General features: G+C 73.2%; 42 protein-coding genes, 1 pseudogene and 1 riboswitch (1 of these 44 running past the window's edge). Of the genes and pseudogenes, 10 read left to right on the plus strand and 33 right to left on the minus strand.

Going from position 1 to position 57,671, the window contains the following annotated elements:
• Positions 1 to 109: 109 nt before the first annotated feature.
• The 4 genes from cimA to ACIRD3_RS35855 all read right to left on the minus strand — a co-directional run bounded on the left by cimA (position 110) and on the right by ACIRD3_RS35855 (position 5,122).
• A complete protein-coding gene (gene cimA / locus ACIRD3_RS35840) occupies positions 110 to 1,714 on the minus strand; it encodes a citramalate synthase (protein WP_402225064.1) in 1,605 nt (534 codons plus the stop codon).
• Between the two features lie 410 nt (positions 1,715 to 2,124).
• Entirely contained in the window at positions 2,125 to 3,237 is a 1,113-nt protein-coding gene (locus ACIRD3_RS35845; protein WP_402225067.1) for a branched-chain amino acid aminotransferase, read from the minus strand.
• A 213-nt stretch (positions 3,238 to 3,450) separates the two neighbouring features.
• Positions 3,451 to 4,488, minus strand: coding sequence for a 3-isopropylmalate dehydrogenase (locus ACIRD3_RS35850; RefSeq protein WP_402225070.1), 1,038 nt, complete (start codon positions 4,486 to 4,488; stop codon positions 3,451 to 3,453).
• A 46-nt stretch (positions 4,489 to 4,534) separates the two neighbouring features.
• Complete coding sequence (locus ACIRD3_RS35855; RefSeq protein WP_402225073.1) at positions 4,535 to 5,122, minus strand: Uma2 family endonuclease; 588 nt, start codon at positions 5,120 to 5,122, stop codon at positions 4,535 to 4,537.
• Positions 5,123 to 5,279: 157 nt separating this feature from the next.
• Between ACIRD3_RS35855 and ACIRD3_RS35860 the strand changes: the two genes are divergently transcribed.
• On the plus strand, positions 5,280 to 7,766 hold the full coding sequence (locus tag ACIRD3_RS35860) for a YfhO family protein (RefSeq protein ID WP_402225075.1): 2,487 nt from the start codon (positions 5,280 to 5,282) through the stop codon (positions 7,764 to 7,766).
• Between the two features lie 211 nt (positions 7,767 to 7,977).
• Here the strand turns inward: ACIRD3_RS35860 and ACIRD3_RS35865 are convergent, their stop codons facing one another.
• The 18 genes and pseudogenes from ACIRD3_RS35865 to ACIRD3_RS35950 all read right to left on the minus strand — a co-directional run bounded on the left by ACIRD3_RS35865 (position 7,978) and on the right by ACIRD3_RS35950 (position 35,342).
• A complete protein-coding gene (locus tag ACIRD3_RS35865) occupies positions 7,978 to 11,331 on the minus strand; it encodes a S8 family serine peptidase (protein ID WP_402225077.1) in 3,354 nt (1,117 codons plus the stop codon).
• A 238-nt stretch (positions 11,332 to 11,569) separates the two neighbouring features.
• Positions 11,570 to 11,731 (minus strand): hypothetical protein, encoded by a 162-nt coding sequence (locus ACIRD3_RS35870; protein ID WP_402225080.1) that lies wholly within the window; start codon positions 11,729 to 11,731, stop codon positions 11,570 to 11,572.
• A 285-nt stretch (positions 11,732 to 12,016) separates the two neighbouring features.
• The gene (serA, locus tag ACIRD3_RS35875) at positions 12,017 to 13,597 is read right to left on the minus strand and encodes a phosphoglycerate dehydrogenase (RefSeq protein WP_402225083.1); all 1,581 of its coding nucleotides are present in this window, start codon (positions 13,595 to 13,597) and stop codon (positions 12,017 to 12,019) included.
• Positions 13,598 to 13,835: 238 nt separating this feature from the next.
• Positions 13,836 to 14,834, minus strand: coding sequence for a ketol-acid reductoisomerase (gene ilvC, locus ACIRD3_RS35880; RefSeq protein ID WP_402225084.1), 999 nt, complete (start codon positions 14,832 to 14,834; stop codon positions 13,836 to 13,838).
• 135 nt (positions 14,835 to 14,969) lie between these two features.
• Entirely contained in the window at positions 14,970 to 15,494 is a 525-nt protein-coding gene (gene ilvN / locus ACIRD3_RS35885) for an acetolactate synthase small subunit (RefSeq protein ID WP_097236150.1), read from the minus strand.
• Positions 15,495 to 15,576: 82 nt separating this feature from the next.
• On the minus strand, positions 15,577 to 17,427 hold the full coding sequence (locus ACIRD3_RS35890; RefSeq protein ID WP_402225088.1) for an acetolactate synthase large subunit: 1,851 nt from the start codon (positions 17,425 to 17,427) through the stop codon (positions 15,577 to 15,579).
• A gap of 326 nt (positions 17,428 to 17,753) precedes the next feature.
• A complete protein-coding gene (locus tag ACIRD3_RS35895) occupies positions 17,754 to 20,687 on the minus strand; it encodes a putative bifunctional diguanylate cyclase/phosphodiesterase (RefSeq protein ID WP_402225174.1) in 2,934 nt (977 codons plus the stop codon).
• A 469-nt stretch (positions 20,688 to 21,156) separates the two neighbouring features.
• On the minus strand, positions 21,157 to 24,225 hold the full coding sequence (locus tag ACIRD3_RS35900; protein ID WP_402225091.1) for an AAA family ATPase: 3,069 nt from the start codon (positions 24,223 to 24,225) through the stop codon (positions 21,157 to 21,159).
• Between the two features lie 134 nt (positions 24,226 to 24,359).
• Entirely contained in the window at positions 24,360 to 24,518 is a 159-nt protein-coding gene (locus ACIRD3_RS35905) for a hypothetical protein (protein WP_402225094.1), read from the minus strand.
• A gap of 243 nt (positions 24,519 to 24,761) precedes the next feature.
• Positions 24,762 to 26,270: an Asp-tRNA(Asn)/Glu-tRNA(Gln) amidotransferase subunit GatB gene (gene gatB / locus ACIRD3_RS35910; protein WP_402225097.1), complete on the minus strand. Its 1,509-nt coding sequence runs from the start codon at positions 26,268 to 26,270 to the stop codon at positions 24,762 to 24,764.
• 87 nt (positions 26,271 to 26,357) lie between these two features.
• Positions 26,358 to 26,597, minus strand: a complete 240-nt coding sequence (locus tag ACIRD3_RS35915) for a hypothetical protein (RefSeq protein ID WP_402225100.1) — start codon at positions 26,595 to 26,597, stop codon at positions 26,358 to 26,360.
• Complete coding sequence (gene gatA, locus ACIRD3_RS35920; RefSeq protein WP_402225176.1) at positions 26,594 to 28,093, minus strand: Asp-tRNA(Asn)/Glu-tRNA(Gln) amidotransferase subunit GatA; 1,500 nt, start codon at positions 28,091 to 28,093, stop codon at positions 26,594 to 26,596. Before gatA ends, ACIRD3_RS35915 begins: the two co-directional genes overlap by 4 nt.
• Positions 28,094 to 28,107: 14 nt before the next feature.
• Positions 28,108 to 28,404 carry an Asp-tRNA(Asn)/Glu-tRNA(Gln) amidotransferase subunit GatC gene (gatC, locus tag ACIRD3_RS35925; RefSeq protein ID WP_030057414.1) on the minus strand — a complete coding sequence of 99 codons (297 nt, stop codon included), beginning with the start codon at positions 28,402 to 28,404 and terminating at the stop codon, positions 28,108 to 28,110.
• 189 nt (positions 28,405 to 28,593) lie between these two features.
• A pseudogene (locus ACIRD3_RS35930) lies at positions 28,594 to 30,339 on the minus strand (putative bifunctional diguanylate cyclase/phosphodiesterase); the annotation flags it as partial.
• A gap of 384 nt (positions 30,340 to 30,723) precedes the next feature.
• Positions 30,724 to 33,012: an NAD-dependent DNA ligase LigA gene (gene ligA / locus ACIRD3_RS35935; protein ID WP_402225103.1), complete on the minus strand. Its 2,289-nt coding sequence runs from the start codon at positions 33,010 to 33,012 to the stop codon at positions 30,724 to 30,726.
• Between the two features lie 19 nt (positions 33,013 to 33,031).
• Positions 33,032 to 34,042: a methionine synthase gene (locus ACIRD3_RS35940; RefSeq protein WP_402225106.1), complete on the minus strand. Its 1,011-nt coding sequence runs from the start codon at positions 34,040 to 34,042 to the stop codon at positions 33,032 to 33,034.
• 72 nt (positions 34,043 to 34,114) lie between these two features.
• Positions 34,115 to 34,804, minus strand: coding sequence for an SDR family oxidoreductase (locus ACIRD3_RS35945; protein ID WP_402225109.1), 690 nt, complete (start codon positions 34,802 to 34,804; stop codon positions 34,115 to 34,117).
• Positions 34,805 to 34,817: 13 nt separating this feature from the next.
• Complete coding sequence (locus ACIRD3_RS35950) at positions 34,818 to 35,342, minus strand: TIGR00730 family Rossman fold protein (RefSeq protein ID WP_402225112.1); 525 nt, start codon at positions 35,340 to 35,342, stop codon at positions 34,818 to 34,820.
• Positions 35,343 to 35,423: 81 nt separating this feature from the next.
• Here ACIRD3_RS35950 and ACIRD3_RS35955 point away from each other — a divergent pair, with 81 nt between their 5' ends.
• Both ACIRD3_RS35955 and ACIRD3_RS35960 read left to right on the plus strand, forming a co-directional pair.
• Positions 35,424 to 36,359 carry a class I SAM-dependent methyltransferase gene (locus ACIRD3_RS35955; protein ID WP_402225114.1) on the plus strand — a complete coding sequence of 312 codons (936 nt, stop codon included), beginning with the start codon at positions 35,424 to 35,426 and terminating at the stop codon, positions 36,357 to 36,359.
• Positions 36,356 to 36,868: a hypothetical protein gene (locus ACIRD3_RS35960; protein ID WP_402225116.1), complete on the plus strand. Its 513-nt coding sequence runs from the start codon at positions 36,356 to 36,358 to the stop codon at positions 36,866 to 36,868. Before ACIRD3_RS35955 ends, ACIRD3_RS35960 begins: the two co-directional genes overlap by 4 nt.
• A 15-nt stretch (positions 36,869 to 36,883) precedes the next feature.
• On the opposite strand, the gene ACIRD3_RS35965 is transcribed toward ACIRD3_RS35960, so the two are convergent.
• Positions 36,884 to 37,864, minus strand: a complete 981-nt coding sequence (locus ACIRD3_RS35965; protein ID WP_402225119.1) for a GlxA family transcriptional regulator — start codon at positions 37,862 to 37,864, stop codon at positions 36,884 to 36,886.
• An 81-nt stretch (positions 37,865 to 37,945) separates the two neighbouring features.
• Here ACIRD3_RS35965 and ACIRD3_RS35970 point away from each other — a divergent pair, with 81 nt between their 5' ends.
• On the plus strand, positions 37,946 to 38,539 hold the full coding sequence (locus ACIRD3_RS35970; protein WP_402225120.1) for an MBL fold metallo-hydrolase: 594 nt from the start codon (positions 37,946 to 37,948) through the stop codon (positions 38,537 to 38,539).
• 129 nt (positions 38,540 to 38,668) lie between these two features.
• Here ACIRD3_RS35970 and mnmA read toward each other — a convergent pair whose 3' ends face one another.
• The gene (gene mnmA / locus ACIRD3_RS35975) at positions 38,669 to 39,805 is read right to left on the minus strand and encodes a tRNA 2-thiouridine(34) synthase MnmA (RefSeq protein ID WP_402225123.1); all 1,137 of its coding nucleotides are present in this window, start codon (positions 39,803 to 39,805) and stop codon (positions 38,669 to 38,671) included.
• 60 nt (positions 39,806 to 39,865) lie between these two features.
• Positions 39,866 to 41,047, minus strand: coding sequence for a cysteine desulfurase family protein (locus ACIRD3_RS35980; protein WP_402225125.1), 1,182 nt, complete (start codon positions 41,045 to 41,047; stop codon positions 39,866 to 39,868).
• Between the two features lie 209 nt (positions 41,048 to 41,256).
• Between ACIRD3_RS35980 and ACIRD3_RS35985 the strand changes: the two genes are divergently transcribed.
• On the plus strand, positions 41,257 to 42,024 hold the full coding sequence (locus ACIRD3_RS35985; RefSeq protein ID WP_402225126.1) for an IclR family transcriptional regulator: 768 nt from the start codon (positions 41,257 to 41,259) through the stop codon (positions 42,022 to 42,024).
• Here ACIRD3_RS35985 and ACIRD3_RS35990 read toward each other — a convergent pair.
• The 8 genes from ACIRD3_RS35990 to ACIRD3_RS36025 form a co-directional block, all read right to left on the minus strand.
• Positions 41,930 to 42,589, minus strand: a complete 660-nt coding sequence (locus tag ACIRD3_RS35990) for a trimeric intracellular cation channel family protein (protein WP_402225129.1) — start codon at positions 42,587 to 42,589, stop codon at positions 41,930 to 41,932. The genes ACIRD3_RS35985 and ACIRD3_RS35990 overlap by 95 nt on opposite strands.
• 46 nt (positions 42,590 to 42,635) lie before the next feature.
• On the minus strand, positions 42,636 to 43,712 hold the full coding sequence (locus ACIRD3_RS35995; protein ID WP_402225131.1) for an ABC transporter ATP-binding protein: 1,077 nt from the start codon (positions 43,710 to 43,712) through the stop codon (positions 42,636 to 42,638).
• Between the two features lie 34 nt (positions 43,713 to 43,746).
• Entirely contained in the window at positions 43,747 to 44,817 is a 1,071-nt protein-coding gene (locus ACIRD3_RS36000) for an ABC transporter ATP-binding protein (RefSeq protein WP_402225133.1), read from the minus strand.
• Entirely contained in the window at positions 44,814 to 45,824 is a 1,011-nt protein-coding gene (locus tag ACIRD3_RS36005; RefSeq protein WP_402225135.1) for an ABC transporter permease, read from the minus strand. The genes ACIRD3_RS36000 and ACIRD3_RS36005 overlap by 4 nt, the downstream gene beginning before the upstream one ends.
• A gap of 98 nt (positions 45,825 to 45,922) precedes the next feature.
• Entirely contained in the window at positions 45,923 to 47,683 is a 1,761-nt protein-coding gene (locus ACIRD3_RS36010) for an ABC transporter substrate-binding protein (RefSeq protein ID WP_402225137.1), read from the minus strand.
• Between the two features lie 54 nt (positions 47,684 to 47,737).
• The gene (locus ACIRD3_RS36015) at positions 47,738 to 48,727 is read right to left on the minus strand and encodes an ABC transporter permease (RefSeq protein ID WP_402225140.1); all 990 of its coding nucleotides are present in this window, start codon (positions 48,725 to 48,727) and stop codon (positions 47,738 to 47,740) included.
• A gap of 457 nt (positions 48,728 to 49,184) precedes the next feature.
• Positions 49,185 to 50,129: an enhanced serine sensitivity protein SseB C-terminal domain-containing protein gene (locus ACIRD3_RS36020; protein WP_402225142.1), complete on the minus strand. Its 945-nt coding sequence runs from the start codon at positions 50,127 to 50,129 to the stop codon at positions 49,185 to 49,187.
• Between the two features lie 116 nt (positions 50,130 to 50,245).
• Positions 50,246 to 51,049 carry an enhanced serine sensitivity protein SseB C-terminal domain-containing protein gene (locus ACIRD3_RS36025; RefSeq protein ID WP_402225145.1) on the minus strand — a complete coding sequence of 268 codons (804 nt, stop codon included), beginning with the start codon at positions 51,047 to 51,049 and terminating at the stop codon, positions 50,246 to 50,248.
• A gap of 208 nt (positions 51,050 to 51,257) precedes the next feature.
• Positions 51,258 to 51,361: riboswitch (glycine riboswitch) on the plus strand.
• A gap of 231 nt (positions 51,362 to 51,592) precedes the next feature.
• Here ACIRD3_RS36025 and gcvT point away from each other — a divergent pair.
• From gcvT to ACIRD3_RS36050, 5 genes are all read left to right on the plus strand, one after another.
• The gene (gene gcvT / locus ACIRD3_RS36030) at positions 51,593 to 52,714 is read left to right on the plus strand and encodes a glycine cleavage system aminomethyltransferase GcvT (RefSeq protein WP_402225147.1); all 1,122 of its coding nucleotides are present in this window, start codon (positions 51,593 to 51,595) and stop codon (positions 52,712 to 52,714) included.
• Between the two features lie 100 nt (positions 52,715 to 52,814).
• Complete coding sequence (gcvH, locus tag ACIRD3_RS36035) at positions 52,815 to 53,192, plus strand: glycine cleavage system protein GcvH (protein ID WP_402225150.1); 378 nt, start codon at positions 52,815 to 52,817, stop codon at positions 53,190 to 53,192.
• 84 nt (positions 53,193 to 53,276) lie between these two features.
• Positions 53,277 to 54,557: a serine hydroxymethyltransferase gene (gene glyA, locus ACIRD3_RS36040; RefSeq protein WP_402225151.1), complete on the plus strand. Its 1,281-nt coding sequence runs from the start codon at positions 53,277 to 53,279 to the stop codon at positions 54,555 to 54,557.
• 199 nt (positions 54,558 to 54,756) lie between these two features.
• A complete protein-coding gene (locus tag ACIRD3_RS36045; RefSeq protein WP_402225154.1) occupies positions 54,757 to 56,124 on the plus strand; it encodes an L-serine ammonia-lyase in 1,368 nt (455 codons plus the stop codon).
• A 159-nt stretch (positions 56,125 to 56,283) separates the two neighbouring features.
• Positions 56,284 to 57,671, plus strand: partial view of a hypothetical protein gene (locus ACIRD3_RS36050; RefSeq protein WP_402225156.1) — the 5' portion only. The gene runs 409 nt beyond the window's last position; only the first 1,388 of its 1,797 coding nucleotides appear in the window; it begins with the start codon at positions 56,284 to 56,286; the stop codon falls past the right edge of the window.

Genomic DNA, 57,671 nt, shown 5'->3' on the forward strand with positions numbered 1-57,671 from the left:
ATCACCCTCGTCGAACACGCCCTCCTCGCCCGACTCCGCTGACACCGGAACGCGCTCGCCCCCACCCCGGGGGCGAGCGCACGGACGAAGGACGAGCGCTCGGCAGGGGCTACTCGGTGGGCTCCAGGCCGGCCCGGATCAGGCCGTAGGTGTACGCGTCCTCCAGCGCCAGCCAGGAGGCGGCGACCACGTTGTCGGCGACCCCGACGGTGGACCAGGTGGCCGTGCCGTCGGTCGACTCGATCAGCACCCGGGTCTTGGAGCCGGTGCCGTGCTGCCCCTCCAGGATGCGGACCTTGTAGTCCACCAGCTCGAAGGTGGCCAGCGGAGGGTAGATGCCCTCCAGCGCGGTGCGCAGCGCCTGGTCCAGCGCGTTGACCGGACCGTTGCCCTCGCCCACCGCGATCCGGCGCTCGCCCTTGGCCCAGAGCTTGACGGTCGCCTCGTTGCCCGAGACCCCCTTCGGGCCCTGCTCGCTGATGGTCCGCCAGGACTCCAGGGTGTAGAAGCGGTCCCGGCTGCCGCGCACCTCGTCGCGCAGCAGCAGCTCGAAGGAGGCGTCGGCGGACTCGTAGGTGTAGCCGAGGTTCTCCTGCTCCTTCACCTTGGCCACCACCCGGCCGGCCAGGTCCCGGTCGGTGGAGAGGTCGTAGCCGAGCTCCCTGCCCTTGAGCTCGACGGAGGCCCGGCCGGCCATGTCGGAGACCAGCATCCGCATGGTGTTGCCGACCCGCTCGGGGTCGATGTGCTGGTACAGGTCCGGGTCGACCTTGATCGCCGAGGCGTGCAGGCCCGCCTTGTGCGCGAAGGCCGAGTAGCCGACGTACGGCTGGTGGGTGGAGGGTGCCAGGTTGACCAGCTCGGCGATCGCGTGGGAGATCCGGGTCATCTCGGCCAGCCGGCCCTCGGGCAGCACCCGGCGGTCGTACTTGATCTCCAGCGCGCCGACCACCGGGAACAGGTTCGCGTTGCCGACCCGCTCGCCGTAGCCGTTGGCCGTGCACTGCACGTGGGTCGCGCCGGCGTCCACGGCGGCCAGGGTGTTGGCCACCGCGCAGCCGGTGTCGTCCTGGGCGTGGATGCCGAGCCGGGCGCCCGTCCGGGCCAGCACCTCGGCGACGGTCTCCCGGACCCCGGCCGGCAGCATCCCGCCGTTGGTGTCGCAGAGCACCACCACGTCCGCCCCGGCCTCGTGCGCGGTGCGGACCACCGCCAGGGCGTACTCGCGGTTCGCCCGGTACCCGTCGAAGAAGTGCTCGCAGTCGATGAAGACCCGGCGGCCGCGCGCCCGGAGGAACTCGACGCTGTCCCGGATCATCTCCAGGTTCTCGTCCAGGGTGGTCCGCAGCGCCAGCTCCACGTGCCGGTCGTGCGACTTGGCGACCAGGGTGATGACGGGCGCGCCCGAGTTGACCAGCGCGGCCAGCTGCGGGTCGTCCGCGGCCTTGCCGCCGGCCCGGCGGGTGGCACCGAAGGCGACCAGCTGGGCGTGGTGCAGCTCCAGCTCGGCGGCGGCGCGGGCGAAGAACTCGGTGTCGCGCGGGTTGGCCCCGGGCCAGCCGCCCTCGATGAAGCCGACCCCGAACTCGTCCAGGTGCCGGGCGATGGCCAGCTTGTCCGCCACCGTCAGGTTGATGCCCTCGCGCTGGGCGCCGTCGCGCAGCGTGGTGTCGAACACGTGGAAACTGTCGTCGGTACGGCTGACCTCGGTCATGACCCCTGGTTCTCCGTTCGGGGAGGCTGGTACTGCTCTGGCCGGATGTCCGGTCCCGGCTCCACTGTCCAGGATCGCGCGCGCGGCCCCGGTGTCCCCGAGCCCTTCGTGGGGGCCGTCGGCCGGTCCGGGTGGCTGTGCTCGACCGGCGGTGCCCCGCTGGGTCCGTGGGGCTGCGCCGAAAAGCAAAAGACCCCTCGCGGGTGCGAGAGGTCTGCGCGCGGGTCTGGACGCTCGTGGTCGCTCCGCATCGGGTCCTGCGGGAGCGGTCACTGCGGACCGGCGCGCCTGCTGCCGATAATCAGCGAAAGCGAGGACACGCTGGCAGTCTGGCACACCCCCCGCGATCCGGCCCGCCCGTCTCGCGATGCGAAACGCGGCAGGCCGGAGGCGGTACGGGCGTTCGAGGATCAGACGATCTTGTGCAGCCACCCGTGGGTGTCGGGGGCCTGGCCGCCCTGGATCGCCAGCAGCGCCTTGCGCAGCTCCATGGTGATCGGGCCGGGCTCGCCGGTGCCGACGGTCCAGTCGGCGGCGGCGGACTTGACCGAGCCGACCGGGGTGATGACGGCGGCGGTGCCGCAGGCGAAGACCTCGGTGAGGGTGCCGTCGGCGTTGGCCTGCTGCCACTCGTCGGTGGAGATCTTCCGCTCCTCGACGGCGTAGCCGAGGTCGGCGGCGAGCTGCAGCAGCGAGTCGCGGGTGATGCCGGGCAGCAGCGCGCCGGACAGCTCGGGGGTGACGATCTTCGCGTCCGCGCCCTCGCCGAAGACGAAGTACAGGTTCATGCCGCCCATCTCCTCGACCCACCGGTGCTCGGCGGCGTCGAGCCAGACCACCTGGTCGCAGCCCTTCTCGGCCGCCTCGGCCTGGGCGACCAGCGAGGCGGCGTAGTTGCCCGCGCACTTGGCGGCGCCGGTGCCGCCGGGCGCGGCCCGGACGTACTCCTTGGACAGCCAGACCGAGACCGGCTTGATGCCGCCCTGGAAGTAGGCTCCGGCCGGCGAGGCGATGATCATGAAGAGGTAGGAGTTGGCCGGGCGCACGCCCAGGCCGACCTCGGTGGCGAACATGAAGGGACGCAGGTAGAGGCTCTGCTCCGGCTCGTTCGGGACCCACTCCTGCTCCTGCTGGACCAGCAGCTCCACGGCCTCGACGAAGGTCTCGACCGGCAGCTCCGGCATCGCCAGGCGGCGGGCCGAGGCCTGGAAGCGGGCGGCGTTGGCCTCCGGGCGGAAGGTGGCGATGGAGCCGTCGGCCTGGCGGTAGGCCTTCAGGCCCTCGAAGATCGCCTGGCCGTAGTGCAGGGTCATGTTCGCCGGGTCGACCTCCAGCGGCGCGTACGGCGTCAGCTGGGCGTCGTGCCAGCCCACGCCCTCGGTCCAGCGGATGGTGACCATGTGGTCGGTGAAGACCCGGCCGAAGCCGGGGTTGGTCAGCCGGGCCTCGCGCTCCGCTGCCGGCAGCGGGTGAGCGGAGGGCTTGAGGTCGAACGTGATGGGCGCCTGGGTGGGCGTGCTCATGGCTGTTTCCTTCACCGTGGGGTTGGTCCGGGCCGCGACCGCCGCGGGGACGTTCCGGCGATCGAACGCCGGAAACGAACGCACAACGGCACGGCCCACTGTCGATACTCGCATCCAGAGGGCCGTGCCGAACAGCCACCGGCTCCTACGAGAGCCATCGGCTGCGGTTATGCGGTCCGGCCCACGCGGCCGGAACCTTGTCGGATCCGGCCGCTACCCGGATACTCGGCCGGCGAGCGCGTCGCCGACCTCGGAGGTGCTGCGGGTGCCGGAGCGCTCGGCCAGGTCCGCCGCGACGGCGGCCTCGACCTCGGCGGCCTCGGCGGCGAAGCCGAGGTGCTCCAGCAGCATGGCGACCGACAGCACGGTGGCGGTCGGGTCGGCCTTGCCCTGGCCGGCGATGTCCGGCGCCGAGCCGTGCACCGGCTCGAACATGGACGGGAACTCACCGCTCGGGTTGATGTTGCCGCTCGCGGCGAGGCCGATCCCACCGGTGACGGCGGCGGCCAGGTCGGTCAGGATGTCGCCGAACAGGTTGTCGGTGACGATGACGTCGAAGCGCTCGGGCTGGGTGACGAAGAAGATCGTCGCCGCGTCCACGTGCAGGTAGTCGGTGGTGACCTCGGGGAACTCCTCGCCGACCTCGGCGAAGATCCGCGTCCACAGGTGCCCGGCGTGCACCAGCACGTTGTTCTTGTGCACCAGGGTGAGCTTCTTGCGCGGCCGCGCCTGGGCCCGGCGGTAGGCGTCGCGCACCACGCGCTCGATGCCGTACGCGGTGTTCAGGCTGACCTCGGTGGCCACCTCCTGCGGCGTCCCGGCGCGCAGCGTGCCGCCGTTGCCGACGTACGGGCCCTCGGTGCCCTCGCGGACGACCACGAAGTCGATGTCCGGCTCGCCGGCCAGCGGGGACTTCACCCCGGGGAAGAGCCGGCCCGGACGCAGGTTGATGTGGTGGTCGAAGGCGAAGCGCAGCTTCAGCAGCAGCCCGCGCTCCAGCACCCCCGACGGAACGCTCGGGTCGCCGATGGCCCCCAGCAGGATCGCGTCGTGCGACTTCAGCTCCGCCAGCACGTCGTCCGGCAGCGTCTCCCCCGTCCGGTGGTAGCGCCGGGCCCCGAGGTCGTACTCGGAGGTCTCCAGCTTCACGTCGGCGGGGAGCACGGCACCCAGGACCTTGAGACCTTCGGCCACCACTTCCTGGCCGATGCCGTCACCGGGGACAACTGCGAGACGAATGGTGCGAGACATGGTCGGACCCTACTCCGCCGTCCCAGGGGGTGACACCTGGCGTCCACTATTCGGACGGATCGGTCAGGTCGATCTCGATCGGGAAGGGCCGGTCGACCTTCAGCTGCTTGTGGTAGATGCCGGTGAGGCCGTACGCCCTGGTGGCCGGGTCCAGCTCGTACACGTAGACGACGGGCCGACCCTCGTCATCGTCTTCCACCCTCCAGAAGTGGGCGATACCAGCGGCGGCGTACTTCCGAGGCTTGGTGTCGCGGTCCCGCTCCTGTGACTCCTCGGACACGACCTCGACAGCCAGCAGCACGTCCTCCGGCTGGCAGGAGGTCACCTTCCGTCCCTTGGGGCCGGCGTTGGCCCGCTTGTCGACAACCAGGAGATCCGGCTCCAGCCTGTTGCGCCGGTTCAGCGTGACCGTCATCTCTCGCCACGCGGCCCATCCGGGCGGAACGGCTGCCACCAGCGCCCACTCCAGCACGCGCAGCGTCGACATGTGGAAGATGGTCTGCGGGCTCACGAAGATCAGGCTCCCGTCGATCAGCTCGGTGTGCGGCGGGAGATCCGGCAGCCGGTCCAGGTCTTCGGCGGTGTATCCGCCAACCGGCGGGCGAAGCCAGTCGGGGTACTGCTCGATGCTCATGGTTCCTCCCATACGGGCATCCTGGCGGCGTTCTCAGGCTACTCGGCAAAGCCCTTCCAGACGCCACCCCTTCGAGGGAGCGCTGGTGATCAAGAATGCGCCGGGGGCGCGCTTAGGGTGGCGAGGTCCGGGGTCACTGGCAGAACGGGGCGCGTGGGTGAGGGCCGAGCGGCGGCGGGAGGTGCTGGTCTGCGGGGGTGCGGCCGGGCTGGCGATGGGCGGGTACGGGCTGGCGGCGGCGCTGCGCGGCCGGTGGCCGGCCGGGGCGGACGCGGTCGCGGTGCCGTACCACGCCCACCTGTGGGACCTGCTGCACGGGGAGGCCGCCGGGGACCTGCTGTTCAACTGGCACAGCGGGTACGGCGTCCCCTTCCTGGCGGACTTCTTCGCCTACCTGATGAACCCGTTCTCCTGGCTCACCGCCCTCCTCCCCCGGGACCGGGGCGAGCTCGCCGTCCTCCTGGTCACCCTCGCCACCATCGGGCTCGGCACCGCCCTGATGGCCCGGCTGCTCGGCCGCCTGCACCCCGGCCCGCGCCGGCTGCGGGCGCTCGCCGCCGTCGGGTACGGGCTGTGCGCCTGGGTCCTGGACGTCGGCGGGGCCGCGCCGATGTGGCTCTGGGGCCTGGTCTCGCTGCCGCTGCTCGGCCTCGCCGCCGACTGGTGCCTGCACGAGCGGCGCTGGGTGGCCGGCACGCTGTGCGTCACCCTGGCCTGGGCCGGCAACCTCTACACCGCCGCCCTGGCCACCCTGGCCGCCGGACTCCTCTTCGCCGTCCGCCTGTTCGCCGCCCCGCGGCCCCTCCGCCGACGGGTCCGGGCCACCGGGCGGGCGGTGACCATGACCACCGCCGGGGTGCTGCTGGCCTCCCCGGTGCTGTTCGTCGCCGTCCGGGCCGAGCAGGAGGCGCAGCCCGAGTCGCCGGTGCAGCCGCTCGGCCCGTCCGGCCTCGGCGTCCACCTCGCCCAGCTGCTGCCCGCCACCCACGGCGGCCGGGCGCTGCCGGACGCGGCGATCGGCCTGTTCGGGCTGCTGCTGGTGTGCGGGCTGCCGTTCAACCGGCGGGTGCGACCGCGCGAACGGGCGTTCTGGTGCGCGGCGCTGGTGCTGGTGGTGCTCGGTTTCGTCTGGACCCCGACGGTGCTCGTCTGGCACGGCCTGGCGATCCCGGCCGGCGGGCCGTACCGGGTCTCCTTCGTGCTCAGCGGGTTGCTGGTGCTGGCCGGCTGGGTGTCGCTGGCGCACCGACCGGACCCGGTCACCCTGCTCGGCGGGGCCGCCGTGGTCGCGGTGATCGCCGGGGTGGCGGCGAGCCGGCACGCGGTGCACCCCGCCACCTGGGTGCTGCTGACCGTCGGCGGTGCCGTCCTGCTCGCGGCGCTGTGGATCCTGGACCGCCGGCACCCGGACCGCCGGGCGAACGCCGTCGCCACCTGGGTGATCGGCGGCGCGGTGCTCGGCAACGCCGTCTGGTCCGGCTACGCGGCGCTCGGCGCGGCGCCCTCCGGCAGCGTCTCCGCGGCGGACGTCCGGGCCGGGCACGCGGCGGTCCGCGCCGCCGACGACTGGCCGCGCGGCCGCAGCGACCCCGGCCCGCACGCCTACACCACCAACGACCCGCTGCTGCTGGGCGGCCAGGGCGGCGGCTACTTCAGCGGCTACCTGCCGACCGTCGCCGCGCTGCTGCTGCACGACCTCGGCGCGGGCTGGACGGCCGGCGGGCGGCAGACCTCGAGCGTGACCGACCCGGTGGGCCGGGCGCTGTTCGCCGTCCGCGCCCACCTGGACGACGGCCCGCCGCCGTACGGCTTCACCCCGGTCCGGTCCGCGGCACCGCCGCTGGTCTCGGTGCTGCCGCCGGACACCCGGCCGGAGACCTCCTCGGTCTGGTCCCGGCAGGAGTCACTGCTCGGCGGCCAGGTGTACGACGCGCCGCTGCCCGTCCCGGCCGGCGGCCCGGCGCCCACCCTGCACGGCACCAGCGGCTGGTCGGTGCCGGCCGGCGACGAGGGCACCGTCCTCACCGCCGCCTGTACGCCCGGTTCGACGGCGTTCTTCCACGGCGTCTGGTACCGGGGCACGGTCAGCGGGCTCGGCACCAGCTACCGCAGCGACGGCGAGCAGCCCACCACGGCCGTGGCGATCCACCGGCTGGGCACCGTCCCGGCGGACGGCGTGGTCCGGGTGACGCTGCGCTCCGACACCGTCAGCCAGGTCCCCGCCCGCCCGATCGGCTGCCTGCGCACCGACGCGCTGGAGGCGGCCGTGGCCCACCGCACCGCCACCGGCGCCACCCGGGTCGCGGCCGGCGGGCACACCCTCGCGGCGACCCTCCCGGCGGGCGCCACCGGAACCGCGCTGGTCGCCGTCCCCGCCACCGTGGGCTGGGCCTGCGCCGTCGACGGCGGTCGGCCCGCCGCCCCCACCCCGGTCCTGGGCATGATCGGTGTTCCGCTCGGCCCCGGTGCCTCCCGGATCGCCTGCACCTTCCGCCCGCCCGGGCTCACCGAGGGCCTCACCGTCGCCTCCGCCACCGCCGCCGTCCTCGCCCTGGTCACCGCCTTCGCCCACCTCGCCCGCCGCCGCCCCGCCCACACCCCCCGCCGAACCCGCCGCGCGGCCGGCTCCGCCGCCGAGGCGTAGCGGGAGGCAGGAAAGCGAAAGCCCGAACGTGGGAGCCGGCGGGAGCGGACACTCCCACGGAAGACGCCACCCGAGCGCACCAAGCCCCGCCCCCGGGGGCGCAGCCGGACCCCCGGACCCCGGTGCCCCGTCCGCGGCCGCCCGCCGTCCGCGACGCGCGAGGGGCGGCCCGCCGTGGATCGGCGGGCCGCCCCCGGGTGCGGTGCGCGGGTCAGGGCAGCGTGATCACCTGAGCCCGCCGCGCGCCCGGGTTGAGGTGGTGCAGCAGCAGGAGCCTGGAGGTGTCGCCCGCCGTGCGGCGCACGTCGAGGACGGCGCCCGGGCCGACGGGGGCCAGCACCGCCGGGGGGCCGTCGAAGCCGGACCGGACGGCGAGGGCCGGGTGCAGGACGTCCAGCGGGACGGCCGGGCGGGTGCCGCGCAGGCCGATGGCGGAGTAGGCCTCGGCCGGGTCCGGGGTGCCGGGCGCGGCCACGCCGGTCCAGACGCCGTAGTGGACGGTGCTGTGGCCGGGCGCGATGCCGGGCAGGGCGCTGAGCCGGACGGGCAGCACGACCGCCTCGCTGTCCAGCAGCGCGGTGTCGGTGTCGCCCCAGCGGGCGTTGAGCGGCTGGACGTCGAGTTCGGCCCCGGTGCGGGCGTCGAGGGCGCGGGAGACCAGGACGTCGCTGCCGCGCAGCCGGTCGGCCTTGAGGATGACGTCGGTGGTGCCGTCCCCGTCGGTGTCCAGCGCGACCCGCACGGCGAACAGTCCGACCGGGGTGGCCGAGGGGGCCCACGACCGGGCGCCGACGTACAGCAGGTCGGGGTCGACGGCGGCCCCGACCGCCCGCAGGTTCGCGGCCCGTTCGCCGGGGTGCTCGACGCAGACCTCCGGCGCGGCGTCGGGCTGCTCCCCGGTGTCCTCCGGCCGGATGCCCGCGCCCGGCCCGACGGCGGCGCCGCTGCCGGGCGGGCAGTCGGCCCAGCGGGCCCCCTCGCCGCCCAGGGCGAGGGCGGTGATCAGACCGGGCGTCTCGCCGGGTGCGGCGGTGCCGCCGAGGGTGACGAGCGCGCCGTTGCGCGGGGTACGGGCGGTGGCGGTCGCGGCGAGGTCGCTGGCGGGTCGCGGGGCAGCGAGCACCGGGACCCGCAGGGGCGGCAGGGCGTCGCCCGCGACCGGCGTCAGCAGCACCCGGCCCGAGAGTTCGCCCCGGTACGCGCGCGCCTTTCCGCCCTGCACGGTGTCGATGGTCGGGTCGGGCGCGCGGCCCAGCTCCCCGGGGACGGACAGGGTCACCCGCACCCGCGCGGTGCCGCCCGCCGGGACGTCCACCCGGTCCGGCGTCACCTCGAAGGAGGCGCCGGGCAGTTCGGTGGCGGCCGCGTAGCCGGTGCGGTAACCCACCGGCGCGTCCGAGTGGTTGCTGATCTCGATGTCCCGTCCGAGCGCCGTGGGCCCGCCGACCTCGACCGGTCCGAACGAGACCCCGACGCCGCCCTCCTCGGCGCCCTCCCCCACCGCGTAGGCGACGACGGGCGTGCGGACCGCCTGGTCGGCCCGGACCCGCCCGGCGCCGGTGCGCTCGGGCCCGTAGACCGGCCCGCTGTGGTCGTCGCCGAGGAAGGTGTCGGTGGTGGTGTTCATCAGCGCGGCCTTGAGCTGCTCGACCGGCCAGTCCGGGTGCGCGGCGCGGACCAGCGCGGCGAGCCCGGCCACGTGCGGGGTGGCCATCGAGGTGCCGTTCTCGCGCTGGCCGCCGGTGCCGCTGCCGACCAGGGCGGACCAGATGGTCTCGCCGGGGGCCGCGAGGTCGGGCTTGACCACGCCGGGCACGCCGATGCCGCGCGAGGTGAAGTCGGTGAGGGTGTCGGCCCGGGCGGGCTGGTTCTGCGCGACGGAGCCGTGCAGCGGGTTGCCGGGGGCGGCGAGCCGGACCCGGGTCGGCCCGGCGGCCGCGGCCTGCCGCAGTCGCTCGCCGTCGGCGCGGGCCAGCAGGACGGCCGGGATGCGGTCGTCGCCGGCGATCTCGGCGAGGTGGTCGCTGTCGGCGGCGTAGAGCGCGCCGATCGCACCGGCGTCGGCGGCGTGGTCGGCGCGCGGGCCGGAGTTGCAGGCGCGGTCCGCGTCGGAGGTCTTCCAGGCGAGCAGCGCGATCCGGCCGGCCAGCCGCTGCCGGTCGGCCTCGCTGAAGTCGGCGCAGCCGTCCGACTGGTCGACGGGCAGGGCGAGTTCGCCGCTGACGTCGGCGGTGGCCCAGCCCGTGTACCGCTCGCTCCAGTGCCCCGGGACGACCCCGGCCACGGCGGCGGGGTCGAGCACGGTGATGCCGTCCACGTCGGCGTGCCCGTGGACGGAGGCGGCGACGGTGATCGCCCGGGCGGCGGTGCCGGGGCTGCCGCCGATGCCGTACACGTCGCCCTCGTTGCCCGCGGCGGCGACCACGACGGTGCCCAGTGCGGCGAGCCGGTCGACGGCCAGCGCGTCGGTGTCGTCGGCGCTGCCGAAGCGGCTGCCGAGCGAGAGGTTGACGACGTCCAACCGGTCGGCGAGGTCGCCGTCGCCGTTCGGGTCGGCGGCCAGGTCGAGGGCCTGGGCGAGCCGGTCGGTGGAGCCGTCGCAGCCGAACACCCGGATCGCGTACAGCTGGGCGCCGGGGGCGGCGCCGGGGCCGATCCGGAACCCGGCCGGGTCCAGCCCGGGCCCGTACGGTCCGGTGTACGGGCGGCCGTCGGCGGTGACCCCGTACCCGGCGGCGGTGCCGGCGACGTGGGTGCCGTGCCCGTTGCGCACGCAGTCGATCGGGTTGTCGCTGGGGTGCGGCACCGGCTGGTGGTGCGGGGAGGTCGGGTCGGGGTCGTAGTCGTCGCCGACCAGGTCCTTGCCGCCGACCACCTTGGCGGTGGGGAACAGCGCGGGCGGCGCGGGCTTGCCGCGCTCGACCGAGCGGAACGCCTCCTCGGTGCCGGGGCCGCCGAAGTCGGCGTGGGTGTAGTCGATGCCGCTGTCGATGATCCCGATCCGCACGCCCTTCCCGGTGTTGCCGGGCACGGAGGCGGCGGGCGCGGAGCCGCCGGCCCACACCTGCGGCGCGCCGGTCAGCGGCACGGAGTAGGCGTTGTCGCGCCGCTTCTCGACGATCGGGTGGACGGCCCGGACGCCGGGCAGCGCCCGCAGCGCGGGCAGCCGGTCGGCGGGCGCGCTGACGGCGAGGCCGGCGAACAGGGTGCGGGTGCGGTAGAGCTCGCGGGCGGCGGGCGCCGCCCGGTGGAGGGCCCCGGCGACCCGGTCGAGCGCGTCCCCGGCCCGGGCCCGCTGGGCGGCGCCGGCCCGCGCGGCCTCCTGGCGGACGGCCTCCGGGGAGCGCCGGTCCCGCCGGGCGCCGTCGGCGGCCCGGCGCCAGGCGGGGCCGGCCGCCTCGGTGGTGAGTTCGAGCAGCACGGAGGCGGTTCGCCCCGGGCCCGGCGGTCCGGCGGTCGACGGGCCTCCGGCCGCCGGGGCGGCGGCGAGGGCGACGCCCCCGGCCAGCAGGGTCAGGGTGAGGCCGATCCGGGCGAGCGGACGGCGGACGGGTGGCAGGCGCACGAGGGACCCTCTCCCCCGGCAAGGGGGAATGATCCGCATACCGAGGAGGTCGCTGACGCCCGCCCGCGCGGACGTCGATCACCCTTCCGGGGGCCCCAAATTAGGATGATCGCGCGGCGCCCACGAGCAACTTCCCTCGAATGGACCGAGCTTGCACTCTACGGGGTGACACTCCGTCAGCCCGTTCGGCCCAGTAGGCCGATGAACGCCACCCGCGGCGCCGGCCAGAGGCGGGCGATCAGAGGTGGCCGGTCACTCCACCGTTGTCCCGGCGGTCCAGCGAACGCTGCAGCGCGGCGGCCGCGAAGGGGTTCCGCTCGGCGGCCCGACGACGGCGCGGGGCGCGGACGGGGGTGGCGGAGGGGGCGGGGACGGCGTGGCGGTCGGCGGTGGGAGGCATACCGGGCTCCTTGGAAGCGGCGCTGCGGACGTCAGCGCGGGGGTGGGAGGGGTACGCGCGGGAGCAGGGGTCGCCTGCCCGTGAGGGCGCACGCACACACGGGCCGCGCACCCTGGCTACAGGGGCGGCACACCGTATGGCCCTTCCACGGTACGGCCACGGCCCGGCCGTGTCTGCACGAATACTTGGATTTCCTACTATCTGAGACGGCGGTCACCCGGGAGAACGCAGCGGGGCCCGGACCACCGTGCGAACGGCGGTCCGGGCCCCGCGGGGCGTTCGGGATCAGCCCAGGTCGACCGAGCGCGCGAAGCGGGCGCCGATCTCGGCGGCGATCACCGAGAGCACCTCCTGCGGGATCTCGGTGTCCACGGTGATGGAGGCCAGCGCGCCGCCGCCGTCGCGGGCGACCTGCATGCCGGCGATGTTGATGCCCGCGTCGCCGAGGTGGCGGCCGAGCACGCCGACCACACCGGGGCGGTCCTCGTACTTGAAGAAGGCCATGTGGTCGGTGAGCGCCACGTCCACGTCGAAGGCGTCCACGCCGACGATCTTCTGGGTCTGCTTGGGGCCGGCCAGCGTGCCGGAGATGGCGATCTCCTCGCCGTTCGCGAGCGTGCCGCGCACGGTGATCACGTTGCGGTGCTCGGGGCTCTCGCTGGACGTGGTCAGGCGGACCTCGACGCCGCGCTCCTGGGCGAACAGCGGGGCGTTGACGTAGGACACCGTCTCCGCCACCACGTCCTCGAACACGCCCTTCAGCGCGGACAGTTCGAGCACCTTCACGTCGTGCTGGGTGATCTCCCCGCGGACCTCGACGTCGAGCCGGACGGCCACCTCGCCGGCCAGCGCGGTGAAGATCCGGCCGAGCTTCTCGGCCAGCGGCAGGCCCGGGCGGACGTCCTCGGCGATCACGCCGCCCTGGACGTTCACGGCGTCCGGTACCAGCTCGCCGGCCAGCGCCAGGCGCACCGACCGGGCGACCGCGATGCCGGCCTTCTCCTGCGCCTCGTCGGTGGAGGCGCCCAGGTGCGGGGTGGCGACCACGTTGTCGAAGGCGAACAGCGGGGAGTCGGTGCACGGCTCCTTGGCGTACACGTCCAGGCCCGCGCCGGCCACCCGGCCCTCGCGCAGCGCGCTCGCCAGCGCCTCCTCGTCCACGATGCCGCCGCGGGCGGCGTTCACGATGCGCACGGTCGGCTTGACCTTGTGCAGCGCCTCGTCGCCGATCAGGCCGATGGTCTCGGGGGTCTTGGGGAGGTGGACGGTGATGAAGTCCGAGACCTCCAGCAGCTCCTCCAGGCTGACCAGCTTGACGCCCATCTGCGCGGCGCGGGCGGCCTGGATGTAGGGGTCGTACGCGACGATCTTCATGCCGAACGCGGACATCCGCTGGGCGACCAGGACACCGATCCGGCCGAGGCCGACGACACCGAGGGTCTTCTCGCTCAGCTCGACGCCGGTGTACTTGTTGCGCTTCCACTCGCCCTGCTTGAGCGCGGCGTTGGCCGGCGCGATGTTGCGGGCGACGGAGATCAGCAGGCCGCAGGCGAGCTCGGCGGCGGTGACGATGTTGGAGGTCGGCGCGTTGACGACCATCACGCCGGCCTTGGTGGCGGCGGCGACGTCCACGTTGTCCAGGCCGACGCCGGCCCGGGCGACCACCTTGAGCTTGCGGGCGGCGGCCAGCGCCTCGGCGTCGACCTTGGTGGCGGAGCGGATCAGGATCGCGTCGACGTCGGCGATCGCGGTGAGCAGCTCGGTGCGGTCGGCACCGTTGCAGTGGCGGATCTCGAAGTCGGGGCCGAGGGCGTCGACGGTGGCGGGCGACAGCTCTTCGGCGATCAGAACGACGGATTTGCTCACGACAGTGTGTCCTTAACTGTCCGGTTCCCCGGCGCACGGAGGTGGCGTGTGAGGGCGGGGGAAGGTGGCATGCCGCGTAGGTAGACGCACGACGCTGTGGGCCTGACGCGCACTCGGAAGTGTATCGACGGGCGAGGTACGAGGCTGCTCCCGTCCGGCGAAATCACCCGGACGAGAGCAGCCTACTTGTACAAGGGCCCTGCGGAACGAGGGCCCGGCGCTACGGGGTCGGGGAGGCTCAGGCCTTCTCGTCGACCCAGCTCATCAGCGAGCGCAGCTTCTTGCCGGTGGTCTCCAGCAGGTGGTCCTCGTCGGCCTTCTTGTACTCGTTGTACTTGGGCAGGCCGGCCTTGTACTCGGCGATCCAGGTGTTGGCGAAGGTGCCGTCCTGGATCTCGGCGAGGACCTTCTTCATCTCGGCCTTGGTGGCGTCGGTGATGATCCGCGGGCCGGTGACGTAGTCGCCCCACTCGGCGGTCTCGGAGACCGACCAGCGCATCTTCTCCAGGCCGCCCTCGTACATCAGGTCGACGATGAGCTTCAGCTCGTGCAGGCACTCGAAGTAGGCGATCTCCGGCTGGTAGCCGGCCTCGACCAGGGTCTCGAAACCTGCCTTGACCAGGGCGGCGGTGCCACCGCAGAGAACGGCCTGCTCACCGAACAGGTCGGTCTCGGTCTCCTCGGTGAAGGTGGTCTTGATGACACCGGCCTTGGTGGCGCCCAGGCCCTTGGCGTACGACAGCGCCAGGGCGAAGGCGTTGCCCGAGGCGTCCTGCTCGACGGCGACGATCGCCGGGACGCCGCGGCCCTCCTCGTACTGGCGGCGGACCAGGTGGCCCGGGCCCTTCGGGGCGACCATGCAGACGTCGACGTCCGCCGGGGGCTTGATGAAGCCGAAGCGGATGTTCAGGCCGTGGCCGAAGAACAGGGCGTCGCCGGACTTCAGGTGCGGCGCGATGTCCGCCTCGTAGACGTCGGCCTGGATCGGGTCCGGGACCAGGATCATGATGACGTCGGCCTCGGCCGCGGCCTCGGCCGGGGTGACGACGCGCAGGCCGGCCTCCTCCGCCTTGGCACGGGACTTGGACTCCGGCTTCAGGCCGACCCGGACGTCGGCGCCGGAGTCGCGCAGGGACAGCGCGTGGGCGTGGCCCTGGCTGCCGTAGCCGATGACCGCGACCTTGCGGCCCTGGATGATGGACAGGTCGGCGTCGTCTTCGTAGAACAGCTCGGCCACGGGGGCACATCTCCTTGCATCATGGGTGCCGGGTTCGCGGTGTTCACCGTATGCCGTCCCGGCGGGTGTGGGGTCTTTGCTTCAGGGTTTGAGACAGGGCGGGTCGCCGTCCCGCGCCGGTCCGTCTCGCGCTGTTTACGCGCTGCGGTCCAGGGCGCGCAGCGACCGGTCGGTGATCGAACGGGCGCCGCGGCCGATGGCGACCAGGCCGGACTGGACCAACTCCTTGATGCCGTAAGGCTCCAGCATCCGGAGCATGGCCTCCAGCTTGTCCGAGCTGCCGGTGGCCTCGATGGTCACCGCTTCGGGCGACACGTCGACGGTCTTGGCACGGAACAGCTGGACGATCTCGACGATCTGCGACCGGGTCTCGTTGTCGGCGCGGACCTTCACCAGGACCAGTTCCCGCTGGATCGCAGCGGCCTGGTCGAGTTCGACGATCTTTATCACGTTCACGAGCTTGTTGAGCTGCTTGGTGACCTGTTCCAGCGGGAGGTCCTCGACGTTGACCACGATCGTCATCCGGGACACGTCCGGGTGCTCGGTGGGGCCGACGGCGAGGGAGTCGATGTTGAAGCCCCGACGGGAGAACAGCGCGGCGATGCGGGCGAGCACGCCGGGCTTGTTCTCGACCAGGACCGAGAGGGTGTGCTTGGACATGGGGTTCCTCAGTCGCACGAGGGGTGTCCGGCGTAGCCGGTCCCGAGAGAGGGGTGGCGGTGGGCGACGGGTGGGCGGGCGGTCAGTCGTCGTCGCCGAAGTCGGGACGGACGCCCTTGGCGAACTGGATCTCGTCGTTGCTGGTCCCGGCCGCGACCATCGGCCAGACCATGGCGTCCTGGTGGACGATGAAGTCGATGACGACCGGGCGGTCGTTGATCTCCATCGCCTGCTTGATGACGGCGTCCAGGTCCTCGGGGCGCTCGCAGCGCAGGCCCACGCAGCCCATCGCCTCGGACAGCAGGACGAAGTCGGGGATCCGGGTGCCCTGGGCCGGCGGCTCGATGCCGTCGTGGCCCGGGCCGGCGTGCAGCACGGTGTTGGAGTAGCGCTGGTTGTAGAACAGCGTCTGCCACTGCCGGACCATGCCCAGCGAGCCGTTGTTGATGACCGCGACCTTGATCGGGATGTCGTTCAGGGCGCAGGTGACCAGCTCCTGGTTGGTCATCTGGAAGCAGCCGTCGCCGTCGATGGCCCAGACCGCGGTCTCCGGCCGGCCGGCCTTGGCGCCCATCGCCGCGGGGACGGCGTAGCCCATCGTCCCCGCGCCGCCGGAGTTGAGCCAGGTGCCGGGCTTCTCGAACTGGATGAACTGCGAGCTCCACATCTGGTGCTGGCCCACGCCCGCGGCGTAGATCGCCTCCGGGCCGACCAGCTGCCCGATCCGGGAGATGACCTGCTGCGGCGAGAGCTGGCCGCTCGGGGCCGGCTCGTAGCCGATCGGGTAGGTCTTCTTCCACTCGTCGAGCTTCTCCCACCACTCGGCGTAGTCGCCCTTGTGGCCGGCGTCGAACTCCGCCTGGACGGCGACGATCAGGTCGGCGAGCACCTCGCGGGCGTCGCCGACGATCGGGACGTCCGCCGGGCGGTTCTTGCCGATCTCCGCCGGGTCGATGTCGGCGTGGACGACCTTGGCGTACGGGGCGAAGCCGTCCAGCTTGCCGGTGACGCGGTCGTCGAAGCGGGCGCCGAGGGTGAACAGCAGGTCGGACTTCTGCAGGGCGGTGACGGCCGGGACGGAGCCGTGCATGCCGGGCATGCCCAGGTGCTGCGGGTGGCTGTCCGGGAAGGCGCCGAGCGCCATCAGGGTGGTGACCACCGGGGCACCGGTCAGCTCGGCGAGGATCCGCAGCTCGGCGGTGGCCCGCGCCTTGATCACGCCGCCGCCGACGTACAGCACCGGGCGCTTCGCGCTGACCAGCATCTTCGCGGCCTCGCGGATCTGCTTGGCGTGCGGCTTGGTGACCGGACGGTAGCCGGGCAGCGAGGTCTCGACCGGCCAGCGGAAGGTGGTGGTCGCCTGCAGCGCGTCCTTGGCGATGTCGACCAGGACCGGGCCGGGGCGCCCGGTGGCGGCGATGTGGAAGGCCTCGGCGATCACCCGGGGGATCTCGGCCGGGTCGGTGACCAGGTAGTTGTGCTTGGTGATCGGCATCGTGATGCCGCAGATGTCCGCCTCCTGGAAGGCGTCGGTGCCGATCGCCTTGGAGGAGACCTGTCCGGTGATCGCGACCATCGGCACGGAGTCCATGTAGGCGTCGGCGATCGGGGTGACCAGGTTGGTCGCGCCCGGCCCGGAGGTGGCCATGCAGACCCCGACCCGGCCGGTGGCCTGGGCGTAGCCGGTGGCGGCGTGGCCGGCTCCCTGCTCGTGCCGGACCAGGATGTGGCGCACCTTGGCGGAGTCCATCAGCGGGTCGTACGCGGGAAGGATGGCCCCGCCCGGGATGCCGAAGACGGTGTCCGCGCCTACGGCCTCCAGCGAGCGGATGAGCGACTGGGCGCCGGTCATGGTCTCGACGACGTGCTGGGGAGCGGGAGCGTTGGCGGCCGGGTTGTCCCCGCGGCGGGGGGATGCGGCGTGCTCAGTCATCTGCCTGTCTCTTCTCGGGTTTTGCCGACCCGGCTGCGGGCCCCTGCTGCGAGGGTGGGGTCCCGGTCCGGGTCGATCGCCGGCTCTGCCTCAATCGTCCCGCTCATTCCGACAAGTCGGACGTTCTCGGGCGGCCGAGGCCAGGGGTCTTGCGGGGTGGAACAGCGTCAGTGCAACAAAAAACCCCTCGTGCCCAAGGGCATGCGAGGGGTGGCGCGTCGGTCTGTCACGAGCAGGGCGTGCGAGCCCTGTCAGCCGACGCGCCCGCCAAGTACGAGAATTCGGGTGCGCATGGCAACGACCATCCTCCCGTCCGGGGTGGCGTGTCAAGCAGGTGGGACGACCGTCTCGCCATGCGGACCCCCCGCCGGACCAGCAACGGCAGGGTGTTCGGGCAGGTCAGAGCCGTCGTGGTGATGTACGACACGTCCTGGCGCGGGGTCCGGGCGGCCACTCGTCCGGGTGTCCGCGGCCAGGTGGGCGCGACGCGCGGACAGCGGGCCGAGCGGCTTGGGCAGCGGGTAGCCGCGGCGGACCAGCGCGCGGCGCAGCCGGGGTTCGTCCAGCGGCGGGGCGAAGGCCGAGCCCTGGGCCTGCCCGCAGCCCAGTTCCTGCAGCGCGGAGACCTGGCGGGGCAGGTCCACCCCCTCGGCGGCGGTGGTCAGCCCGAGGTCGCGGCCGAGCCGCAGGGCGTGCCCGGCGAGCGTGCGGGCCAGCGAGGACTCGCCGAGGTCCTGGACGAGCGTGCGGTCCAGCTTCAGGCCGTCCAGCGGCAGCCGGCCCAGGGCGCAGAGCGAGCCGCCGCCGGCGCCGTAGCCGGCCAGCCAGGTGGAGACGCCGAGCCGGCGCAGCGCGGTCAGCCGGCGGCCGAGTTCGTCGGCGAGCGGGTCCGAGCCCATCCGGGCCACCTCGATCACCAGCTCGCCGGCCGGCAGCCCGCTGTCGCGCAGCGCGGCGGCCACCGTCTCGTACAGGCCGGGCGAGCAGAGCCGCTCGGCGGAGAGCCGGATGGCCACCGGGACGGGCTCCGGCGCGCCCCTGCCGCGGCCGGACAGGCCGCGCCGGGCGGCGGCCGCGGCGACCGCCTCCTGGACCAGCCAGCGGGAGAAGCGGGTGGCGGCGTCGCCGTGCTCGGCGGAGCGCAGGAACTCGGCCGGGGTGAGCAGCAGGCCGCCCGCCGAGCGCCAGCGGGCCTGGGCCTCGACACCGGCCACCGCGCCGCCGACGAGGTCCACCACGGGCTGGTGGAGCAGGGTGAAGCCGCCCTCCCGCACGGCGAGTCTCAGCCGTTCCTCCAGCTCGGTGCGGCGCTCCAGGTCGGCCCGCATCGCGGGGCTGTAGAGCACCACCCGGCCCTTGCCCTCGGACTTGGCCCGGTACATCGCGAGGTCGGCGTTGCGCATCAGTTCGTCGGCGGCGGTTCTGGGGTCGGCGGCGGGGCCGCGTTCGGGGGTGCCGAAGGCGATGCCGATGCTGGCGGCCACCCCGAGCTCGGCGCCGCCGATCCAGTACGGCTCGGAGAGCGCCACCCGCAGCCGCTCGGCCAGCTCCTGGACCTGGAGACGGCCGAGCGGGCCGCAGACCAGCGCGGCGAACTCGTCGCCGCCGAACCGGGCGACGGTGTCCCCGGAGCGGACGGCGCCCTGGAGCCGGCGGGCGGCCTGCACCAGCAGCTCGTCGCCGACCTGGTGCCCGGCGGAGTCGTTGACCGCCTTGAAGCCGTCCAGGTCGAGGAAGAGCACGGCGATCCCGGTGCCCGTCCCGCCCTGCTGGCCGCGGGCACCGAGGGCGGCCCGCAGCCGCTGGGTGAACAGCGCCCGGTTGGGCAGGTCGGTGAGCGGGTCGTGGAAGGCGTTGTGCTGCAACTGGGCCTGCAGCATGACGCGCTCGGTGACGTCCCGGCTGTTCAGCAGCAGCCCGTCGCGGTGCCGGCTGACGGTGGACTCGACGTGCAGCCACTCGCCGCAGCCGGAGCTGATCCGGCACTCCACCCGGGCCGAGGGCTCGGCGGTGCCCGGGACGCGGTGCGCGGTGAGCCGGACCCTGGCGAGGTAGCGGCGGACCTCGGAGAGCACCCGGTCCACGTCCTCGGGGTGGACCAGGTCCAGCAGGTTGCCGCCCACCAGCTCCTCCGGGTCCCGCCCGTACACGCCGAGCGCGGCCGGGGAGACGTACGAGAGCACGCCGTTGGCACCGGCGATCATGATGACGTCGCTGGACCCCTGCACCAGGGAGCGGAAGTGCGCCTCCTTGTGGGCGAGCTCCTGGGCCAGCGACAGGTTGTCGAGCAGCATCACGCCCTGCCTGAGGATCAGTGCCAGCCCGACGGTGCAGGCGGCGGCGGCCACCACCCGGTCCAACTCCCGCCCGCCGAGGGCGTTGTAGAGGATTCCGGCGGTGCAGACCGCGGCGGCCGCGTACGGGGTGAGCGCGCTGAAGGTGGTGGCCACCCGGCGGCGCGGCAGGCCGCCGGCCGAGGGGTGCTCGCGCAGCGGGCGGCGCCAGCGCGGGGACCACGGCGCCCAGGCCAGCAGCAGGCTGCCGGAGAACCAGCCGGCGTCCAGCAGTTCGCCGGAGTGGTAGCTGCTGCGCAGCTGCGGGGAGGTGAACAGGGCGTCGCAGAGCACGGTGACGGCCAGCGCCACCATCGCGGTGTGCACCGCCGCCCGGTTGCCGTCCCGGCCGCCGAAGCGCAGTCCCACCACCAGGCTGACCAGCAGGATGTCCAGCACCGGGTAGGCCAGGTTGAGGGCCAGCCGCAGCGGGGAGCCGTCCTCGCCGGCCGCGATCCGGCCGAGCGCCAGGCTCCAGCTGAGGGTGAACAGCGAGCCGGCGATCAGCCAGCCGTCGAGCAGCAGGCAGAGCCAGCCGGCCGCCGAGCGCGGGCGCTGGGCCAGCACCAGGACGCCGGTGATGGCGAGCGGGGCGAACAGCAGGAAGGCGTACTCGGCGAGCGAGACACGCGGCAGCGGGGTGCGCACGACCAGCTCGTACCAGCCCCAGGTGCCGTTGCCGAAGGCGACCATGAGCGAGGAGAGGCCGAACAGCAGCCAGGCCGGACGGGCGTGCCCACCGACCGTGCAGCCGTACACCAGACAGGACAGCGCTGCCGCCAGGGCGGCCGCCGCCAGTCCGAAGTCACCCATGAAGACCGAGAGTTGACGCGACCCCCAGCCGGCCGCCGCACCCAGGGCGTAGGCCAGGCAGAGCGCGCCCAGGACGAGTCCGGGCAGCGTGCGGCTCTCCAGGAGCCGGCGCAGCGGGCCGCGGCGGACGGGCGCGGGCACGGCGTCGACGGCGGACGTGTCGGCGGGCGGTGCGCCCGGGCGTCCGGCTCCGGGCAGCACCGTATCGGTGGAGCTCACTCGGCCTCTCCCCCTCCGGCCCGGGGCCTCGCGCCCCGGCCACGGACCACCGGCCGCGCACCTCTCGGCCGTACGCGGTGGCCTGGCGCCCCGTCAGGACGGTGGCCCAGGGGGTGGGCGGCCTGCCGGCCGCCGCACCGCACCGATGCTCCCGCCATGGACCCTACACCAATTCCGTCACTCAATGACACACACACTCAACTTAGAGTAATGGCGCAAGGATGGGGAAATGCCCCCGATTCCGACGGATCGGCCCGGTTGGCGGAGGCGCGCGGGCGGGGGCTCACGCGGCGCGCACGGGAGCACGCCGAGTGAGCCCCCGCCGCGGGCGGCGGCTGCGGACCCCCGCGGGCGGGGGCGGGTCTCAGCGGCCCGACGTGGCCCGATCGTCCGGGAACAGCCGCAACCGGTGCGCCAGCGCGGCCGCCTCGCCCCGGCCACCGACCGCGAGCTTGCCCAGGATGTTGGAGACGTGCACGCTTGCGGTCTTCGGAGAGATGTACAACTCCTCGGCGATCTGGCGGTTGGTCCAGCCGCGCGCGAGCAACCGGAGCACGTCCCGCTCACGGGGGGTGAGGTTGAAGGAGTCCACCACGGACCCGCCGGGCGCCCCGGTCCCACCGGGCCCGGCCGACCGCGCCGCGGACCGCTCGGCCGGGGCGAGGCTCAGCCCGGCCCGCTCGGCCAGGCCCGCGATCTGCTCCACCAGCGTCCGGTCGCCCCGTACGGCCGCCAGTTCGGCCGCCTCGCGCAGGAGTTCGGCACCGGCCTCGCGCCGCCCGGCCAGCACCTCGGCCTCGCCGGCCCGCAGCAGGGCGAGCGCCAACGGGAAGGGCAGGCCGGTCGGCCGCAGCGCCTCGACCGCCGCGGCCCACTGCCCGGCGGTGTCGGCGCCCTCGGCGCGGGCCAGTTCGGCCTCCAGCAGCCGGGCCCAGCCGTGGTGCAGGGGCGCCCGGGGCCGCAGCGCGGCGGCCGCCCCGGCGATCGCGGCCAGCGCGCCGGCCCGGCCCGCCTCGGCCTCCGGCAGGCCCCGGCTGTCCGCCTCCACCCCGGCGCCCTCGACCAGCAGCGGGTAGACGTCGGACTCGTAGCCGAGCCGCCCCTCCTCCGCCAGGGCGGCGAGCAGCTCGGCCCGGGCGTCCAGCGGCCGGCCGCCGAGCGCGGCGAGCCGCACCGCCAGCCGGCTGATCGGCACGCTGTGCTGCACCTGGCCGACCCGGTTGGCCGCCCGGGCCTGTGCCAGCATGGTCGCCGCCGTGGTCAGGTCGCCTTCCATCAGGGCGAGTTCGCCGCGCATCCGGTCCAGGAACTCGGCGTGGGTGCCGCTCAGGCTGCCCAGCTCGCAGGCGGCGAGCACCTCGGCGGCCTCCCCGGGCCGCCCGAGGTCGATCAGCGCCTCGACCAGGTTCCCGGTCAGGATGGTGCCGGTGTTGCGCAGCAGGCCGCTGCCGTCCGCGCGCTCCAGGCCCTCGCGGGCCAGCCGGACGGCGTCCTCGGCCCGACCCAGCCCGCGCTGCAGGCTGGCCAGGTTGTTGAGGCCGCGCAGCAGCAGGTCGGGCACGCCCAGGCAGCGGGCCCGCTCGACCGCCCCGGCGAGCTCGGCCAGCCCGCCCTCGGCGTCGCCGTGCACGTCGTAGCGCAGGCCGCCGAGGGTCATCCGGGCGTGCACCTCGACCGAGTGCGCGCCGACCTCCCGGGCGATCCGGATCGCCCGCTCGGCGAGTTCGAGGTGCTCGGGCCCGGGCTTCTTGAGCATCGCCGAACCGGCCCCGAGCGCGAACACCTCCGCCTGGACGGCCGACGGGGGCAGCTCGGCCACCAGCCGCAGCGCGTGGGCGATCTCCTCCTCGTCGCCGGAGCGGCGCAGACTGCCCAGCATCCGGGCCCGGTTGATCCGGAACCAGGCCGCCCGGACCGGGTGCACCGTCTCGTCGACCAGCCGCAGCCCGCGCTTGGCCAGGCTCAGGCCGCGCTCGCGGTCGCCGCAGCGCCGGGCCGCGACCACCGCCTCGGCCAGCACGTCCTCCAGCTGGATCCGGTCGCAGTCCTCGTCGGCGGCGCTGTGGTCGCAGGACCCGGGCGGGTAGGTCTCGGCCCAGTCGTACGGGCGCAGGGTGTGCGCCAGCACGTCCTCGGAGACCATGTCCCACAGCTCCAGGGCCCTTTCCAGCATGCCCAGTTGCTCGGCGAAGGCGTTGCGGCGGCGGGCCGCGCGGGCGGCGTCCAGGGCGGTCGGCAGGGCCCGGGCCGGATCGTGCGCGTGGTACCAGTAGTTGGCCAGCCGGGCCGGCAGCGCGTCGGAGGCGAGCAGCTGCGGCTGGGCCTCCACGGCGAGCGCGAACTTGCGGTTGATCCGGTGCCGTTCGCCGGGCAGCAGGTCGTCCGAGACGGCCTCGCGGACCAGCGCGTGGCGGAACCGGTAGCCCTCGCCCTCGGTGTCCGGGCGCAGGATGTTGGCACCGACGGCCGAGCGCAGCGCCTCGATCAGCGCCTCCTCGTCGTCGTCCAGCACGGCGGCCAGCAGGGCGTGCTCGACGTGCGAGCCGCCCTCGGCGGCGATCCGGACCACCCGCTGGGCCTCCTCGTCCAGGCCCTCGACCCGCACCAGCAGGATGTCCCGCAGCGAGTCGGTCAGCCCGGCGCCGCAGCCGTCGTGGAAGGCGGTGGCCAGCTCCTCGACGAAGAAGGGGTTGCCCTCCGAGCGGCGGTGGATACGGTCCACCAGCTGGTGGTCGGGGTCGGCGGTGCCGAGGATGCCGGCCAGCTGGGCGGCCACCTCGCGGCGGTCGAACCGCTCCAGCTCCAGCCGCTGGACGGTGCGCAGCCGGTCGAGCTCGGCGAGGAAGGGTCTCAGCGGGTGGCGGCGGTGCAGGTCGTCACTGCGGTAGGTGGCGACCAGCAGCACCCGGGAGCGGTGCAGGGTGCGCACCAGGAAGGCGAGCAGCTCGCGGGTGGAGCGGTCGGACCAGTGCAGGTCCTCGACGGCGAGCACGAGGGTACGTTCCGCGCCGAGCCGCTCGAACAGCCTCGCGGTGTGCTCGAACAGCCGGGCCCGGCCGTACTCGTCGTTGGGCTCGCCGTCCGCCTCGCCGAACTCGGAGAGCAGACGGGCGAGATGGCCCTCGCTGCCGGCCGCGGCGGCTTCGAACTCGGTGCCCAGCGAGCGGTGCAGCCGGCGCAGCGCGGCGGCCAGCGGCGCGTACGGCAGGCCCTCGGCCCCGACCTCCAGACAGCCGCCGAGCGAGGTGACCGCTCCGCGGTCCGCGGCGCGCTGCAGGAACTCCTCCAGCAGCCGGGTCTTGCCGACGCCGGCCTCGCCGCCGATCAGCACGGCCTGCGGGCTGCCGGTGCCCGCCCGGCGCAGCGCGTCGGTCAGTTCGGTGATCTCGCTGCCACGGCCGACGAAGACGGGGCTGACCGATATCTGCTGCATGGAGGCGAGCATGCCATAGCCGGTGGGGGCCGGGAGAGGGGTTATCTCCCCAGGCGAACGCCCGGAGGGGGAGACGCTCGGGTGCAGCGTCTCCCCCTCCGGAACTCCGTCGGCACCGCGCGGGTGCCGCCCCGTCAGCATTCGGGCCGACGCACGGGGCGCCGCTGGAAGCGGGCGGCCACCGGGCGGCGGCGCAGGCGGTTCGCCTCCCGGGCCTCGCGCACCAGGCGCTCGTGCTCGGCGCGGACCACGAGCTCGTGGGCCTGTTGCTGGAAGGTCTGGTACTCGATCATTTCGGCTTCCCCTTGTGGGTCTCACTGCGTTTCCCTGACGAGTAAGAGCTTCCTCCCCCAGTGGGGGGTGCCACATCGGGAGCCTGCCCGATCTTCCGGGGCCCGGATGCCTTAGATCGGGCGCCGAGAAAGGTTTGAGGCCCGGCCCCACCCCAATACGGAGGTGAGACCGGGCCTTAGGCCTTACTTAGAGGGCCTTAGATGCCTTAGATGCCTTAGGAAGGCAGGGTGACAGTCAGCGCCTCAGGCCGACACACCCAGCTTCTCCAGGATCAGGTCCTTCACGCGGGCGGCGTCGGCCTGGCCGCGGGTGGCCTTCATGACCGCGCCGACCAGCGCGCCCACGGCCTGGACCTTGCCGTCGCGGATCTTGGCGGCGATCGCCTCGTTCTCGGCGATGGCCTGGTCGACGGCGGCGCCCAGCGCGGAGTCGTCCGAGACCACGGCCAGGCCGCGCTTCTCGACGATCTCGTCCGGCTCGCCCTCGCCGGCCAGCACGCCCTCGATGACCTGGCGGGCCAGCTTGTCGTTCAGCTTGCCCTCGGCGACGAGCGCGGCGACCCGGGCGACCTGCGCCGGGGTGATCGGCTGCTCGCTCAGCTCGGTGCCGGTCTCGTTGGCGCGACGGGCCAGCTCGCCCATCCACCACTTGCGGGCCTGGTCGGCCGGGGCGCCGGCCGCGATGGTCTCCTGGATCGGCTCCACCGCACCGGCGTTGAGGACGGACTGCATGTCCTTGTCGGACAGGCCCCACTCGGCCTGCAGCCGGGCGCGGCGCACCCGCGGCAGCTCGGGCAGGGCGGCGCGCAGCTCCTCGACCCACTCGCGGCCGGGGGCCACCGGCACCAGGTCCGGCTCCGGGAAGTAGCGGTAGTCCTCGGCGTTGTCCTTGATCCGGCCCGAGGTGGTGGTGCCGTTGTCCTCGTGGAAGTGCCGGGTCTCCTGGACGATGGTGCCGCCGTCGGTCAGCACGGTGGCGTGCCGCTGGATCTCGTAGCGGGCCGCCCGCTCCACGCTGCGCAGCGAGTTGACGTTCTTGGTCTCCGAGCGGGTGCCGAAGGTCGAGGTGCCGTTCGGGCGCAGCGACAGGTTGACGTCGCAGCGCATCTGGCCCTTGTCCATCCGGGCCTCGGAGACGCCCAGCGAGCGGATGACCTCGCGCAGCTCGGCCACGTACGCCTTGGCGACCTCGGGGGCGCGCTCGCCGGCCCCCTCGATCGGCTTGGTGACGATCTCGATCAGCGGGATGCCGGCCCGGTTGTAGTCGAGCAGCGAGTGGGTGGCGCCGTGGATGCGGCCGGTCGCGCCACCGACGTGGCTGGACTTGCCGGTGTCCTCCTCCATGTGGGCGCGCTCGATCTCCACGCGGAAGGTCGTGCCGTCCTCCAGCTGCACGTCGAGGTAGCCGTTGAAGGCGATCGGCTCGTCGTACTGCGAGGTCTGGAAGTTCTTGGGCATGTCCGGGTAGAAGTAGTTCTTCCGGGCGAACCGGCACCACTCGGCGATCTCGCAGTTCAGCGCGAGGCCGATCTTGACGGCCGACTCCACGCCGACCGCGTTGACCACCGGCAGCGAGCCCGGCAGGCCCAGGCAGGTCGGGCAGGTCTGGCTGTTCGGCTCGGCGCCCAGCTCGGTCGAGCAACCGCAGAACATCTTGGTCTTGGTACCGAGCTCGACGTGGACCTCAAGGCCCATCACCGGGTCGTACGACGCCAGAGCGTCCTCGTAGGAGACCAGGGTCATGACGCTCACAGCGTCCCTTCTCAACTAAAGACTTGGGAGGTACGGGCCCGGCCGCCGCACCTGCGCGCGGGGCCGGGCCTGGGCACTCGGTACGACTCAGCCCAGCAGCACGTCGTCGGAGCCCAGCCGGCGCAGCTCGCGCACCAGCAGGGCGGTGCCGGTGACCAGCGCGGCGGCGCCGACCAGGGCGTTGACCAGCTTGAGGGTGTCGCTCTCCTCGCGGGCCTTGCGGACGTCCTTGACCACCGAGATCGCGCCGAAGGCGCTGGTGCCGATGGACAGCCACAGGCCGGGCTTGCTGTGCTTGAAGCCCTTGGCCTTCTCGATCTTGCTCACAGTGCCGGTGCCTCCTCCAGCAGGGTGTGCCCCCACTTGTCGTTGAGTGCGGCCTCGACGGCGCCGCCCACGCGGTACAGGCGGTCGTCCGCCATCGCGGGTGCGATGATCTGCAGGCCGACCGGGAGATTGTCCTCCGGCGCCAGGCCGACCGGCAGCGACATGGCCGCGTTGCCCGCCAGGTTCGACGGAATCGTGCACAGGTCCGCCAGGTACATCGCCATCGGGTCGTCGGCGCGCTCGCCGATCGGGAAGGCGGTGGTCGGCGTGGTCGGCGAGACCAGCACGTCCACGCCCGCGAAGGCGGTGTCGAAGTCGCGCGAGATCAGCGTGCGGACCTTCTGGGCCGAGCCGTAGTAGGCGTCGTAGTAGCCCGAGGACAGGGCGTAGGTGCCCAGGATGATGCGGCGCTTGACCTCGTCGCCGAAGCCGGCCTCGCGGGTCAGCGCGGTGACCTCCTCGGCCGAGCGGGTGCCGTCGTCGCCGACCCGCAGGCCGTAGCGCATGGCGTCGAAGCGGGCCAGGTTGGAGGAGCACTCGCTCGGCGCGATCAGGTAGTACGCCGGCAGCGCCAGGGTGAAGGACGGGCAGGAGACCTCGACGACCTCGGCGCCCAGCTCGCGCAGCAGCTCCACCGACTCGTTGAAGCGCTGCATCACGCCGGCCTGGTAGCCCTCGCCGGCGAACTCCTTGACCACGCCGATCCGCATGCCGCGGACGTCGCGCATCCTCGCGGCCTCGACCACGGCCGGGACGGGCGCGTCGATCGAGGTGGAGTCCAGCGGGTCGTGCCCGGCGATGGCCTCGTGCAGCAGCGCCGCGTCCAGCACGGTGCGGGCGCACGGGCCGCCCTGGTCCAGGCTGCTGGAGAACGCCACCAGGCCGTAGCGGGACACCGAACCGTAGGTCGGCTTGACGCCGACGGTGCCGGTGACGGCGCCGGGCTGGCGGATGGAGCCGCCGGTGTCGGTGCCGATCGCCAGCGGGGCCTCGAAGGCGGCCAGCGCGGCGGCCGAACCGCCGCCGGAGCCACCGGGGATGCGGGTGAGGTCCCACGGGTTGCCGGTCGGGCCGTAGGCGGAGTTCTCGGTGGAGGAGCCCATCGCGAACTCGTCCATGTTGGTCTTGCCGAGGATGACGACGCCGGCGTCCTTGAGACGGGTGGTCAGCGTCGCGTCGTACGGCGGGATCCAGCCTTCGAGCATCTTCGAGCCGCAGGTGGTCGGGACGCCCTTGGTGGTGAAGACGTCCTTCAGCGCGAGCGGGACGCCGGCCAGCGGGCCCAGCTCCTCGCCCTTGGCGCGCTTCTCGTCGACGGCCCTGGCGGCGGCCAGCGCGCCCTCGGTGTCGACGTGCAGGAAGGCGTTGACCTTCTTGTCGACGGCCTCGATGCGGTCCAGGTGCGCCTGCGCGACCTCGACGGCCGACACCTCGCCCTTGGCGATGGCGCCCGCGGTCTCCGCGGCGGTCCACTTAATGATCGGCGTGGGGATCATCTCGGTCATCTCGGTCAGTCCTCCCCGAGGATCTGCGGCACACGGAAACGCTGCTCCTCGGCGGCGGGGGCGCCGGACAGCGCCTGCTCCGGGGTGAGCGAGGGCCGCACCTCGTCCGCGCGCATGACGTTGGTCAGCGGCAGCGGGTGGGAGGTCGGCGGGACGTCCTGTCCGGCGACCTCGGAAACGCGGGCGACCGCGCCGATGATCACGTCGAGCTGCTCGGCGAAGTGGTCCAGCTCTTCGGGCTTCAGCTCAAGACGCGACAGCCGGGCGAGGTGGGCGACCTCCTCGCGCGTGATGCCAGGCATGCAGCGATCCTCAGGGTGAGTTCTGGTGAGACCCGGCGGTGCCTTGCGGGCGGGGCCGGGCCCGGGCAGGAGCAGCCGGGTTCGGCGCTCCGTCCTCATGGTCTTTGGACCCCATCCTATGGGGCCCCGCCCGTCCACCGGCCAACGAGTGACCCGCGGGGCCCGTCACCGCCACCGTCACCGCCGCCGTCACTGCGGCCGGTAGCGGGCCCAGCTCTGCGCACCCGGCGCCTTGATCTCCATCTGCGCGGCCTGCACCGCCTGGACCACCGGCGGCAGCACCGGAGGCAGGACGGGCGGGAGCGTCGGCGGCAGCACCGGCGGGACGGCCTGCTGGACGACCGGCTTCCCCTGCGCCGGCTTGCCGCCCTGGAGCGGCTGGAGGCCGGGGCGCAGCTGGGGCGGCGCGCCCAGCCGCTCGACCGGCGGGGCCCCGGTGCGGTGCACCCGCAGCCAGGCGGTGGCCTGCTCGGCCGGCAGTGCGGCCGACACCAGCCAGCCCTGGACGGCGTCCACGCCCATGCAGTGCAGGCGCTCCCAGGTCTCGTCGTCCTCGACGCCCTCGGCCACCACGGTCAGGCCCAGCGAGTGGGCGAGCTCCACCGAGCAGCGGACCACCGCCGCGTCGTGGTCGTCGGCGACCATCCGGGAGACGAAGGAGCGGTCGATCTTCAGCTCGCCGACCGGCAGGCTGCGCAGCCGCACCAGGGAGGAGTGCCCGGTGCCGAAGTCGTCCAGGGACATCCCGACGCCGTAGCCGCGCAGCTCGGCGAGGGTGTCGGCGGCGCGCCGGGAGTCGTCCAGCAGCAGCCGCTCGGTGATCTCCAGCTGCAGGGCGTGGGCCGGGACCTGGTGGCGCACGAGGTGGCCGGCCACGCGCTGGGCGAAGCCGGGGTTGAGCACGTCCCGCGGCGAGACGTTGACCGCGACCTGCACCTGCAGGCCCTGGTCGCGCCAGTAGGCGAGCTGGCCGACCGCCGCCTCCAGCACGTAGTCGGTGAGCCGGGGCATCAGGCCGCTGGACTCGGCGAGCCCGACGAACTCGTCCGGCGAGACCCGGCCCTGGCCGGGGCGCTCCCAGCGCAGCAGCGCCTCCAGGCCGACCACCCGGCCGTCGAAGGCCACCTTGGGCTGGTAGTGCAGCTGCACCTCGCCGGTCTCCAGGGCCCGGCGCAGGTCCCCGAGCAGCCCGATCCGGTACGGGGTGTCGGCGTCCTGGGTCTCGTCGTACTGGGCGACGCCGGCGCAGCTCTGCTGGGCGTGGCCCATCGCCACGTCGGCCCGGCGCAGCAGCGACTCGGCGTCCTGGGCGTGCTGCGGGTAGACGCAGACACCGGCGCTGGCCTCCAGGACGAGCAGCAGCCCGTCCAGCCGGATCGGGGCGGCGAGTTCGGCGATCAGCGCCTTGGCGACCCGTTCCAGGCTGTCCGGGCAGTTGATCCCGGGCAGCAGGACGGCGAACTCGTCGCCGCCCATCCGGGCCACCATCGGGCGGCCGCGCCGGTAGTGCCGGGGCAGCCCCGCGAAGACGTCGTCGATGGACTCCCGGGTGGCGCTGCCGGCCGGGCCGCCGGAGCGCAGCGCCCGGTGCAGCCGACGGGAGATGTGAACCAGCAGGCGGTCACCAGCCGTATGACCGAGTGTGTCATTGAGCGAACGGAAGCGATCGAGGTCGAGCAGGATGAGACCGACGCTGTAGCCCTGGTCACACTCGGCGATCGCCTCCTGGGCGGCCAGCAGCAGGGCCTGACGGTTGGGCAGGTCCGTCAGCGGGTCGGTCAGTTGGTCGCGGGCGCGGTCCCGGGCGATCCGCCAGGCCGCCACCAGCACGGCCAGGGGCACCGCGAACAGCGGCAGCAGCTCGGGTTCGTACCGGTAGACCAGGACGGCCAGCGGGATGAGCGGCGCGGCACCGGCCAGCAGCACGCCGAGCAGCAGGACCGCACCCGCCATCCCCTGCGGCGGGCGTGTGGGCGCACCGCCGGTCGTACGATCCATAAGCCCTGTCCTCCGTCGGGCCCGCCCCGTCAGGCCGCCTTACGGTGAGGCACCGTGCCGGTACCGACAGCTGCCGGGCATGGAGCGACCCCGAGGAGCACCGGCTCGGCCGGTGCCCCCACTCCTGCTGACACTCTGTTGCGCACCAGGGTATGCCGGGGCCGACCCGGTGGGCAGACTTTCGGACAACCGGAAACGCGCCACCGCGCCTTGGTGTCACACAGTGACACAATGCCCGCTTTCACCGGACGGCACCCGGTGACGTTGCATCAGGACGATAACAACACGATTCGGCCACACCCCGTTCGGGGCGCCCCCGGATCAGCCCTCGGCCGGCTCCTCCTGCGCCGGCCCGGCCTCCTCCGGCTCCGGAAGTCCCAGGTGGGCGCGGGCGGCCGCCGGCCCGTCGGCCAGCAGGACGGCGAAGCCGGCGTCGTCCAGGACGGGCAGGCCGAGCTGAACCGCCTTGTCGTACTTGGATCCTGGGTTGTCACCGGCCACGACGAAATCGGTCTTCTTCGAAACCGAACCGGTCACCTTCGCTCCGCGCGAGGTCAGCGCCTCCTTGGCGCCGTCCCGGGTGTGGCCGGAGAGCGTGCCCGTGACGACCACGGTCAGGCCCTCCAGCGGGCGCTCCGCCTGCTCCTCGTCCGCGAACTCCTCGGTGAACCGGACACCGGCGGCGCGCCACTTCTCCAGGATGTCGCGGTGCCACTGCTCCTGGTACCACTCGACCACGGAGCGGGCGATGATCGGCCCGACGCCCTCGACCGCGGCCAGCTCCTCCTCGGTGGCCGAGAAGATCCGGTCCAGGTCGCGGAACTCCCGGGCCAGCTCCTGGGCCGCGACCGGCCCCACGTGCCGGATCGAGAGGCCGTTGAGGAACCGCCAGAGCGGACGGTCCTTCACCTTCTCCAGGTTCTCCAGCAGGACTGCGGCGGTCTTCTTGGGCTCGCCCTTCTGGTTGGCGAAGAAGGTGGCCTTCTTCTCCTTCCCGGTGCGGTCGTCCAGCTTCGGCATGCCGGTCTTCGGGTCGCGGACCAGCACCTGGATCGGCAGCAGCTGCTCCATCGTCAGCCCGAAGACGTCGCCCTCGTCCTTCACGGGCGCCTCGGCCGGCTCCAACGGCTGGGTCAGCGCCGTCGCCGCGACGTAGCCGAGGCCCTCGACGTCCAGGCTCGACCGGCCGCCGAGGAAGGCGATCCGCTCGCGGATCTGGGCCGGGCAGAACTGCGCGTTGGGACAGCGCAGATCGATGTCCCCCTCGGACATCGGGCGCAGCTCGGCCCCGCACTCGTGGCAGTGCGAGGGCATCACGAACTCCCGCTCGGTGCCGTCCCGCAGGTCCTCCACCGGGCCGAGGATCTCCGGGATGACGTCACCGGCCTTGCGCAGCACGATCGTGTCGCCGAGCAGCACGCCCTTGGCCTTGACGACCTCCTGGTTGTGCAGCGTCGCGTACTGCACCATCGAGCCGGCCACCTTCACCGGCTCGGCCAGCACCGCGTACGGGGTGGCCCGGCCGGTCCGGCCGATGCCGACCCGGATCTCGGCCAGCTTGCCGGTGACCTCCTCCGGCGGGTACTTCCAGGCGATCGCCCAGCGCGGGGACTTGGAGGTGGCGCCGAGCCGGCCCTGCAGGGCGATCTCGTCCACCTTGACGACCACGCCGTCGATCTCGTGCTCGACCGAGTGGCGCTGCTCGCCGAACCGCTTGATGAAGGCCCGGACCTCGTCCAGCGTGCCGACCACCGCGTTGTGCCGGGCCGTGGGCAGGCCCCACTCGCGCAGCAGGTCGTAGGCGTGCGACTGGTTGTCGATGTCGAAGCCGACCCGGGCGCCGATGCCGTGCACCACCATGTGCAGCGGGCGCGAGGCGGTGACGTGCGGGTCCTTCTGGCGCAGCGAACCGGCGGCGGCGTTGCGCGGGTTCATGAACAGCCGGATCATCGCCCGGGGCCGCTTGCCCTCCCGGGCGCGCTCCTCGTTCTCCCGGCGGCGGCGCTCGTTCTCCTCCACGAACGAGGCGTTGAGCGCCTCGAAGGCCTCGGTCGGGAAGTACACCTCGCCCCGGATCTCCACCAGCGCGGGGACGTTCTCCCCCTTGAGCCGGTGCGGGATCTCCTTGATGGTGCGGACGTTGGCGGTGATGTCCTCGCCCACCCGGCCGTCGCCGCGCGTCGCCGCCTGCACCAACTGGCCGTTCTCGTAGGTGAGGTTGACCGCCAGGCCGTCCACCTTGAGCTCGCACAGGTAGTGGTAGTCGATGCCGTGCAGCTCGGTGGCGACCCGCTCGGCCCAGGCGGCGAGCTCCTCGTCGTCCATCGCGTTGTCGAGGCTGAGGAGGCGCTCGCGGTGCTCGACCTCGGCGAACAGCGCGGTGGGGGCGCCGCCGACCCGCTGCGTCGGCGAGTCGGGGGTGACCAGCGCGGGGTGCTCGGCCTCCAGCGCCTCCAGCTCGCGCATCAGGGCGTCGAACTCGGCGTCGCTGACGACCGGGGCGTCCTGCTCGTAGTACCGGACGCGGTGGTCGGTGATCTCCTTCGCCAGCTCGGCGTGCCGCCGGCGCACCTCCGCCGGTACGTCCTCCCAGCCCTCGACAGCCGTCACCGCAAGCCCTCCTACGTTCTCATTCCGGGTTGTCCACCAGGCTCTGCGCCGCCCGCACGCTCTGGGCCAACGCCCTGCGCGCGTACGCCGGCGAGGCCCCGGCCAGCCCGCAGGTCGGCGTCACCAGCACGCGGCGGCCCAGCAGCTCCGGGGCGAACCCCAGCCTGCGCCACAAGGTCCTGACACCCTGGACACTACCGGCCGGGTCGGACACCGCCTGGTCAGTGGCGGGGACGACACCAGCGAGGATCATCGTGCCCGCCTCCACCGCCTCGCCGAGGTCGTCGTCCGAGCGCTCGGTGAGGAGCGAGAAGTCGAGGGAGATGCCGGCCACCCCGGCGCGGCGCAGCAGCGGGATCGGGACCTCCGGGGCGCAGGAGTGCACCACCACCGGCGCGTCCAGACCGCGGACCACCTCGCGCAGCACCTCCTCGGCGACCTGCCGGTCCACCGCGCGCAGCCGCTGGAAGCCGCTGGCGGTCTTGACGGCGCCGGCCAGCACGGCGGGCAGCGAGGGCTCGTCCAGCTGCAGGACGAGCTCCGCGCCGGGGACGCGCTTGCGGACCTCCGCGAGGTGGCGGCGCAGTCCCTCGGTGAGCGAGCCCGCGATGTCCCGGCAGGCGCCGTGGTCGGAGAGCGCCTTCTCGCCGTACTTCAGCTCGATGCTCGCCGCCAGCGTCCACGGGCCGACCGCCTGGACCTTGAGCGCGCCCCGGTAGCCCTGGGTGAACTCCTCCAGGGCGTCCAGGTCCTCGCCGAGCCAGGAGTGCGCGCGCCGGGTGTCCCGGCCGGGGCGGTCGGTGAACCGCCAGCCGCTGGGCTCGGTCTGCGCGAACAGCTCGACCAGGAAGCCGGCGCCGCGCCCGATCATGTCGGCGCCCGGCCCGCGCGCGGGCAGCTCGGGCAGGAACGGCAGGTGCTCCAGCGCCCCGGTGGCGGTCTTGGCGGCCTCGCGGGCGTCGGTACCGGGCAGCGAGCCGACGCCGGTGGCGGCGCCGCGCAGGTCGGGGAAGGGGTGTGGGGTGCTCACCCGTCCGAGCCTAGTGCGCGGCGCCGGGCCGGTCGGTCACCACCCGGGGCGGTCTCGGGACCCGGGGCGGTCTCAGTACCCGGGGCGGACGGTGATGTCGGTGATCTGCGCGTCCCGGGAGGCGTCCAGCGCCGCCAGCACCGCGGCGGCGACGGACTCCGGCGCGATCCAGCGGCCGGCGTCGTAGTCCTTGCCCTCCTGCTGGTGCACCTTGGCCTGCATCGGGGTGGCGGTGCGGCCGGGGTACACCGAGGTGACCCGGACGCCGCCCGGGTGCTCCTCGGCGCGCAGCGAGTCGGCGAGCGCCTTCAGCCCGTGCTTGCTCGCCGCGTACGCCGACCACTCGGCGTGGGCGTTGAGCCCGGCGCCGGAGTTCACGAAGACCACGTGGCCCTTGGCGAGCCGGAGCGAGGGCAGCAGCAGCCGGGTCAGTTCGGCGGGCGCGACCAGGTTGACGTTGAGCGTCTCCTGCCAGGACTTCACCGGCAGGTCGCCGACCGTGCCCAGCTCGACCACGCCCGCCACGTGCAGCAGCGAGTCCAGCTCGACGGGCGGTTGCTGGTGGCCGAACGCCCAGGACAGCTTGGCCGGGTCGCCGAGGTCGCCGACCAGGGTGCGGGCCCCGGGGAAGCGCTCCCGCAGCTCGGCGGCCCGGCGGGCGTCGCGGGCCAGCAGCCAGAGGTCGTCGCCGCGCTCGGCGAGCTTCGTGGCCAGGACGGCGCCGATGCCGGAGCCGGCGCCGGTGATCAGATGTGCAGCCATGGCCTTGATCCTCTCAGGCCTTGAGCTGCGCAAACACCTCGGCGGGCGTGTCGGCGAAGGTGACCAGTTCGGTGAGCGGCCGGGGCAGGAAGCCCTCGGCGTCCATCCGCTCCAGCTGGGTGCGCAGGCCCGCGTAGAAGCCCTCGGTGTCCAGCACGACCACGGGCTTCTCGAACATCCCGTGCTTCTTGAGCTCCAGCACCTCGGTGACCTCGTCCATCGTGCCCAGCCCGCCGACCAATACGACGATCGCGTCCGCCCGCGAGGCCAGCACGGCCTTCCGCTCGGCGAGGTCGGCGGTCATCACCAGCTCGTCCGCGCCGACGTACCCCTTGTGCTTCAGCATCTCGACCAGCACGCCGACGAGCCGGCCCCCGGCCGCCTTCACCCCGTCGGCGAGCAGTCCCATCAGCCCGGCGTTGGAGCCGCCCCACACCAGGGTGTGCCCGCCCTCCCCGAGGAGCCGCGCGAACTCGGCGGCGGGGGCGGAGTAACGGGCGTCGAGCGAGTACGCGGAGCAGAAGACACAGATGTTCATAGTGCTGACTGGTCTATCACGCCCGCGGCCGCGGTTCACCGCCATTACGCCCGGCCACCCGCACCACCTAGGGTGCTGCGCGTGCCCCACCTTGAGATATCCGACCTGATCACGGCCGTGGACCCGCGCGACGGCCGGCGGCTCCCGGTCCGTCGCGACGAGGTCCTGCGGCAGCTCCGCGACAACGGGGACGAACGCGCGGCCCGGGTCGTCGCCGGGCTCCCCGTCGACCGGCACGGCACGCTCGACCCGGACGCCGTGGACCGGCTGCTCATCAGCGTGCACACCGAACTCCAGCGGCTCAGCGAGGAACTGCGGATCGGCACCCGGCTGGTCCACCTGCTCGGCCCGCTGTTCACCGCGATCCGGTCGGCCGGCGGCCACCCCGGGCCGTACCGCCTCGTCGACGTCGGCTGCGGCCTCGGCTACCTGGTCCGCCGGCTCGCCGCCACCGGCGCGCTCGGGCCCGACGTCGAACTCGTCGGCGTCGACCTGAACGCCGCGCTCGTCGGCGAGGCGGACCGGCTCGCCCGCGCCGAAGGCCTCGACTGCCGCTTCGTCCACGGCAACGCCTTCGAACTGCCGGAAGCCGCGACGGTCTACGTCTCCACCGGCGTGCTGCACCACTTCAGCGCCCCCGGGCTGGGCGAGTTCTTCCGGGCCCAGGCCGCCTCGCCCGCGCTCGCCTTCTGCCACTACGACATCGCCGCGACCCGCCTCGCCCCGATCGGCGCCTGGGTCTTCCACCGCGCCCGGATGCGCCACCCGCTCGGCCGTCACGACGGCGTCGTCTCCGCGCTGCGGGCGCACCCCGACGAGGTGCTGCTGCGGGCCGCGACGGTGCCCGGCATGCGGGCGCTGATGTACGAACCGCGCGGCCGCTCCAACCCGTTCTGCACCACGCTGCGGCCCGTCCTCGGGGTGCGGCCGGCCCTGGAGGCACCGCTGCGGACGGCCCTGGGGCGGGCCGCGCGCCGCCTGGTCGGCCCGGAACACCTGGACGGGGCCGCGCGATGACCCCCGCCGTGCCGCTCCTGCTGCTGGGCCTGGTCGACTCGGCCTTCAGCGGCTTCCGCGCCTACGCCGGCCGCGACGCCCGCATCCGCAAGCACCGGAGCAACCTCCGCTCCGCCGGGCGGGGGCTGGCGGTCGGAGCCGTGCTGCTGCTCGCGCCCGCGCTGACCGCCCTGCTGGTCCTGCTGGCCTCCTCCGAGCGGGCGCGGACGTACCGCGCCCTCACCGCCGGCGGCTGGGGCTACCTGCTCCCCCTGGGCCCGTACGCCGCCGCCGTCCTGCTCTCGCTGGCGGCCTACTTCACCCTGCCGTTCCGCGCCGGCACCCTGGCGATGGTCATCGGGCTCGGCCCGCTCACCCTGCTGCGGCCGGCCGTCGTCGCGGCCGCCTGCCTCACCGCCGTGCTCGACGGCGGCGGCGCACCGGCGCTGCTGGTCGGCACCGTCGCCGGTGCGGCGGTCCTGGGCGTCGAGCCCCTGACGCACCGCCGCTGGTACCGCGAGGTGCAGTGAGCCGGCGCCGGAGCGTCAGCCCCGGTCCGGAGCCGGCACGCGGGTGAACGCCCGGCGGTAGGAGCGGGGTGGGACGCCGCGGCGGCGGACGAACCGTTCGCGCAGGACGGCCGCGCTGCCGTAGCCGACCCGGCGGGCGATCTCCTCGACGGGCAGGTCGGTCGTCTCCAGGAGTTCCTCGGCGCCGCTCAGCCGCAGGTCGCGCAGCCAGGCGTGCGGGGTGGTGCCGGTGGCGGCGGTGAAGCGGCGCAGGAAGGAGCGCTTGCTCATCATCGCCCGCCGGGCCAACTCCGCGACGGGCAGGGGCTCGTGGAGGTTCTCGCGGGCCCAGGCCAGCACCTCGGCGAGGCGCTCGTCCTGGCCGTCCTCGGGGACGGGCACGGCCAGGTACTGGGCCTGCCCGCCGTCCCGGTGGGAGGGCAGCACCATGTCCCGGGCGATGTGGTTGGCCAGAGCGGTGCCGTGCTCACGGCGGATCAGGTGCAGGCACAGGTCGAAGCCCGCGGCGGCGCCCGCGCCGGTGGTGATCCGCCCCTCGTCGAGGTAGAGCGCGTCGGGCTCCACGGTGACCTCCGGGTACGTCCGGGCGAGCAGGCCGGCGAACCGCCAGTGCGTGGTGGCCCGGCGGCCGTCGAGCAGTCCGGCCTCGGCCAGCGCGAAGGCGCCGACGCAGTGGGCCGCCACCCGCGCACCCCGCTCGTGCGCGGCCGACAGCGCGTCGAGCACGGCGGGCGGGGGCGGCGTACGGAACCCGGCCCCCGGCAGGGCGAGCACCAGATCGGCGGCGGCCAGCCGGTCGAGGCCGTGCTCGACCGCGATCGGCACGCCGAGGTCCGTCGGCACGCTCCCCGGCCGGTCCGCGCACAGGGCGAAGTCGAAGCCCGGTGCCGCCTGCCCGTGCGGGCCGAACACCTCGGCGACGATGCCGACGGCCAACATGCCGGCGCCGGGCGGAACGTACGCGGCGACGGTTGCGAAGGGTGCCGTACCAGCCATCCGTGGATGATGGCACATTTCCTGCGATCAGTGGCATCCGTGCCACTCGTCGGGGGTCGGCCGGCGCGACAGGATCGAGGCATGAACGACGCACCGCTCGGCCGCAGCGCCGACTACCGGGTCCTGACCACCGGCTACGTGGGCTCCACCGGCCCCGGAGTCGCCGCCACCGTCTCCTACGTCACCGACGCGGGCCGGCACGTGATCTTCGACCCGGGCATGGTCGCGAGCCACGACGACATCCTCGGCCCGCTCGCCGAGTTGGGCCTCGGCCCCGACGACATCACCGACGTCGTCCTCAGCCACCACCACCCCGACAACACCATGAACGTCGGCCTGTTCGGCCGCGCCCGGGTCCACGACCACAGGGTCGAGTACCAGGGCCACCACTGGACCAACCGCGACGCCGAGGGCTACGAACTCACCCCCTCCCTGCGGCTGATCCGCACTCCGGGCCACAGCCACGAGGACATCACCCTGCTGGCGGGGACGGAGTCGGGCGTCGTGGCCTTCGCCGGCGACCTCTGGTGGCACCGGCACGGCCCGGCCGACGACCCGGTCGCCCCGGACCGCGAGGTCCTGCGCGCCTCCCGGCTCCGGGTCCTGGCCGCGGCGGACGTCATCGTCCCCGGCCACGGCGCCCCGTTCCCCGCCGACGCCAACCCGCCGCTCTAGCCGTGCCCGCCGGGCCGGGGAGACCGATCCGGGATGCAGGTCGGGGACGGAGGTCGGGATACGGCCCCGGGATACGGCCCGGCCCGGGCCTCGACGGGTCGAGGACCGGGCCGCGGAGGTCGAAGGGGCTCAGGCGGTGACGGCCGGGCGCTCGGTGGTGGCGATGGTCGCGGAGCCGACGACCCGGGTGCCGTCGTAGAGCACCACGGCCTGGCCGGGGGCGATGCCGCGGACCGGGGTGTCCAGCCGCACCCGGAGCTCGCCGTCGACCACCGAGGCGGAGACCGGCACCTCCTCGCCGTGGGCGCGGAGCTGGGCGGTGTAGCGGCCGTCGGCGAGCGGCTCGGTGCCGCACCAGCGGGGGCGGATGGCGGTGAGCCCGGTGACGTCCAGGCCCTCGACCGGGCCGACCGTCACGGTGTTGTTCACCGGGGAGATGTCCAGCACGTACCGCGGCTTGCCGTCCGCCGCCGGGCGGCCGATCCGCAGGCCCTTGCGCTGGCCGATGGTGAAGCCGTACGCGCCGTCGTGCTCGCCGAGCTTGGTGCCGTCGACGTCCAGGATGTCGCCGGTCGCCGTGCCGAGGTGCTTGGCCAGGAAGCCCTGGGTGTCGCCGTCGGCGATGAAGCAGATGTCGTGGCTGTCCGGCTTCTTCGCCACCGCGAGGCCCCGGCGCTCGGCCTCGGCCCGGATCTCCTCCTTGGTGGTGTCACCGAGCGGGAAGAGGGAGTGGGCGAGCTGGTCGGCGTCGAGCACGCCGAGGACGTACGACTGGTCCTTGGCGCCGTCCACCGCCCGGTGCAGCTCGCGCGAGCCGTCCGGCAGGTCGACGATCCGGGCGTAGTGGCCGGTGCAGACGGCGTCGAAGCCCAGCGCGACCGCCTTGTCCAGCAGCGCGGCGAACTTGATCTTCTCGTTGCAGCGCAGGCAGGGGTTCGGGGTCCGCCCGGCGGCGTACTCGGCGACGAAGTCGTCGATGACGTCCTCGCGGAACCGCTCCGCCAGGTCCCAGACGTAGAACGGGATGCCGATCACGTCGGCGGCCCGCCAGGCGTCCCGGGAGTCCTCGATGGTGCAGCAGCCGCGGGCGCCGGTGCGGAAGGACTGCGGATTGGCGGACAGCGCCAGGTGGACGCCGGTCACCTCGTGGCCCGCTTCGACGGCGCGGGCGGCGGCGACGGCGGAGTCGACTCCGCCGGACATCGCCGCGAGCACGCGCAGGCGGCCGGTGGACGGAGTGGTCGGGGCACCCGGGAAGTCAGTCATGGTGAGTACAAGCGTACGGGGCCACCGGCCATGCCCGGCCCCGTACGGAATCCACGGGCCCTACCGCCGCACCGACGCCAGGCCCGCGTTGCGGGCCCGCTGCACCACCGGGCCGATGGCCTCCGCGAGCGCCGTGACGTCCGCCCGGGTCGAGGTGTGGCCGAGCGAGAACCGCAGCGAGGCGCGTGCCAGCAGCGGGTCGACGCCCATGGCGAGCAGCACGTGGCTGGGCTGCGGCACCCCGGCCGTACAGGCCGAGCCGGTGGAGCATTCGATGCCGGCCGCGTCCAGCAGCATCAGCAGCGCGTCCCCCTCGCAGCCGGGGAAGGAGAAGTGGGCGTTGGCGGGCAGCCGGCCCCCGCTCTTCGGATCGCCGTTGAGCACCGCGTCCGGCACCGCGGCCAGCACCTCCGAGACCAGGGAGTCCCGCAGTGCGCCGAGGGTGACGGCGTGCTCCTCGCGGTGGTCCACGGCCCAGGCCGCGGCGGCCGCGAAGCCGGCCGCGCCGGGGGCGTCCAGGGTGCCGGAGCGGACGTCGCGCTCCTGGCCGCCGCCGTGCAGCAGCGGTACGGGCGTGGCGCCGCGGGAGAGCAGCAGGGCGCCGATGCCGAACGGGCCGCCGATCTTGTGGCCGGTGACGGTGAGCGCGGTGAGCCCGGAGTCGGCGAAGGAGACCGGGACCTGACCGAGCGCCTGCACCGCGTCGGCGTGCATCGGGACGCCGTACTCGGCGGCGACGGCGGCGAGTTCGCGCACCGGCTGGACGGTGCCGACCTCGTTGTTGGCCCACATCACGGTGGCCAGCGCAACCGAGGAGGGGTCGCGCTCGATCGCCGCGCGCAGGGCCTCGGGGTGCACCCGGCCGTACTCGTCCACCGGCAGGTACTCGACCTCGGCGCCCTCGTGCTCGGAGAGCCAGTGCACCGCGTCCAGCACGGCGTGGTGCTCGACCGGGCTGCACAGCACCCGGGTGCGGGCCGGGTCGGCGTCCCGGCGGGCCCAGTAGAGGCCCTTGACGGCCAGGTTGTCGGACTCGGTGCCGCCGCCGGTGAGGACGATCTCGCTCGGGCGGGCGCCGAGCGAGTCGGCCAGCGACTCGCGGGCCTCCTCGACCACCCGGCGGGCCCGGCGGCCGGCCGCGTGCAGGGACGAGGCGTTGCCGACCACCCCCAGGTGCGCCGACATCGCGGCGATCGCCTCGGGCAGCATCGGCGTGGTCGCCGCATGGTCCAGGTATGGCATAACCATCCGATTGTAGAGGGCCGCGGGGCGCGGCCCTCCAGTCCTGCGCATCGATCCGGCCACCGCGCGTACGGGCCGGTCACCGGCCGGCACCCCGGCAGTGGTCTGTACCAATGACGGACGTCGGTGTCCGGCACCGGTTTGTACCACTACGCCCCCCAGCGGTTAGCCTGACGCCCCAGTTCTCAGCCGGATCCACGGGGGGCGCCATGGCGCAGTCGGTCGACCGCGCGCTGACCCTGCTCGGCGCGCTCGGCGAGGCTCCGCTCTCGCTCGACCAGGCCGCGAGCAGCCTCGGGGTGCACAAGTCCACCGCGCTGCGGCTGCTGCGCACCCTGGAGGAGCACGGCTTCGCCCGCCGCCAGCCCGACCTGCGCTACCGGCTCGGCGGCCGGGTGCTGTCGCTGGCCGAACGGGCGCTGGAGGACTTCGACGTCCGGCAGGTGGCCGCGCCGTACCTGGCCGCGCTCAACGCCCGCTGCGGGTTCACCGTCCGGCTCGCGGTGCTGCACGACGGCGAGGTGCTGTACCTGGACGAGGTGGCCGGGCCGGCCGACGCCGGTCCGTCCCGGATCGGGCGCCGCGCCCCGGTGACCGGCACGGCGGTGGGCCGGGTGCTGCTCGCCGGCCTGCCGGCGGACGGCGCGCAGGACGAGCCGGAGCTGGCGGCGGTGCGCCGCCGGGGCTGGGCGGCCGAGTCCGCCGAGCACCGGGAGGCGGTGGCCTGCGTGGCCGCGCCGGTCGCGGGCAGTGGCGGCCGGACGGTCGCGGCCTGCGCGCTGAGCGCTCCGGCCGGCCGGGCGGCGGCGGCCGAACTGGCCCGGATGGTGCCGGAGCTGCTCTGCACGGCCGAGGCGATCTCGCTCGCGTACGGCGGCTCGCCTACTCCTCGCTGGTGCGAGAACCGTTGCGGTGCCAGGCCCGCGGGGCGCGCCAGCCGTACCGCAGGGCGAGCATCCGCAGCCCGAAGGCGGTGAGCGCGGCGGCGGTTCCGGTCAGGCCGGTGAGCCGGTCGGCCGCGATCAGGGTCGCGACCAGGGCGGCGCCGACCAGGGCCGGGACGGCGTAGATCTCCCGGTCCCAGCGCAGCAGCGAGGGGATCTCCCCGGCCAGCACGTCGCGGATCACGCCGCCGCCGGCCGCGGTCACCATGCCGAGCGCGATGGCCGCGACCGCGCCGAGGCCGTAGTCGTGCGCCTTGGCGGTGCCGGTGACGCAGAACAGCCCGAGCCCGAGGGCGTCCAGGGCCTGCACCGCGCGGTTGATCCGCTCGACCTCGGGGTGCAGGAAGAACACCACCAGCGCGGCCGCGAGCGGGGTCAGGAAGTAGCCCAGGTTGGTGAAGGCGGCGACCGGGGTGGCCCCGATCACCAGGTCGCGCATCACCCCGCCGCCGAGCGCCGTGGCCTCCGCCAGCACGCAGATCCCGAAGATGTCCATGTTCTTGCGGACGGCGAGCAGCCCCCCGGAGAGGGCGAAGACGAAGATGCCGGCGAGGTCCAGCGACTGCTGCACGTCGGAGGGGAAGATCTGCGAGGTCACGGGAACAACTATGACCTGTCCGGAACCCTCCCCTCCGCATGCGGGCTCAGGAGACGGCCGCCTCCGGCGTCTTCCCGGCGGCCGTCTCGGGGGCGTTCTCCGGGAAGTGGCAGGCCACCTGGTGCCCCGTCTTCAGCGCCACCAGCGGCGGCTCCTGGGCGGCGCAGACGTCCTGCGCCTTCCAGCAGCGGGTGCGGAAGCGGCAGCCGCTGGGCGGGTTGATCGGGGAGGGCACGTCGCCGGTGAGCAGGATCCGCTCGCGCCCGGCGCGCTGGCGGCGGCGCGGGTCGGGGACCGGCACGGCGGACATCAGCGCGTTGGTGTACGGGTGCATCGGGCTGCGGTAGAGCGAGTCCCGGTCGGCGATCTCCACGACCTTGCCGAGGTACATCACCGCGACCCGGTCCGAGACGTGCCGGACCACCGAGAGGTCGTGCGCGATGATCAGGTAGGTCAGGCCGAGCTCCTGCTGGAGGTCGTCCAGCAGGTTGACCACCTGGGCCTGGATGGAGACGTCCAGTGCGGAGACCGGCTCGTCCGCGACGATCATCTTCGGCTTGAGCGCGAGCGCCCGGGCGATGCCGATGCGCTGGCGCTGGCCGCCGGAGAACTCGTGCGGGTAGCGGTTGTAGTGCTCGGGGCTGAGGCCGCACAGCTCCAGCAGCTCCTGGACGGCCTTCTTGAGCCCGCCCTCCGGCACCGCGTCCTGCAGCTTGAACGGCGCGCCGACGATGGTGCCGACGGTGTGCCGCGGGTTCAGCGAGGAGTACGGGTCCTGGAAGATCATCTGGATGTCGCGGCGCAGCGGCCGCATCGCCCCGACGCTCAGGTGGGTGATGTCGGTGCCCTCGAACTCGATCTTCCCGCCGGTCGGTTCGTCGAGCCGGGTGACCAGTCGGCCCATCGTCGACTTGCCGCAGCCGGACTCGCCGACGACGCCGAGCGTCTCGCCGGCGTTGACGGTGAAGTCGATGCCGTCGACGGCCCGCACCGCGCCGGTCTGGCGCCGCAGCAGCCCGCTGCGGATCGGGAAGTGCCGGGTCAGGCCGGTCACCCTCAGCAGCGGCTCGCGGTCGGGGGCGGGGGCCGGCGACGGGATCGGTGCCGCCTGAGTGTCCGTCATCGGTTCTCTCCAGAAAGGTGGTACGAGGCCGGGCTCACAGCCGGGGGGCGATCTCTTCGGCGAAGACGCGGTGCCGTTCCGCGGCCGGCAGGTGGCAGGCCGCGTAGTGCCCGGGCGCGGCCTCGGCCAGGACCGGGACCTCGCTCGTGGAGCGCCCGCCGGTCAGCTCGGCGTACGGGCAGCGCGGGTGGAAGGCGCAGCCCGTGGGCACGTTGATCAGGCTGGGCGGGGTGCCCTTGACCGGCACGAGCCGGTCCTGCAGCTCCCGGTCCAGGCGCGGCATCGAGCCCAGCAGGCCCCAGGTGTAGGGGTGTTCGGGCGCGTCGAAGAGGGTCTCGGCCGGTCCGCGCTCGACGCACTTGCCGCCGTACATGACCAGGATGTCGTCGGCCAGTTCGGCGACCACCCCGAGGTCGTGGGTGATGATGATGACGGCGGAGCCGAACTCCTCCTGGAGGTCGCGGATGAGGTCCAGGATCTGCGCCTGGACGGTGACGTCCAGGGCGGTGGTGGGCTCGTCGGCGATCAGCAGCGAGGGGTCGTTGACCAGGGCCATGGCGATCATCGCGCGCTGGCGCATGCCGCCGGAGAACTGGTGCGGGTAGTCGTCGACCCGGCGGTCGGGCTGCGGGATGCCGACCCGGTCGAGCATCTCGACGGCGCGCGCCCGGGCCTGCTTCTTGCTGGCCTGGGGGTGGTGCACCCGGTAGGCCTCGACGATCTGCTGCCCCACCGTGTAGTAGGGGTGCATCGCGGTCAGCGGGTCCTGGAAGATCATCGCCAGTTCGCGGCCGCGCAGTTGGCGCACCCGGTCCGGGCCGGCCGCGATCAGGTCCTCGCCGTTCAGCCGGATCTCGCCGCTGATCCGGGCCCGCTTGGAGCGGTGCAGGCCCATGATGCCCAGCGAGGTGACGGACTTGCCGGAGCCGGACTCGCCGACGATGCCGAGGGTGCGGCCCTTGTGCAGGTCGAAGCTGACCCCGTCCACCGAGCGGACCAGGCCGTCGTCGGTGTCGAAGTGGATCCGCAGGTCGCGCACGGAGAGGAAGGGCTCGCCGGTCGGGTTCTGCACGGCGTCCGCCGGGGTCTTCTGGAGGTCGGTCACGAGAGCCTCACGCGGGGGTCGACGAGGGCGTACAGGAGGTCGACCACGAGGTTGCAGGCGACGATGAAGAAGGCGGCGAGCAGCGTGACGCCGAGGATCTTGGGCAGGTCGTTGTCGGAGATCGCCTGGACGGCGAACTGGCCGACGCCCTGGAGCGAGAAGACCTGCTCGGTGATCAGCGCACCGCCGAGCAGCAGACCGAGGTCCATGCCGAAGATGGTGACGATCGGGGTGAGCGCGGCGCGCAGCCCGTGCCGGGTGACGACCTTGCGTTCGACCAGGCCCTTGGCCCGGGCGGTGCGGATGTAGTCCTCGCTCATGGTCTCCAGCATTCCGGCGCGGGTGAGCCGGGCGTAGAGCGCGGAGTACAGGAAGGCCAGCGAGATCCACGGCAGGATCAGGTTGCGGGCCCACATCAGCGGGTCGTCGGTGAAGTTCACGTACTGCAGGTTGTCCAGGATCGGCCACTCGTAGCTGAACAGCGTCAGCAGCAGCGCACCGGTGAAGAAGACCGGCAGCGAGACGCCGGCGAGGGCGACGCCCATGGAGAGCCGGTCGAAGATCGACCGCGGCTTGAGGGCGGAGACGACGCCGGTGGCGACGCCCGAGACCAGCCAGAGCACCGCCGCGCCGATGGCGAGCGAGATGGTGACCGGGATCCGCTTGGACAGCTCGGGCCAGACCTCCAGGTGGTTCTTGAAGGAGTAGCCGAAGCAGGGCACGTGGCAGGTGGCCGGTTCCGGCCCGAACTTGTACTCGGCGCCGCTGACCAGGGCCTTGAGGAAGTCCCAGTACTGGGCGTACAGCGGCTTGTCGAGGCCGAGGTTCTGCTTGACCGCGGCGATCGCCTCGGGTGAGGGGTTCTTCCCGATGTACTGGGCGGCCAGTTGGTCGGCCGTCTCGCCGGCGACGCGCGGGAGCAGGAAGAAGATCGCGAAGGTGACCGCGCTGACGACCAGCAGCAGCAGCACCGCCGCGAAGATCCTGCGGATGATGTAGGCAAACACAGTTGGGCGGCTCCGGCGGCCCGCCGCCGTCCGGGATCCTCCGGACGGCGGCGGGCGCCGCTGCCTTCACCTGCCTTCAGGGATGCGGAGCCAGGCTCTTACTTGGTGGTGCCGATGTTCAGGTAGTCGTACTCACCCGAGAACGCCGCGGTGGAGGCCAGGTTGGTGGCGTTGTCCGGGCGGTACAGGAAGACCTTGAAGTAGGTCAGCGGGACGATGACCGCCTGCTCCATGACCTTCTTGTCGATGTCGCCGTAGATCTTCTCGCGGGCGGCCTTGTCCGGGTTGACGGCGGCGTCGTCGATCAGCTTGTTGACCGCGGGGTCGTTCAGCTGGGACAGGTTGCTGTTGCCGGAGGCCTTGATCGCGCGGCCGTCGACGATCTGCTGCAGGAAGCCGTAGCCGGTCGGCCAGTCGGCGCCCCACTGCATCATCATCAGACCGATGTTGTGGTCCTGGGTGAACTGCGGGGCACCGGCGCTGTCGGTCAGGTACTTGCCCTGCGGGTACTGCTGGATCTCGGCGTTGATGCCGACCTTCTTGAGCGCGGCCTGGATCGAGGTGGCCGCGGCGACCTCGGTGGCGCGCTCGGTGCGGGCCGAGATGACGGTGTTGATGCTGTCCTTGCCGCAGGCCTTCAGGGCGTCCTTGGCCTTGGCCTCGTCACCCTTGTTGTCCTTGGTCTCGAACAGGTTGAAGTCCTGGTGGCCCGGGATGTCCGGCGGGAGCACCGTGTTGGCGATCTGGCCGCGGATCGGGCCGCCGACCGCGGTCTGCACCGAGACCTTGTCGATCGCGAACTGGACGGCCTTGCGGCAGTCGACGTTGTCGAACGGCGCGACCTTGGAGTTGATCGCCATGTAGACCAGGCGGCCGCCGTAGGCGTTGTCGGTGCTGGCCTTCAGCTTCGGGTTCTGCAGGATCTGCGCCTGGGTCTGCGGGTCGACGCCGCCGCCCACCAGGTCGACCTGGGCGTTGCCGGCCAGCAGGTCCTTGTCGATGGTGGCCTGGTCGATGTTCATCTTGAGCACGATCTTGTCCGGCAGCTGCTTCCGGATCGGGTCGGTGCTCTTGTCCCAGTTGGTGTTCGGGACCAGGACGGCCTGCTTGCCGTCCTCGTAGGACTCGAACTTGAAGGAGCCCGAGGACACGATGTGCTTGACGTAGTCGGCACCGGTGTCCTTGGCCTGCGGCACCGGCGCGGTCTGCGGGGCGCTGACCAGGTAGTCGAAGTCCGCGAACGGGTGCTGCAGGTGGAAGACGATCGTGGTGTCGTCCGGCGTCTCGATCGACTTGAGGTCGCCGGTCTTGTCCTTGTACGGGCCCGCGTACGGCGTCTCGTTGTCGACCAGCAGGTCGTGGAAGTAGGTCGGGCCGTTGGAGTTCACGTCCGGCGCGAAGTTGGAGCGCTCGACGGCGTACTTGACGTCCTTCGAGGTGATCGGGGTGCCGTCGTCGTACTTCAGGCCCTTGCGCAGCTTGTACGTCCAGGTCAGGCCGTCCGCGCTCTGCTGGCCCATCGACTCGGCGAGGTCCGGGACGAGCTTGTTGCCCTCCTCGCCGGCGGCCGGGTTGAAGGTGGTCAGCGGGCGGGCGTACAGGCGCGAGAAGTTGTAGATGTACGCGTAGTACGTGTTGCCCGGGTCGAGCGAGTCCGGAGTGCCCTTCATCTCGAAGGTGACCGTCCCGCCCTTCTTGTCCGAGGCGTTGACGATGCCCTTGGTGGCCGCGTTGGCGCCACCGCCGGCAGCGGAGGACGAGCTGTCGTCGCTCTTCTTGGTCGAGCTGTTGCAGCCGGTCACGACCAGGACCGCGGCGGCTGCCGCCGCGGTCAGGGCGACGGTACGGGACCTACGCATGGGAGAGATCAACCCCTTGAGGATGTGGAGGCGGTGGAGGATCCTGACGCTGGGTCAGTTGCTCTTGGGATCGAGGGCGTCGCGCAGCCCGTCGCCGAGCAGGTTGAAGGCGAGCACGGTGATGAAGATCGCCAGACCGGGGACCACCATGTACTGGGGGTCCACCTGGTAGTACCGGATCGCGTCCTGGAGCATCCCGCCCCAGGAGGCCTGCGGAGGCTGGATGCCGACGCCGAGGAAGCTCAGCCCTGCCTCGAAGAGGATGTTGGTCGGGATCAACAGGGTCGAGTAGACCAGGATCGGACCGACCAGGTTCGGCAGCAGCTCCTTGAACAGGATGAACGGGCCGCGGGCGCCGAGGCTGCGGGCCGCGTGCACGAACTCCCGCTCGCGCAGCGAGAGCGTCTGACCGCGCACGATCCGGCCCATGTAGGGCCAGTTGAAGAAGCCGATCACGAAGATCAGCACCATGATGTGCAGCGGGAGGCCGTGCAGGCCGAAGGCGCCGCCCTGCAGCGAGGTCGAGATCGCGATCGCGAACAGCAGCAGCGGGAAGGCGAGGAAGACGTCCATGACGCGGCTGATCAGCGTGTCCACCCAGCCGCCGTAGTAGCCGGCCATGATGCCGAGCACGGTGCCGATGGTGTTGGACAGCACGGTCGCGCCGAAGGCGACCAGCAGGGAGACCCAGGAGCCCTCGATGACCCGGGTGAGCAGGTCACGGCCCTGCAGCGGGTCGATGCCGAGCGGGTGGTCCCCGCTCATGCCGCCCCAGTCGCCGAGCGGGAGACCGCCGAGGTCGGGGTCCAGCAGGTCCTGGTGGAGGGCGTCCGGGTCGAGCCCGAACACCGACTCGATCGGCTTGGCCAGCACGGCGAGCAGGATCAGCAGGATCACCACGACGCCGCCGGCGACGGCGGCCTTGTCCCGCTTGAAGCGGGTCCAGGCGATCTGGCCGAGGGAGCGGCCCTCGATCTTCTTGGCCGGGCCGGCGGCGGCTGCTGCCTCCGGCTCGTTCCCGGCGGTGGTCACGGATGCGGTCATGGTCAGTTGGTCCCCTCGCCGACGGTGGCCGGCCCACGGGTGCCGGTCGCCGGCTTCGGCGGTGCGGCTGCGGACGTGCGAAAGGTGCTAGGAGGAGCGGGTGTTTCGTGGCAGCGCGTCGTGCACAGGTGCTGCCACCACGCGGGATGGGCGTCGCGTGGGCGAGCGGGTCGGCGTGCGCGCTCACCTTTGTGGGGTTCCAATGCGCGGTGCGTTGCGCAGAACTCTCTGCCATGCGACTTGGCTTACGCCAGACCTGACAACCGACAGATGCCCAACTGTGATCTGCAGGCATGCACCTCCCCGATCTCCGGCATATAGCTCTTCACATGGCTGTTACAGGCATGTCAAGATGACCGCACGGACCAAGGGGAAATTCGTCCGGAAAGCATCGAAGCCGACTTGACGGACAATCAAGTCGGCTTCGTGGGGATTTCGGCGAGCGGCGGTTTTCCGGTCAGCGCCCGGGGTAGCCGGGCCACGGCCGCTGGGGCTGCTGCTGCCAGCCCGGCGCGGGCGGCTGCGTGCCGTACGCGTACCCGGGTGCCGACTGCCCCGGCATCGGCTGCCCCGGCATCGAGTGGGCCGGGTACGCCGGCGGCGGCACCGGCGGGTACGGGCCGGTCGCCGGGCGTCCGGCCTCCCGGTCGAAGAACGGCCGCGCGTTGGCGCGCATCCACAGCGCCACCGGGTCGTACTCGTCCGACATCGCCACCGTGGACACCGCGAGCCCCTCCGGGGCCACCGCGATCGCCCGCTGCATCAGCGCGCGCACCGCCTCCACCGCCGGCGGCGAACTCTCGTACAGGTCCAGCCCGATCGCCAGGTACGGCTCCCCCACGGCAGGCTGCACCCAGGCCCGGCGCAGCGCCCGCACCGCGCGCACCTCGCTCGCCTGCCGCTCCAGCAGCGCGAAGAACTGCTGGGCGTTGACCTGCGGCTCGCTCAGCTTCAGTGGCCCGGCCGGCAGCCGGTCCAGGCCCGCGGCGATCCGCCGCAGGTCCGCCCAGGGCACGCCGACACCCCCGCCGGGCGCGTGCGGGTTGAGCCACAGGCCCCAGCGGGTGCGGTACAGCGAAGCGGCGATCTCCCGGCCGGAGATGACCTCGTGGGCCCGCGCCCAGCCGGAGGCGGCGAGCTGCTCGGGCGAGGTGACGGCCGGCGCGTAGCCGTGGCCGCTGATCTCCATGTTCCCGTACTGCGCGTCCGGACTGCCCGGCGTGCCGTGCCAGAGCAGCATCCAGACCCGGCCGTCGGCGAGCGCGTGCAGCAGCCGCTCGTACGCGTCGTAGCGCTCCGGCGCGACCTCGCGCAGGGCCTGCTCCAACGCGCCCGGGTCAGCTCCCGGGTGCCCGGCCGGCGCCTGGCCCCAGGGCCCGCCCGCTCCCGTTCCCGCACTCATGCGCCCACCTCGCCGCGCCTCTTTCCTCGAACCCGCCGGCCCGTCGGCCGTCTGCACGCACCCTATGGCGCGGCACCGGCCACCGCCACGGCGACGTGCCTACGAACAAACCCCGCTCACACCCGCGTGTAGAAAGGCATGACCCGGGTGAGCAGCCACTCGACCACCGGGTCGTCGGCGAGGTCGAGCAGTACGAGGTGGACGCCCCCCGGCAGCGGCGCGGTTCCCAGCGCCCGGCCGAGCGCGTCGTTCACCGCGGCCGGGTCGGCCGGGGCCGCCGGATCCAACTGGACGCCCACGAACATCACGGTCGGCTCGCCCTCGATGCTGGCCAGCGCCCGGCGGGCGGTCAACACCCCGGGAAGGGCCGAGAGTTCGGCCCGGCAGGCGGCCAGGAAGTGCTCCGGGTCCTCGCCCGGCACCGGCTCGCGCAGCGCCACCCGGCCGCCGGTCGGCGCGGCCGGGTCCTCGGCGCCCTCCCAGCGGTCCTCGCGCGGCCCCCGGCGCAGCTCGGCCACGCCCTGCGGCGGCACCGGGATGCCCACCGGCGCCTCCGGGTTCACCGCGATGCCCACGCCGAGCGGCAGCCCGCGGGCGAACTCCCAGACCGGCGCGATCGCGAAGGCCAGCCCCGGCGCGTGCTGCAGGAACACCTCCTGCGAGGAGAACACCGGGACGTACGGGTCGCCGCCCAGCTCGATGATCGGCAGGTCCAGGGACTGCCCCTGCGGGTCGGCCCCGGCGGGCAGCGGCACCCACACCCGGCTGCGGGCCAGCACCTCGATCACCCGCGGCGTCGCCCCCGGGTCGCCCAGGGCCGAGGTCAGCACCTGCTCCAGCTCGTTGGCCGGCCACGAGCCGCCCGCGGGCATCCCGTCCGGACCGCCCCACCCCTGCTGCTGCTCCACCGGGTACCCCATGCGCCGCCGATTCCGCCCTCTGCCGGTCGGCCGCCCTCTGCTGCGCCGACGCGGAGCAGTCTAGGGCCCGGGGGCCGGTGGGAATGGGCCTCGTGTTCGGGACGGCACCGTGTGACCGGGTCCCCCCTCCCCTCCTCCGCGCGGACGTGCCATGATGTGCGCGTCCGACGGCATGCGCCGCGGGCCCCACAACTCCATACCGGCCGCTCGAACCCGCGCGGGAGAGCCCGGAGTGCCGCTCATCGGCACGGCCGGCGCCGAAGGAGCAAGTCCTCCCCGGAATCTCTCAGGCCCCCCTACCGCACGGGTTAGGCACATCTGGAAAGCGGCGCACGGCCATGTCGCGCGCCCACCCACGGTGCAAGCCGCCATGCTGTCCCCCAAGCTGGAAACAGCTGTGGGCCGGCGGGGCGGTGAAGCTCTCAGGTACGACGACAGATGGGGAGACCCACGCCGCCGCATGCCCGCGCGCAGGGTCGGCCCCCGAGCGGGTCCGGTCCGGTGCGTGCACCCCTGAGTGCCCCGACCGAGGAGTTCCTGGCCATGTCGTCCCTCCGCCTGACCGCGCTCGACGCGCTGCACCGCGCCCTCGGCGCGACCATGACCGACTTCGCCGGCTGGGACATGCCGCTGCGCTACGGCAGCGAGCGCGAGGAGCACCTCGCCGTCCGTACCAAGGCCGGTCTGTTCGACCTCTCCCACATGGGCGAGATCACCGTCACCGGCCCGCAGGCCGGCGAGATGCTGGACCACGCGCTGGTCGGCTTCGTCTCCGCGCTCGGCGTGCTGCGCGCCCGCTACACCATGATCTGCGCCGAGGACGGCGGCATCCTGGACGACCTGATCGTCTACCGCCTGCGCGAGGACGCCTACCTGGTCGTCGCCAACGCCTCCAACGCCCAGCTGGTCCTCGACGAGCTGATCGCCCGCGCCAAGGGCTTCGACGCCGTCGTCACCGACGACCGCGACACCTACGCGCTGATCGCCGTCCAGGGCCCGGAGTCCACCGCGATCCTGGCCGACACCACCGACGCCGACCTGCCCGGCCTCAAGTACTACGCGATCCTCCCGGCCCGGGTGGCCGGCCACGAGGTGCTGCTGGCCCGCACCGGCTACACCGGCGAGGACGGCTTCGAGATCTTCTGCCGCCCGGCCGACGCCGAGGAGATCTGGCAGGCGCTGACCGCCGCCGGCGAGGGCCGCGGCCTGATCCCGTGCGGCCTGTCCTGCCGCGACACGCTGCGCCTGGAGGCGGGCATGCCGCTGTACGGGCACGAGCTGTCCACCGACCTCACCCCGTTCGACGCCGGTCTGGGCCGGGTCGTCCGCTTCGACAAGACCACCAACGGGGGTGCCTTCGTCGGCCGCAAGGCGCTGGAGCAGGCCGCCGCCGCGGCCGAGGCCAACCCGCCGCGGGTGCTGGTCGGCCTGGTCTCCGAGGGCAAGCGCGTCCCGCGTGCCGAGTACACCGTGGTCTCCACCGACGGCACCCCGATCGGCCGGATCACCTCCGGCGCGCCCTCCCCGACGCTGGGCCGGCCGATCGCGATGGCCTACGTCGACGCCGCCCACGCCGCCCCCGGCACCACCGTCGCGGTGGACGTGCGCGGCAAGCACGAGCCGGTCGAGGTCGTGGCGCTGCCCTTCTACAAGCGCGCCCGCTGACCGCCCGGTCGGGCCCCGGTTTTCCCATAGACGCAGGTCGTAGCCGTCCGAGCGGCGGCCCGCTTCGTCGTACCCGCTTCCCATCCTGGAGAATGACGCCATGAGCAACCCCCAGCACCTGCAGTACACCAAGGAGCACGAGTGGCTGACCGCCGCCGAGGACGGTGTCTCGACGGTCGGCATCACCAAGCACGCCGCGGACGCGCTCGGTGACATCGTCTACGTGCAGCTGCCCGAGGTGGGCGACACCGTGACCGCCGGCGAGACCTGCGGCGAGCTGGAGTCCACCAAGTCGGTCAGCGACCTGTACTCCCCGGTGACCGGCGAGGTCACCGAGGTCAACCAGGACGTCCTGGACGACAACGGCCTGGTCAACAGCGCCCCCTTCGAGGGCGGCTGGCTGTTCAAGGTGCGCGTCGAGGCCACCGACGAGCTGCTCAGCGCCGACGAGTACGACGCGCTCACCCACAGCAGCTGACCCGCTCGTGACCGGGCGGGCCGCGCGCACGCCGGCCCGCCCGCACCGCGGCCCCCGTCCCTCCTCCCCCGGGAAGACCCCACCATGACGGTTCTCAACCAGTCCCTGCACGCCCTCGACCCGGAGATCGCCGCCGCGGTCGACGCCGAGCTGCACCGCCAGCAGACCACCCTGGAGATGATCGCCTCCGAGAACTTCGCCCCGGTGGCGGTCATGGAGGCCCAGGGCTCGGTGCTCACCAACAAGTACGCCGAGGGCTACCCCGGCCGTCGCTACTACGGCGGCTGCGAGCACGTCGACGTGGTCGAGCAGATCGCGATCGACCGGATCAAGGCCCTGTTCGGCGCCGAGCACGCCAACGTCCAGCCGCACTCCGGCGCGCAGGCCAACGCCGCCGCGATGTTCGCGCTGATCCAGCCGGGCGACACCATCCTGGGCCTGAACCTGGCCCACGGCGGTCACCTGACCCACGGCATGAAGATCAACTTCTCCGGCAAGCTCTACAACGTGGTCGCGTACCACGTGGACGAGAAGACCGGCCAGGTCGACATGGCCGAGGTCGAGCGCCTCGCCAAGGAGCACCAGCCGAAGCTGATCATCGCCGGCTGGTCGGCCTACCCGCGCCAGCTGGACTTCGCCGCGTTCCGCCGGGTCGCCGACGAGGTCGGCGCGCTGCTCATGGTGGACATGGCGCACTTCGCCGGCCTGGTGGCCGCCGGGCTGCACCCGAACCCGGTGCCCTACGCGGACGTGGTCACCACCACCACCCACAAGACCCTGGGCGGCCCGCGCGGCGGCGTCATCCTGTCCAAGGCCGAGTACGCCAAGAAGATCAACTCCGCGGTCTTCCCCGGCCAGCAGGGCGGCCCGCTGGAGCACGTGATCGCCGGCAAGGCGGTGGCCTTCAAGGTCGCGGCCTCGGAGGAGTTCAAGGAGCGCCAGCAGCGCACCCTGGACGGCGCCCGGATCCTCGCCGAGCGCCTGCTGCAGGCCGACGTCGCCGAGGCCGGCGCGTCCGTCCTGTCCGGCGGCACCGACGTCCACCTGGTCCTGGTCGACCTGCGCAACAGCCAGCTCGACGGCCAGCAGGCCGAGGACCGCCTGCACGAGGTCGGCATCACCGTCAACCGCAACGCCATCCCGAACGACCCGCGCCCGCCGATGGTCACCTCGGGCCTGCGGATCGGCACCCCGGCCCTGGCCACCCGAGGCTTCCAGGCCGAGGACTTCCGCGAGGTCGCCGACATCATCGCCGAGGCGCTCAAGCCCGCCTTCGACGAGACCGTCGCCGCCGGGCTGAAGGCCCGCGTCACCGCGCTGGCCGAGAAGTACCCGCTGTACCCGAACCTGGCCAACCAGGAGTAGTCCGCGGCGGCCGGGAGTGGACGACCGGCCGCAGGTGACCGGCCTCACCCCGCCGGCGCACCTGGGACCCCGGGGCACCGCGCACACTGGACAGTGCGCGCGGTGCCCCGTCCCGTGTCGGCCCCCGCCCGTCCACAGCCCGCTCCGCCCCACGCCCCGCCCGCAAGCCCCTCCACGAGACCCGACAAGGACGTCCCCCGTGGCCATCAGTGTCTTCGACCTCTTCTCCATCGGCATCGGCCCGTCGAGCTCCCACACCGTGGGCCCGATGCGCGCCGCCCGGATGTTCGCCCGCCGACTGCGGTCCGAAGGCCTGCTGGCCCAGGTGACGGGTGTGCGCGCCGAGCTGTACGGCTCGCTCGGCGCCACCGGCCACGGCCACGGCACGCCGAAGGCCGTCCTGCTCGGCCTGGAGAACAACTCGCCCCGCACCGTCGACGTCGACCAGGCGGACAAGGACGTCGAGCGGATCACCGCCGAGAAGCGGATCAACCTGCTCGGCGAGCACCCGATCGACTTCGACCCGGACAGCCAGCTGGTGCTGCACCGCCGCCGCTCGCTGCCGTACCACGCCAACGGCATGACCCTCTGGGCGTTCGCCGCGGACGGCTCGACGCTGCTGGAGAAGACCTACTACTCGGTCGGCGGCGGCTTCGTCGTCGACGAGGACGCGATCGGCGCCGACCGGGTCAAGCCGGACGACACCGCGCTGCGCTACCCCTTCCGCACCGGCGAGGAGCTGCTGCGGCTCACCCGCGAGACCGGGCTGTCCATCTCCGGCCTGATGCTGGAGAACGAGAAGGCCTGGCGCAGCGAGGAGGAGATCCGCACCGGGCTGCTGGAGATCTGGTCCGTGATGCAGGAGTGCGTGCGGGCCGGCATGACCCGCGAGGGCATCCTGCCGGGCGGCCTCAAGGTCCGCCGCCGGGCCGCCTCGGGCGCCCGGGCGCTGCGCGCCGAGGGCATCGGCCCGGCCAACGCGATGGAGTGGGTGACCCTCTACGCGATGGCGGTCAACGAGGAGAACGCCTCCGGCCGCCGGGTGGTCACCGCGCCGACCAACGGCGCGGCGGGCATCATCCCGGCCGTCCTGCACTACTACCTGAACTTCATCCCGGGCGCCGACGACGACGGCATCGTCCGCTTCCTGCTCGCGGCCGGCGCCATCGGCATGCTGTTCAAGGAGAACGCCTCCATCTCCGGCGCCGAGGTCGGCTGCCAGGGCGAGGTCGGCTCGGCCTGCTCGATGGCCGCGGGCGGCCTCGCCGAGGTCCTCGGCGGCACCCCCGAGCAGGTCGAGAACGCCGCCGAGATCGGCATCGAGCACAACCTCGGCCTCACCTGCGACCCGGTCGGCGGCCTGGTCCAGATCCCCTGCATCGAGCGCAACGGCATGGCCTCGGTCAAGGCCGTCACCGCGGCCCGGATGGCGCTGCGCGGCGACGGCCGGCACCACGTCTCGCTGGACAAGGCCATCAAGACGATGAAGGAGACCGGCGCCGACATGAAGATCAAGTACAAGGAGACCTCGCGCGGCGGCCTCGCCGTGAACGTCATCGAGTGCTGATCCACGGCTGACCGGGCGCCGGCCGTGCGCCGGTCGCGTGCGCCCCGGCCCCCGGGCGGAGCTCCACTCCGTCCGGGGGATTTCGCTCTCCCCCTGGCCGACGGTCCGTCAGGAAGGCCATAATCTCGGCCAGTTGGCTGACGCCGGAGGGGGAGGCGGATGTCCGTCCAGACCGGGCCGGGGCCGGCGGCCGAGCCGCCCGTACCGTCCACCGGGCCACCGCCGCCACCGCCGCCACCGGCCTCGCCGTACGCGAAGTCCGAGGCCACCCGGCTGCTCTGCGCCGGGGTCTACCTCGACCCGGACTACCGCCGGCGCGTCATCACCGAACTGGTCGAGCACGACGAGCGGTCCGTGCCGCCGTCCCTGGGCTTCGACCTGATCACCGTCCTGGCGCACGCCCTGCGGGCCCGGGCCCTGGAGCTCCGCACCGGCGCCGCGCTCGCCGTGATCTGGCTGGGCTTCTTCCTGACCGACTACTGGACGCTGATCCGGAACCCGCCGTCCGTCAGCCACTGGAAGGCCTACGGCGAAGGGCTGACCAGCGGCTACTACGGCGACCCGTACGGCCGGGATTCCGCGTCCGACACCGTCTGGAACGCCCTCTCCCCGTACCTGCCGCCCTTCACCGCGACCTTCGCCCTCCTCTACGCCGTGGTCTGTCTGCTGTCCTGGTACGCCAAGCCCGTGGAGGTCCGGCAGCACGCGTTGTACGCCCCCGTCGCTCCCGCCGACTCCCGGGCCTCCGCGTCCGGGCACCCCCTCGGCGGCTTCCTCGCCGTCATCGCCGGGATCGCCCGGGTCCTCTACTGGGCACTGGCGTTCGCCACGCTGAAGGACGACGCCTGGGAGGGCACGCTGTTCCCGCTGGCTCTGGCGGCGACGGTGGGCTGGCACCGCCTGCAGATCGCCCAGGTCCTGCGGAAGGAGCTGATCCGGGAGAACTTCCCCCGCCATCCGCGTCGACTGCCCCCGCGGCCGCGCTATGTGCGGCTCCAGCGCGCCATCGCCGAAGAGCAGTACTCACAACTCGTCGTCTATGACCCGGCCGACCCCTTCCTCGGCGCCGGATTCCCCTTCAAGGCCTGGCAGTTCACCCTGGAGCTGAAGCGGCGCACAACCGGGCCGGTGGTCCCGGAGGGCGCTCTCACCGCCCGCGTCGTCCTCGACCTGGTCGTCCCGCGGCTGGCCGCCCTCCGGCAGACCGCCGCCGACACCAGCCTGGACCGGCTCCGGGAACTGGAGATCGAGCACATCGTCTACCTCCCGTACGGCCCGGCGCGCGGCGACGTCCCGCGCGGGCCCGAGGACATCGCCCGGCACATCGCCGAGGCGGTGGACGAGGGCGGCGAGCGGCGCCGGCACTTCCTGCGGGTCCGGGTCGGCGCCTGGGACGAACAGGTCGTGCTGACGGTCCAGTTGAGGGTGCACACGCAGGGGAACCTGCTGATGGTGGAAGTCGTCCCGCACGTGCTCGGACCGGTCCGGCGCGACTACGAGTTGCTGGCGGACGCGGTGGCCCAGCAGGGCACCCGACCGGGCCGCCG

Source organism: Kitasatospora sp. NPDC093550, from assembly GCF_044764985.1.
Taxonomy (GTDB): Bacteria; Actinomycetota; Actinomycetes; order Streptomycetales; family Streptomycetaceae; genus Kitasatospora.

Coding starts and splice junctions, on each gene's coding strand:
- ACIRD3_RS35890 (WP_402225088.1), bottom strand. CDS start 17,427: ATGACTGAGCACGCCGCATCCCCCCGCCGCGGGGACAACCCGGCCGCC.
- ACIRD3_RS35905 (WP_402225094.1), bottom strand. CDS start 24,518: ATGATCGAGTACCAGACCTTCCAGCAACAGGCCCACGAGCTCGTGGTC.
- ACIRD3_RS36020 (WP_402225142.1), bottom strand. CDS start 50,129: ATGAGTGCGGGAACGGGAGCGGGCGGGCCCTGGGGCCAGGCGCCGGCC.
- gcvH (WP_402225150.1), top strand. CDS start 52,815: ATGAGCAACCCCCAGCACCTGCAGTACACCAAGGAGCACGAGTGGCTG.
- ACIRD3_RS36015 (WP_402225140.1), bottom strand. CDS start 48,727: ATGACCGCATCCGTGACCACCGCCGGGAACGAGCCGGAGGCAGCAGCC.
- ACIRD3_RS35960 (WP_402225116.1), top strand. CDS start 36,356: ATGACCCCCGCCGTGCCGCTCCTGCTGCTGGGCCTGGTCGACTCGGCC.
- ACIRD3_RS35995 (WP_402225131.1), bottom strand. CDS start 43,712: ATGACGGACACTCAGGCGGCACCGATCCCGTCGCCGGCCCCCGCCCCC.
- ACIRD3_RS35950 (WP_402225112.1), bottom strand. CDS start 35,342: ATGAACATCTGTGTCTTCTGCTCCGCGTACTCGCTCGACGCCCGTTAC.
- ACIRD3_RS36010 (WP_402225137.1), bottom strand. CDS start 47,683: ATGCGTAGGTCCCGTACCGTCGCCCTGACCGCGGCGGCAGCCGCCGCG.
- ACIRD3_RS35970 (WP_402225120.1), top strand. CDS start 37,946: ATGAACGACGCACCGCTCGGCCGCAGCGCCGACTACCGGGTCCTGACC.
- ACIRD3_RS35980 (WP_402225125.1), bottom strand. CDS start 41,047: ATGCCATACCTGGACCATGCGGCGACCACGCCGATGCTGCCCGAGGCG.
- gatC (WP_030057414.1), bottom strand. CDS start 28,404: ATGCCTGGCATCACGCGCGAGGAGGTCGCCCACCTCGCCCGGCTGTCG.
- ACIRD3_RS35945 (WP_402225109.1), bottom strand. CDS start 34,804: ATGGCTGCACATCTGATCACCGGCGCCGGCTCCGGCATCGGCGCCGTC.
- ACIRD3_RS35850 (WP_402225070.1), bottom strand. CDS start 4,488: ATGTCTCGCACCATTCGTCTCGCAGTTGTCCCCGGTGACGGCATCGGC.
- ACIRD3_RS35855 (WP_402225073.1), bottom strand. CDS start 5,122: ATGAGCATCGAGCAGTACCCCGACTGGCTTCGCCCGCCGGTTGGCGGA.
- ACIRD3_RS35965 (WP_402225119.1), bottom strand. CDS start 37,864: ATGGCTGGTACGGCACCCTTCGCAACCGTCGCCGCGTACGTTCCGCCC.
- ACIRD3_RS35985 (WP_402225126.1), top strand. CDS start 41,257: ATGGCGCAGTCGGTCGACCGCGCGCTGACCCTGCTCGGCGCGCTCGGC.
- ACIRD3_RS35900 (WP_402225091.1), bottom strand. CDS start 24,225: ATGCAGCAGATATCGGTCAGCCCCGTCTTCGTCGGCCGTGGCAGCGAG.
- gatA (WP_402225176.1), bottom strand. CDS start 28,093: ATGATCCCCACGCCGATCATTAAGTGGACCGCCGCGGAGACCGCGGGC.
- glyA (WP_402225151.1), top strand. CDS start 53,277: ATGACGGTTCTCAACCAGTCCCTGCACGCCCTCGACCCGGAGATCGCC.
- ilvN (WP_097236150.1), bottom strand. CDS start 15,494: ATGTCCAAGCACACCCTCTCGGTCCTGGTCGAGAACAAGCCCGGCGTG.
- ACIRD3_RS36025 (WP_402225145.1), bottom strand. CDS start 51,049: ATGGGGTACCCGGTGGAGCAGCAGCAGGGGTGGGGCGGTCCGGACGGG.
- ACIRD3_RS35845 (WP_402225067.1), bottom strand. CDS start 3,237: ATGAGCACGCCCACCCAGGCGCCCATCACGTTCGACCTCAAGCCCTCC.
- ACIRD3_RS35870 (WP_402225080.1), bottom strand. CDS start 11,731: ATGCCTCCCACCGCCGACCGCCACGCCGTCCCCGCCCCCTCCGCCACC.
- cimA (WP_402225064.1), bottom strand. CDS start 1,714: ATGACCGAGGTCAGCCGTACCGACGACAGTTTCCACGTGTTCGACACC.
- mnmA (WP_402225123.1), bottom strand. CDS start 39,805: ATGACTGACTTCCCGGGTGCCCCGACCACTCCGTCCACCGGCCGCCTG.
- gcvT (WP_402225147.1), top strand. CDS start 51,593: ATGTCGTCCCTCCGCCTGACCGCGCTCGACGCGCTGCACCGCGCCCTC.